Annotated in this window: 29 protein-coding genes and 2 pseudogenes; 20 read left to right on the top strand and 11 right to left on the bottom strand. The window is 73.9% G+C overall.

Features of this window, described 5'->3' with window-relative positions:
* The 10 genes and pseudogenes from ACY1JF_RS30080 to ACY1JF_RS30035 all read left to right on the top strand — a co-directional run.
* Window positions 1–4,043, top strand: a 4,043-nt coding sequence (locus ACY1JF_RS30080; RefSeq protein WP_462708427.1) for an SDR family NAD(P)-dependent oxidoreductase, incomplete at its 5' end; no start/stop codon positions are given.
* Between the two features lie 38 nt (window positions 4,044–4,081).
* The gene (locus ACY1JF_RS30075; protein WP_462708426.1) at window positions 4,082–12,733 is read left to right on the top strand and encodes a type I polyketide synthase; all 8,652 of its coding nucleotides are present in this window, start codon (window positions 4,082–4,084) and stop codon (window positions 12,731–12,733) included.
* An 8-nt stretch (window positions 12,734–12,741) separates the two neighbouring features.
* Window positions 12,742–13,962 carry a cytochrome P450 family protein gene (locus ACY1JF_RS30070; protein ID WP_462708425.1) on the top strand — a complete coding sequence of 407 codons (1,221 nt, stop codon included), beginning with the start codon at window positions 12,742–12,744 and terminating at the stop codon, window positions 13,960–13,962.
* A 51-nt stretch (window positions 13,963–14,013) separates the two neighbouring features.
* The gene (locus ACY1JF_RS30065) at window positions 14,014–14,400 is read left to right on the top strand and encodes a nuclear transport factor 2 family protein (RefSeq protein WP_462708424.1); all 387 of its coding nucleotides are present in this window, start codon (window positions 14,014–14,016) and stop codon (window positions 14,398–14,400) included.
* A gap of 37 nt (window positions 14,401–14,437) precedes the next feature.
* Window positions 14,438–14,839 (top strand): allene oxide cyclase barrel-like domain-containing protein, encoded by a 402-nt coding sequence (locus ACY1JF_RS30060; protein WP_462708423.1) that lies wholly within the window; start codon window positions 14,438–14,440, stop codon window positions 14,837–14,839.
* Window positions 14,840–14,901: 62 nt separating this feature from the next.
* The gene (locus ACY1JF_RS30055) at window positions 14,902–15,696 is read left to right on the top strand and encodes an SDR family NAD(P)-dependent oxidoreductase (RefSeq protein WP_462708422.1); all 795 of its coding nucleotides are present in this window, start codon (window positions 14,902–14,904) and stop codon (window positions 15,694–15,696) included.
* 32 nt (window positions 15,697–15,728) lie between these two features.
* Complete coding sequence (locus ACY1JF_RS30050) at window positions 15,729–16,829, top strand: NAD(P)-dependent alcohol dehydrogenase (RefSeq protein ID WP_462708421.1); 1,101 nt, start codon at window positions 15,729–15,731, stop codon at window positions 16,827–16,829.
* Between the two features lie 68 nt (window positions 16,830–16,897).
* Window positions 16,898–17,289: pseudogene (locus ACY1JF_RS30045) on the top strand (alpha-L-rhamnosidase N-terminal domain-containing protein); the annotation flags it as partial.
* Window positions 17,290–17,407: 118 nt separating this feature from the next.
* Window positions 17,408–17,710 (top strand): ArsR/SmtB family transcription factor, encoded by a 303-nt coding sequence (locus ACY1JF_RS30040; protein WP_462708431.1) that lies wholly within the window; start codon window positions 17,408–17,410, stop codon window positions 17,708–17,710.
* Window positions 17,707–18,099 carry a VOC family protein gene (locus ACY1JF_RS30035; RefSeq protein ID WP_462708430.1) on the top strand — a complete coding sequence of 131 codons (393 nt, stop codon included), beginning with the start codon at window positions 17,707–17,709 and terminating at the stop codon, window positions 18,097–18,099. The genes ACY1JF_RS30040 and ACY1JF_RS30035 overlap by 4 nt, the downstream gene beginning before the upstream one ends.
* Before the next feature lie 194 nt (window positions 18,100–18,293).
* Here ACY1JF_RS30035 and ACY1JF_RS30030 read toward each other — a convergent pair whose 3' ends face one another.
* From ACY1JF_RS30030 to ACY1JF_RS30015, 4 genes and pseudogenes are all read right to left on the bottom strand, one after another.
* A complete protein-coding gene (locus ACY1JF_RS30030) occupies window positions 18,294–19,325 on the bottom strand; it encodes a LacI family DNA-binding transcriptional regulator (RefSeq protein WP_462708420.1) in 1,032 nt (343 codons plus the stop codon).
* Window positions 19,322–20,227 carry a carbohydrate ABC transporter permease gene (locus ACY1JF_RS30025; protein WP_462708419.1) on the bottom strand — a complete coding sequence of 302 codons (906 nt, stop codon included), beginning with the start codon at window positions 20,225–20,227 and terminating at the stop codon, window positions 19,322–19,324. The genes ACY1JF_RS30030 and ACY1JF_RS30025 overlap by 4 nt, the downstream gene beginning before the upstream one ends.
* The gene (locus ACY1JF_RS30020) at window positions 20,224–21,150 is read right to left on the bottom strand and encodes a carbohydrate ABC transporter permease (protein WP_462708418.1); all 927 of its coding nucleotides are present in this window, start codon (window positions 21,148–21,150) and stop codon (window positions 20,224–20,226) included. Before ACY1JF_RS30020 ends, ACY1JF_RS30025 begins: the two co-directional genes overlap by 4 nt.
* A pseudogene (locus ACY1JF_RS30015) lies at window positions 21,147–22,458 on the bottom strand (ABC transporter substrate-binding protein). The gene ACY1JF_RS30020 and the pseudogene ACY1JF_RS30015 overlap by 4 nt, the downstream one beginning before the upstream one ends.
* Before the next feature lie 184 nt (window positions 22,459–22,642).
* On the opposite strand from ACY1JF_RS30015, the gene ACY1JF_RS30010 reads away from it, so the two are divergent.
* From ACY1JF_RS30010 to ACY1JF_RS29995, 4 genes are all read left to right on the top strand, one after another.
* Complete coding sequence (locus ACY1JF_RS30010) at window positions 22,643–24,664, top strand: beta-galactosidase (protein ID WP_462708417.1); 2,022 nt, start codon at window positions 22,643–22,645, stop codon at window positions 24,662–24,664.
* 118 nt (window positions 24,665–24,782) lie between these two features.
* Window positions 24,783–26,345, top strand: a complete 1,563-nt coding sequence (locus ACY1JF_RS30005; protein ID WP_462708416.1) for a glycosyl hydrolase 53 family protein — start codon at window positions 24,783–24,785, stop codon at window positions 26,343–26,345.
* Between the two features lie 159 nt (window positions 26,346–26,504).
* Window positions 26,505–26,795 carry a DUF1264 domain-containing protein gene (locus ACY1JF_RS30000; protein ID WP_462708415.1) on the top strand — a complete coding sequence of 97 codons (291 nt, stop codon included), beginning with the start codon at window positions 26,505–26,507 and terminating at the stop codon, window positions 26,793–26,795.
* Window positions 26,741–27,352, top strand: a complete 612-nt coding sequence (locus ACY1JF_RS29995; RefSeq protein ID WP_462708414.1) for a DUF1264 domain-containing protein — start codon at window positions 26,741–26,743, stop codon at window positions 27,350–27,352. The genes ACY1JF_RS30000 and ACY1JF_RS29995 overlap by 55 nt, the downstream gene beginning before the upstream one ends.
* On the opposite strand, the gene ACY1JF_RS29990 is transcribed toward ACY1JF_RS29995, so the two are convergent.
* Window positions 27,249–28,205 carry an alpha/beta hydrolase gene (locus ACY1JF_RS29990; RefSeq protein ID WP_462708429.1) on the bottom strand — a complete coding sequence of 319 codons (957 nt, stop codon included), beginning with the start codon at window positions 28,203–28,205 and terminating at the stop codon, window positions 27,249–27,251. The two genes, ACY1JF_RS29995 and ACY1JF_RS29990, sit on opposite strands and share 104 nt — an antisense overlap.
* 72 nt (window positions 28,206–28,277) lie before the next feature.
* Between ACY1JF_RS29990 and ACY1JF_RS29985 the strand changes: the two genes are divergently transcribed.
* Entirely contained in the window at window positions 28,278–28,694 is a 417-nt protein-coding gene (locus ACY1JF_RS29985; RefSeq protein WP_462708413.1) for a MarR family winged helix-turn-helix transcriptional regulator, read from the top strand.
* 344 nt (window positions 28,695–29,038) lie between these two features.
* Here ACY1JF_RS29985 and ACY1JF_RS29980 read toward each other — a convergent pair whose 3' ends face one another.
* On the bottom strand, window positions 29,039–29,608 hold the full coding sequence (locus tag ACY1JF_RS29980) for a TetR/AcrR family transcriptional regulator (RefSeq protein WP_462708412.1): 570 nt from the start codon (window positions 29,606–29,608) through the stop codon (window positions 29,039–29,041).
* Between the two features lie 153 nt (window positions 29,609–29,761).
* Between ACY1JF_RS29980 and ACY1JF_RS29975 the strand changes: the two genes are divergently transcribed.
* Window positions 29,762–30,364 (top strand): TetR/AcrR family transcriptional regulator, encoded by a 603-nt coding sequence (locus ACY1JF_RS29975; protein WP_462708411.1) that lies wholly within the window; start codon window positions 29,762–29,764, stop codon window positions 30,362–30,364.
* Between the two features lie 666 nt (window positions 30,365–31,030).
* Here ACY1JF_RS29975 and absR1 read toward each other — a convergent pair.
* Window positions 31,031–32,116 (bottom strand): beta-glucuronidase AbsR1, encoded by a 1,086-nt coding sequence (gene absR1 / locus ACY1JF_RS29970; RefSeq protein ID WP_462708410.1) that lies wholly within the window; start codon window positions 32,114–32,116, stop codon window positions 31,031–31,033.
* A 112-nt stretch (window positions 32,117–32,228) separates the two neighbouring features.
* Here absR1 and ACY1JF_RS29965 point away from each other — a divergent pair, with 112 nt between their 5' ends.
* Window positions 32,229–34,034, top strand: coding sequence for a LuxR family transcriptional regulator AbsR2 (locus tag ACY1JF_RS29965; protein WP_462708428.1), 1,806 nt, complete (start codon window positions 32,229–32,231; stop codon window positions 34,032–34,034).
* Between the two features lie 52 nt (window positions 34,035–34,086).
* Here the strand turns inward: ACY1JF_RS29965 and ACY1JF_RS29960 are convergent, their stop codons facing one another.
* Entirely contained in the window at window positions 34,087–36,783 is a 2,697-nt protein-coding gene (locus tag ACY1JF_RS29960) for a CHAT domain-containing protein (protein WP_462708409.1), read from the bottom strand.
* A gap of 108 nt (window positions 36,784–36,891) precedes the next feature.
* Between ACY1JF_RS29960 and ACY1JF_RS29955 the strand changes: the two genes are divergently transcribed.
* From ACY1JF_RS29955 to ACY1JF_RS29945, 3 genes are read left to right on the top strand one after another with little or no spacing between them, the layout of a single operon-like run.
* On the top strand, window positions 36,892–38,325 hold the full coding sequence (locus tag ACY1JF_RS29955) for a S8/S53 family peptidase (RefSeq protein ID WP_462708408.1): 1,434 nt from the start codon (window positions 36,892–36,894) through the stop codon (window positions 38,323–38,325).
* 59 nt (window positions 38,326–38,384) lie between these two features.
* Window positions 38,385–38,960 carry an RNA polymerase sigma factor gene (locus ACY1JF_RS29950; protein ID WP_462708407.1) on the top strand — a complete coding sequence of 192 codons (576 nt, stop codon included), beginning with the start codon at window positions 38,385–38,387 and terminating at the stop codon, window positions 38,958–38,960.
* A complete protein-coding gene (locus ACY1JF_RS29945; RefSeq protein WP_462708406.1) occupies window positions 38,957–39,439 on the top strand; it encodes a hypothetical protein in 483 nt (160 codons plus the stop codon). The genes ACY1JF_RS29950 and ACY1JF_RS29945 overlap by 4 nt, the downstream gene beginning before the upstream one ends.
* A gap of 202 nt (window positions 39,440–39,641) precedes the next feature.
* Here ACY1JF_RS29945 and ACY1JF_RS29940 read toward each other — a convergent pair whose 3' ends face one another.
* From ACY1JF_RS29940 to ACY1JF_RS29930, 3 genes are all read right to left on the bottom strand, one after another.
* A complete protein-coding gene (locus tag ACY1JF_RS29940) occupies window positions 39,642–40,865 on the bottom strand; it encodes a cytochrome P450 (RefSeq protein ID WP_462708405.1) in 1,224 nt (407 codons plus the stop codon).
* Between the two features lie 155 nt (window positions 40,866–41,020).
* Window positions 41,021–41,818 carry an N-formylglutamate amidohydrolase gene (locus tag ACY1JF_RS29935; RefSeq protein ID WP_462708404.1) on the bottom strand — a complete coding sequence of 266 codons (798 nt, stop codon included), beginning with the start codon at window positions 41,816–41,818 and terminating at the stop codon, window positions 41,021–41,023.
* A 101-nt stretch (window positions 41,819–41,919) separates the two neighbouring features.
* Window positions 41,920–44,139 carry an NADP-dependent isocitrate dehydrogenase gene (locus ACY1JF_RS29930; protein WP_462708403.1) on the bottom strand — a complete coding sequence of 740 codons (2,220 nt, stop codon included), beginning with the start codon at window positions 44,137–44,139 and terminating at the stop codon, window positions 41,920–41,922.
* Window positions 44,140–44,371 lie beyond the last annotated feature (232 nt).

Raw genomic sequence — 44,371 nt, 5'->3', positions numbered from 1 at the left:
CGGTGACCGCCGCCGGGGCGGGTGCGTGGGTGGAGCTGGGCGGTGACGCGGTGCTCTCGCCGCTGGTCGACAGGTGCGTGCCGGCGCTGCGCGCGGACCGTCCGGAGCCGAGGCAGGTGCTGGAGGTGCTGGCGCACGTGTTCGTGCACGGTGGGCAGGTGGACTGGGCGGCGCTGTTCGCCGGTCACACCCCGCGGCGCGTCCCGCTGCCGACCTACCCCTTCGAACGTCAGCGCTACTGGCTCGAACCGACCGGCCGCGACAGCGTCGCCGCCGTGGGCCTGCGGGACGTGCACCATCCGCTGCTCGGCGCGGTCGTCACCCTGCCCGACAGCGACGGTCTGGTCCTCACCGGCCGCCTCTCCCTGGCCACCATGCCCTGGCTCGGGGACCACGCCATCGACGGCACCGCCCTGTTCCCCGGCACGGGATTCGTCGAACTCGCCACCCACGCGGGCGACCTCGCCGGATGCGGCGGCATCGACGAACTGACCCTCGAACTGCCACTGATCCTCCCCGCCAAGGGCGGAGTCAGTGTCCAACTGGCCCTCACCGGTCCGGACGAGGACGGCACGCGCGGCCTCACCCTGCACTCACGGCCCGACGACGCCGCGCCCGACGCTCCCTGGACCCGGCACGCCACCGGCTCCCTCACCGCCGCACCGGCCACGCCACACGACGACGGCCTCACCCTGTGGCCCCCCAAGGACGCCGAACCCGTCGACGTGTCCGACCTGTACGGCCGGCTCACCGCCGACGGCATCCAGTACGGCCCCGTGTTCCAGGGACTGCGGGCTGCCTGGCGGCGTGGCGACGAGGTCTTCGCCGAGGTCCGGCTGCCCGAGGACACCCACCAGGAGGCGGGCCGGTACGCCGTGCACCCCGCGCTCCTGGACGCCGCCCTGCACGCCCTGGCGCTGGCCCCGGTGGTGCCGGGCGCCGGCGAGGGCAGGATGCCCGGTCTGCCCTTCACCTGGAGTGGAGTGTCCGTGCACGCGGACGCCGGGACCGCGCTGCGGGTCCGGCTCGCCCCGGACGGTACGGGCGGGGTGCGCATCGCGGTGGCCGACCCGACCGGTCAGCCGGTCGCCACAGTGGACTCCCTGGTGCTGCGGGCACCGGCGGCGGACCTGATCGGCGGGGAGCGGAACGCCGTCCACGACGCGCTGTTCCACGTCGACTGGACCGACGTGCCGCTCGCGGACCCCGCACCCGGGTCCGGCGCCTGGGCGCTGCTCGGCGCCGACCCCCTCGGCCTCGCCGCCGACGCGGGCGTCCCGGTGACCGCCTACGAAGGGCTCGGCGGCCTGCGGGACGCGGTCGACACCGGCACCGCGGTGCCCGACGTGGTGCTGCTGCCGGTGACGGCAGGGTCCGACGCGGATGTCCCGGCGGCGGTCCAGGAGGGCACCCTGCGGATGCTTGACCTGCTGCAGGACTGGCTGGCCGACGAGCGGTTCGCCACTTCCCGGCTGGTCGTGGTCACCCGCGGCGCGGTCGCGGTGCGCGACGGTGAGGAGGTGCCCGACCAGTTGCTCGCCCCGGTGTGGAGCCTGGTGCGCTCCGCGCAGTCCGAGAACCCGGGCCGGATCATGCTGGTCGACACCGACGCGTCCTCCGTGGCCGGCCTGCCGGCCGCCGTGGCCGGCGACGAACCGCAGTTGGCGTTGCGCGGCGGCCGGGCCAGGGCCTTCCGCATCGGCCGGACCGCGTCCGGTGACGCGCTCTCCGTTCCCGCCGACGCCGCCTGCTGGCGGCTGGAGAGCGCGGGCGAGGGCACCATCGACACGCTCGCGCTGACCGAGCGGCCCGAACTCGCCACCCGGGAACTGGAGCCGCACGAGGTCCGCATCGCGGTACGGGCGGCCGGCCTCAACTTCCGCGACGCGCTCATCGCCCTCGGCATGTACCCGGGCAGCGGCGCGGTGGTGGGCAGCGAGGGCTCGGGCGTGATCCTGGAGACGGGGTCCGCGGTGACCGGCGTCGAACCGGGCGACAAGGTGATGGGCATCTTCCCCGGTGCCATCGGCACGGTCGCCGTGTCGGACTTCCGCACGGTGGCCCGAATACCGCAGGGCTGGTCGTTCGCCCAGGCCGCGACGGTCCCCACCGTCTTCCTGACCGCCTACTACGGCCTGGTCGACCTGGCCGGCCTGCGCCGCGGCGAGCGGGTGCTGGTACACGCCGCCGCGGGCGGTGTGGGCATGGCCGCCACCCAGATCGCCCGCCACCTGGGCGCCGAGGTGTACGGCACCGCCAGTCACGGCAAGTGGCGGACGCTGCGCGGACTCGGCTTCGACGACACCCACCTGGCCTCCTCGCGCGACGTCGGCTACGAAGCGGCCTTCACCGCCGCGACCGGCGGCCGGGGCGTGGACGTCGTCCTGAACTCCCTCGCGGGCGAGTTCGTCGACGCGTCCCTGCGGCTGCTGCCGCGCGGCGGCCGGTTCATCGAGATGGGCAAGACCGACGTACGCGACAGCGCCCGGGTGGCCGAGACCCATGAGGGCGTCGCCTACCAGGCATTCGACCTGATGGAGGCCGGCCCCGAACGCATCCGCGAGATGCTGCACGAAATACTGGGCCTGTTCGAGCGCGGGGTGCTGACCCCGCTGCCGCTGCGGACCTGGGACGTGCGGCAGGCCAAGGACGCCTTCCGCTACCTGAGCCAGGCCCGGCACATCGGCAAGACGGCGCTGACCCTGCCGCGCCGCCTCGACCCCGAGGGCACCGTCCTCGTCACGGGCGGCACCGGGACCCTGGGCCGCCTGGCCGCCCGGCACCTGGCGGCCAGGCACGGCGTCCGGCACCTGCTGCTGACCAGCCGCCGGGGGCCGGACGCCGCCGGGGTGCCGGAGCTGGTGGCCGAGCTGGCCGCACTGGGCGCCGAGGCCACCGTCCTGGCCTGCGACGCCGCCGACCGGGAGGCACTCGGCGCAGCGCTGTCCGGCATCCCCGCCGCGCATCCGCTCACCGCGGTCGTGCACACCGCGGGCGTCCTGGACGACAGCCTGATCACGTCGATGAGCGCACAGCAGGCGGCCAAGGTGCTGCGGCCGAAGGTGGACGCAGCCTGGCACCTGCACGAGCTGACCCGCGACTCGGACCTGGCGGCCTTCGTGCTGTACTCCTCGGCCAGCGGCCTGCTGGGCGGAGTCGGCCAGGCCAACTACGCGGCGGCCAACGGCTTCCTCGACGCCTTCGCGGCCCGGCGGGCCGCCGCGGGGCTGCCCGCGACATCCCTGGCGTGGGGCCTGTGGGCGGACGCCAGCGCCATGACGGAACACCTCGCGGAGGTCGACCGGAACCGGCTCGCCCGGGGCGGTTTCCTGCCGCTCACGGCACAGGACGGCATGGAACTGTTCGACCTCGCGCTCGACACCGGCCGGCCGGTGCTCGCGCCGGTCCGCTGGGACCTGGGCGCGCTGCGCTCCCAAGGTCCCGCGCTGCCCTCGGTGCTGCGCGGCCTGGTCCGCTCGGCGACCGGGCGCCGCCAGGCCGCGGACGCCCGCCCGCAGTCGCTGGCGGACCGGCTCACCGCGGCCGAGGACACCGAGCGCGAACGGCTGCTGCTCGACGTCGTACGGGAGGCCATCGCCGTGGTCCTCGGCCACAGCGGTGTCCAGGGCGTCCAGCCGCAACGGCCCCTGTCCGAACTGGGCCTCGACTCGCTGGCCGCGGTCGAACTGCGCAACCGGCTCGATCTGCTGAGCGGGCTACGGCTGCCCGCGGGCCTGGTCTTCGACTACCCGACGGCGGAGGCGATCGCGGGCTACCTCGCGGAACGGCTCGAACTGCCGACGGCGACGGACGCGCCGGCCGTGGGCGTCCTCGAAGAACTGGACCGGCTGGAGCGGGCCCTGACCGTCGCCTCGGCGGACGAACTGGACCCCCGGACCGTCGAGGCCAGGCTGGAAGTCCTGCTCGCCCGCTGGCGGGACACCACCGCGGCGCCCGGCGAGGCGGCGGACACGGAACGGATCGCCCACGTCTCGGTCGACGAACTGTTCGACATCATCGACGAGGAACTCGACAGTCAGTGACCGACCGGAACACGCCACCGAACAGAGAGGGCCGGAAGGTGTCGGAGCCCGACCAGGACAAGACCGTCGAGTACCTGCGACGGGTCACCGCGGATCTGCGCAGGTCGCGACAGCGGGTGCGGGAGCTGGAGGAGCGGGAGCACGAACCCGTCGCGATCGTCGGCATGGCCTGCCGGTACCCGGGCGGGGTCCGGTCACCGGAGGACCTCTGGCGGCTGGTGGACTCCGGCGGTGACGCCATGTCGGAGTTCCCCACCGACCGGGGCTGGCCGGCGGACCTCTACCACCCGGACCCGGACCACTCCGGCACCACCTACGCGCGGGCCGGCGGATTCCTGTACGAGGCGGGGGAGTTCGACGCCGGGTTCTTCGACATCTCACCGCGCGAGGCGCTGGCGATGGACCCCCAGCAGCGGCAGTTGCTGGAGACGGCGTGGGCGGTCACCGAGAACACCGGGATCGACCCGCGCTCGCTGCTGGGCACCGACACCGGTGTGTTCGTCGGCGCCATGTACCAGAACTACGCGCTACACAACAGCACCGTGCCCAAGGAGGTCGAGGGGTACCTGGTCAGCGGCAGCGCGGACAGCGTCGTCTCCGGCCGGATCTCGTACGCGATGGGACTCGTCGGGCCCGCGGTCACCGTGGACACGGCGTGCTCCTCGTCGCTGGTGACGCTGCACCTGGCCGCGCAGGCACTAAGGGCGGGGGAGTGTTCGCTGGCGCTGGCCGGCGGGGTCACGGTGATGTCCACGCCGACGCTGTTCACGGAGTTCTCCCGGCAGCGGGGACTGGCCGCGGACGGGCGCTGCAAGTCGTTCGCGGCGGCCGCCGACGGCACCAGCTGGTCCGAGGGGGTCGGTCTGGTCGTCCTGGAACGGCTGTCCGAGGCACGCCGCAACGGCCGCACCGTACTCGCCGTACTGCGCGGCAGCGCGGTCAACCAGGACGGTGCCAGCAACGGCCTGACCGCGCCGAACGGGCCCTCCCAGCGCCGGGTGATCCGCCAGGCGCTGGCCAACGCGCGGCTGACGGCGCGGGACGTCGACGCGGTGGAGGCGCACGGCACCGGCACCCGGCTGGGCGACCCGATCGAGGCGGAGGCGCTGCTGGCCACGTACGGCAAGGACCGCCCGGCCGGCCGGCCGCTGTACCTCGGCTCGGTGAAGTCGAACATCGGCCACACCCAGGCGGCGGCCGGTGTCGCCGGAGTGATCAAGATGGTGCTGGCGATGCGGCACGGTGTGCTGCCCCGGACGCTGCACGTGGACGAGCCGTCGCCGCACGTGGACTGGTCGGCCGGCACCGTGTCGCTGCTGACCGGAGCGGTGCCGTGGCCAAACCAGGACCGGCCCAGGAGAGCGGCGGTGTCCGCGTTCGGGATCAGTGGCACCAACGCGCACGTGGTGCTGGAACAAGCCCCGGAGCAGGCGGAACCGGACGGCGCGGGCCCGGTCCGCGGCGAGCTGCCGTGGCTGGTGTCGGGCCGCGGCCCCGAGGCGCTGCGCGCCCAGGCCGGCCGGCTCGCCGACTTCCTCACCGCCCGCTCCGGCCCGCCGGACGTGGCGGACGTGGCGTGGTCACTGGCCACCACCCGCTCGGCGTTCGAGGACCGCGCCGTGGTGCTGGGCGGTGATCCGGACGAACTGCTGGCCGGGCTGCGGGCCCTCGCGGCGGGCCGGACCAGCCCCGCCGTGGTCCGGACCGGTGGCGGCGCGGAGCCCGGCCGCAAGGTCGCGTTCCTGTTCACCGGCCAGGGCGCCCAGCGCCCGGGCATGGGAGCCGAGCTGTACGAGCGGTTCCCGGTGTTCGCGGGAGCGCTCGACGAGGTGTGTGCCGCACTCGACCCGCTCCTAGGTGTGTCGCTCCGCGACGTGATGTTCACCGGGACGGCCGCGGACGGCCGGTCGCTGGATCAGACCGGGCTGACCCAGCCGGCGCTGTTCGCCCTCCAGGTGGCCCTGGTCCGGCTCGCGGAGTCCTGGGGCATCACACCGGAAGCCGTGGCGGGCCACTCGATCGGCGAACTGACGGCCGCGCACGTGGCCGGCGTGTGGTCACTGCCGGACGCCTGCGCGGTGGTGGCGGCCCGGGGCCGGCTGATGCAGGATCTGCCGGCCGGCGGCGCGATGCTCGCCGTGCAGGCCGACGAGGCACGGGTGCGGACCTGGCTGGCCGAGCAGGAGACGCGACAGCCCGGGCAGTTGGGGATCGCCGCGGTCAACGGGCGGTCCTCGGTGGTGGTGTCCGGCCGGGCCGACGCGGTCGACGCGGTCGGCCGGGCGGCCCGCGCCGCCGGCTGCCGGGTCAAGGCGCTCACCGTCAGCCACGCCTTCCACTCGCCGCTGATGCGGCCGATGCTCGACGCCTTCGCCGAGGTGCTGGCCGAGGTGTCCACCCGGGCGCCCGGCCTGCCCGGCATCGCCTCGGTGACCGGCCGGTGGAGCGACCGCGACACGTGGGGCTCGGCCGCCTACTGGGTGGACCAGGTCCGCGCCCCGGTTCGGTTCGCCGAGGTGACCGCCACCCTGCTCGCGGACGGGTACGACGCCTGCCTGGAGGCCGGGCCGGACGGCGTGCTGTCCGCCATGCTCACCGAGCAGGCCGAGTCCTTGGAGTCCTCGGCCACCGACCGGACGCGCCCGCAGGTGGCCGTGCCGCTGCTGCGCCGAGGCCGCCCGGAACAGGGCGCGGCACTGACCGCCGCCGCCACCCTGTTCACCGCCGGGGTCCCGGTCGACTGGGCCGCGATCATCCCGGCCCTCTGCGCCGGCCGCCCCCGACGGCTGGACCTGCCGACCTACGCGTTCCGCTCCGACCGGTACTGGCTGTCCGCCGATGACAGCGCCGCGCCGGCGGACCCGGCGGGACAGGCCGACACGACGTTCTGGCGGCTGGTCGAGCAGCATGACCTCGAAGGACTCACCAGCGCGCTGGAGCTGACCGACGACGTACCACTGAGCCAGGCACTGCCCGCCCTGTCGTCCTGGTACCGCTCGCGCCAGGACGACGAGCGGACGGCCGGTTGGCTGTACCGCATCCGCTGGCAGCGGCTGCCCGGCACCTCGTCCTCGTCCTCCTCCTCCGCCGCCGAGCCCGGTGGCACCTGGGCCGTGGTGGTACCGGCCGGGGACGATCAGCCGTGGGTGACGGAGATCGTCGAGGCGCTGCGCCGGCACATCGAGCCGGTGGTCATACCGGCGGACAGCAGGGCCGTGCTCGCCGACCGCGTCAGGGACGCGAGCTCGGACGGCCGGTCCCTGGCCGGTGTGCTGTGCCTGGCGGGCACGGACGAACGGCCGCACCCCGCGCACCCGGAGATCACCCGCGGCCTGGCCGGCACCCTGGCCGTGGTGCAGGCGGTCGCCGACCTCGGCCTCGGCGTTCCGCTGTGGACCGTGACGAGGGACGCCGTACCCGCGGTGCCCGGGGACGGCCTCGGCGGCTTTGCCCAGGCCCCGGTGTGGGGGCTCGGCCAGGTGGCCCGGCTGGAACAACCGCGGTACTGGGGCGGCCTGGTGGACCTGCCCGCCACGGTGGACGCGACGACCGGGGACCGGCTCGCCGAGGTCCTCACCGGCGGGACGGGCGAGGACCAGGTCGCGATCCGCCGTACCGCGGTGTTCGCCCGCCGGCTGGTGCGCTGCCGGCCGCGGTCACGGACACCGGGGTGGCGGCCGTCCGGCACCGTCCTGGTGACCGGTGGCACCGGCGCGCTGGGCCGACAGGTCGCCCGATGGCTCGCCCAGGAGGGAGCACAGCGCCTGGTACTCGTCGGCCGCAAGGGGGCCGAGGCACCGGGCGCCGCCGAACTGGCCGCCGAACTGGCCGCCCTGGGCGCCGAAGTGCGCCTCGCGGCTTGCGACGCGGCGGACCGGGACGCCCTCGCGGCGCTGCTGGCGGAACTGCCCGCGCCGGTGAGCGCGGTGATGCACGCCGCGGGCGTGCTCGACGACGGAGTGCTGGAATCGCTCACCCCCGGACGGCTCGCCGAAGTGGCCCGGGCCAAGGCCGCCGCCGCGCTGAACCTGCACGAACTGACGCTCGGTACCGAGCTGTCGGCGTTCGTCCTGTTCTCCTCCGTCGCGGGCACACTGGGCAGTGCCGGGCAGGGCAACTACGCGGCGGCGAACGCGTTCCTCGACGCGCTGGCCGAACGCCGGGTACGCGACGGCCTGCCCGCCACCTCGATCGCCTGGGGACCGTGGGCGGGCAGCGGAATGGCCACGGGCGCCGGGGCCCGGCAGCAGCTGGCGCGGCTCGCGGTCGAACCGATGGAACCGGGGCCCGCGCTCACCGCCCTGCGAGCTGCCGTGGACACCGGTGTCGCCGCCGTCGCGGTCGCCGACGTGGACTGGGCGCGACTGGCCGCCGGGGGCACCCCGCCGCCGCTGCTCGCCGAGTTGCCGGAGGCCCGCCCGGCAGCCGGCACCGGCACGGACACCCCGGCGGCCGGTCCCGCCGCCGCCGGGCTGGCCGGCCTGCCGCCGGCCCAACTGGAACGGGCGCTGCGGGACCTGGTGTCGGCGAAAACGGCGCAGGTGCTGCGCCACCACGACGCGGGCCTCCTCGCCCTCGACAAGCCGTTCCGGGAACTCGGGCTCGACTCGCTCACGGCCGTGGAACTGCGCAACGAACTGAGCACCGCCCTCGGTGTCGCGCTGCCGTCCACGCTCGCGTTCGACCACCCCAGCCCGCAGGCACTCACCGCCCACCTGCGCACCCGGCTCCACGACGAGCCGACCGGAGCGACGGGGACGGGTACGACGGGGACGACGGGGGCGGCAGACCGGTCCGCGACCGGCGCGCCGACCGACGCGGACCCCGTCGCGATCGTCTCCATGGACTGCCGGTTCCCCGGCGAGGTGACCAGCCCGGAGGAGTACTGGGAACTGCTGCGCACCGGGCGCGACGCGGTGTCCGCGTTCCCGGCGGACCGGGGATGGGACCTGGACGCCCTCTACGACCCCGACCCGGACCGGCCGGGCACCAGCTACACCCGGTACGGCGGGTTCCTGGACGCCCCCGACCGGTTCGACGCGGCCTTCTTCGGGATCGGCGCGCGCGAGGCAGCGGCGATGGACCCGCAGCAGCGGCTGCTCCTGGAGATCTCCTGGCGGGCGGTGGAGCGCGCCGGCCTGGACCCGCTGTCCCTGCGGGAGAGCCGGACCGGGGTGTTCATCGGCACGAACGGACAGGACTACCTGGCGTTCCTCAACGAGATCCCGGACGGCCTGGAGGGCTACCTGGGCACCGGCAACGCGGCCAGCGTGCTGTCCGGCAGGCTTGCCTACACCCTGGGCCTGCGCGGCCCGGCGATCACGGTGGACACCGCGTGTTCCTCGTCGCTGGTGGCGCTGCACCTCGCCGCGCAGTCGCTGCGCCAGGGTGAGTGCTCGCTGGCCCTTGTCGGCGGGGCGACCGTGATGGCCGGCCCGGGAGTGTTCGTGGACTTCAGCCGGCAGCGCGCGCTCGCCGCGGACGGCCGCTGCAAGGCGTTCTCCGCGACCGCCGACGGCACCGGCTGGGGCGAGGGAGCCGCCGTCCTGGTGCTGGAACGGCTCTCCGACGCACGCCGCAACGGCCACCCCGTACTCGCTGTACTGCGCGGCAGCGCGGTCAACCAGGACGGCGCCAGCAACGGCCTGACCGCACCCAACGGGCCCGCCCAGGAGAGGGTGATAGGCCAGGCGCTGGCCGCCGCGGGCCTCACCCCCGGCGAGGTCGACGCGGTGGAGGCGCACGGCACCGGCACCCGGCTGGGCGACCCGATCGAGGCCCAGGCGCTGCTGGCCACGTACGGCAAGGACCGCCCGGCCGGCCGGCCGCTGTACCTCGGCTCGGTGAAGTCGAACATCGGCCACACCCAGGCCGCGGCCGGCGCCGCCGGACTGATCAAGATGGTGCTGGCGATGCGCCACGGCGAACTGCCCAGGACACTGCACGCGGACCAGCCGTCCCCGCACGTGGACTGGTCGAACGGCGCGGTGGCCCTGCTCACCCGGGCACAGCCGTGGCCCGACACCGGACAGCCGCGCCGGGCCGGGGTGTCGTCCTTCGGCGTCAGCGGAACCAACGCACACGTGATCATCGAGCAGGCCCCCGGCCCCGATCCGGTCCCGGCCCCCGCCGACACCGGCGCCGGTCCGGGAAAGGTGCCGGTGCCGCTGTCCGCGCGGGACGCGGACGCGTTGCGCGCGCAGGCCCGCGCGCTGCGCGACCACCTCGGCTCCCACCAGGACCTCACCCCAACCGACCTGGGCTGGTCGCTGGCCGCCACCCGGGCCGCGTTGACCCACCGGGCGGTCGTACTCGCCGAGGACCGGGCCGGGTGCGACGCGGCCCTCGCCGCCCTCGCGGCGGGCCGGCCCGCCGCGGACGTGATCACCGGCCGGGCGGCCGACCGGCAGGACGTGGCCTTCCTGTTCACCGGACAGGGCAGCCAGCGGCTGGGCATGGGGCAGGAGCTGTACGCGTCCTTCCCGGCCTTCGCCACCGCCTTCGACGAGGTGTGCGAGGGACTTGAGCGGGAGCTCGGGCACCCGGTCCGGGACGTGGTCTTCGCCGCCCCCGCGTCCGCCGAGGCCGGCCTGCTCGACCTGACCGGGTACACCCAGGCGGCACTGTTCGCGCTGGAGGTCGCCCTCTTCCGGCTGGTCGAGGGATGGGGCCTGGTACCGGACGCGGTGGCCGGACACTCCATCGGGGAACTCGCCGCCGCCCACGTGGCCGGCGTGTTCGATCTCGCCGACGCGACCGCCCTGGTCGCGGCACGGGCCCGGCTGATGCAGGAACTGCCGCCGGGCGGCGCGATGGTGGCGGTCGAGGCAGCCGCGGACCAGGTGGCCCCGCTCATCACCGACCGGGCCGAGCGCATGTCGATCGCGGCCGTCAACGGCCCCACCGCCACCGTGCTCTCCGGAGACGAGGACGCCGTACTGGAGGTCGCCGCCGAGCTGGCCGCCCGGGGCTGCCGCACCAAGCGGCTCACGGTGAGCCACGCGTTCCACTCCCCGCACATGACACCCATGCTGGCGGCCTTCCGGGCCGCGGCCGAACGCGTCACATACCACGCACCGCAGATCCCCCTGGTGTCCAACCTGAACGGCGCGGTGGCGGACCCGGCCGAGGTGGCGACCGCGGACTACTGGGTGCGGCACGTCCGGCAGCCGGTACGGTTCGCCGACGGCGTCCGCACCCTGGAGGAACGCGGTATCCGCACCTTCGTCGAGTTCGGTCCGGACGGCGTGCTGTCCGCCATGACCCAGGACTGCCTCACCGACCCCGGCGCCGCGTCCGCCGTGCCACTGCTGCGCGCCGACCGCGCGGAGCGCGACGCGCTCACCACCGCCCTCGCCCAGCTGTACGTGCGCGGACTGCCCGTGGACCTGGGCGCGCTGTGCGACGGCGGCCGGCGCGTCGACCTGCCCGTCTATCCCTTCCAGGGCCGTAGCTACTGGCTGCGCGCGCCGAGGTCGGTGGGCAGCGGCCCCGGCGCCGGCGAACCACCGGCCGACACCGGGCAGGAAGGCGGCGGGACCGAGACCGAAGAGCTGCGCCGACGCCTCGCGGAGGCACCGCCCGCCGCCCGCGCCGGCCTGCTGACCGACGTGGTGCTCGACCACCTCGCGGCCGTGCTCGGCGACCCCGGCCGGCCCCTCGGCCCAGGGGAGCCGTTCACCGAAGTCGGCCTCAACTCCCTCGGCGTGGCCGAACTCCGGGGCCGGCTGCACCAGGCCACCGGTGTCCGGCTCGCACCGTCCGACCTCGCGGAGCGGCCGACCGCCGCCGCACTGGCCGCCCTGCTGGCCGAGCGGATCGACCGGGCGGCCCCCGCCGAGACCCCCGCGACCGCCACCGAGCCGTCGCCGCCCGGCCCGCTGGTGACGCTCTTCCGGCAGGCCAGCCTGGCCGGCCGGGCGGACGAGGGACTGCGGCTGCTCGCCGCCGCCGCGCGCCTGCGGGACGAACCGGACCAGCCGGGACCCGCGCCGCGAAGCGCGCGCTTCGCCGACGGCCCGGCCCGGACACCTCTGGTGTGCTTCCCGTCGCTGGTCGCGCCCGCGCACACCTACCAGTACGCCCGGTTCGCCACCGCGTTCCGGGACCGGCGCGAAGTGACGGTGCTCGCTCCGTCCGGGTACGTCCCGGGCGAGTCACTGCCCCGCACTCTGGAGGAGTTCGTCCAGCAGCAGGTGGCCGCCGTCCGCGCCGGGCACGGTGACCGGCCCGTCGCGCTGGTGGGGTACTCCTCGGGTGGCTGGGCCGCGCACGCGGTGGCCGAGGCACTGGCCCAGGACGGGACGGCACCTGCCGCGGTGGTACTGCTCGACAGCCATCTTCCGGACAGCGCCGGGCTCGCGGCCCTGGAGTCGACGCTGTTCACCCTCCTGGCGGACCGCACGGAACTGGTCGAGCTGACCACGGACACCGGACTGACCGCGATGGGCCGGCACTTCGACCTGTTCCGCGGCTGGCGCCCCGGCCCGCTGGCGAGCCCGACCCTGCTGGTCCGGGCGACCGAACCGCTCACCGCCACCGCACCCGGCCGGCCGGCCCCCGAGGCGTCCTGGCCCACCCGGCACGAGACGGTGGACGTGCCGGCGGACCACCTGACCATCATCGGCGACTCCGGACCTTCGACCGGCAAAGCGGTCGAGTCGTGGCTGTCCGGAACCGGACAGGAGTAAGCACTGACATGACCACCGAATCAGCCCCGGCCGACATCGTGTTCGGGCCGACGTTCGTGCAGGACCCCTACCCTTCCTACGACGTGTTGCGCGCCGAGGCACCGATCGGCCGGCACGCGGTGAAGACCCTCGCCTCGGAGGTCAACGCCTGGGTGGTGACCCGCCACGAGGACGTCCGGGCACTGCTGGCCGACCCGGCGCTGTCCAAGGACGCGCTCGGCCTGCCCCGGATCGTCGAGCGGCACGCGCTGCACCCCGACGGCTCGGTGGGCCAGAACCCGCGCAGCATGCTCTTCAGCGACCCGCCGGACCACACCCGGCTGCGCCGCATCGTCACCAAGGCGTTCACCATGCGCCGGGTCGAGCGGATGCGGCCGTGGATCGAGCGGATGGCCGACGACCTCGTCGACGACATCGTGCCCGGGAAGGAGTTCGACCTGGTGGAGCAGATCGCCCTCGCCTTCCCCATCTATGTGATCGGCGCCCTGCTCGGCGTGCCGGTGACCGACTTCGACGACCTGCGCCGCTGGAACGGGGTCCTGACCAGCGTCCGGTCCACCGCCGCCGAGAAGCGGGAGGCGATCCAACTGTCCTACGCGCATCTGGAATCGGTGGTGGCCGCCAAGCGCCAGGCCCCCGCGGACGACCTGGTGAGCGCCCTCATCGATGCCGAGGACGACGGCAACCGGCTGGACGGCGGCGAACTGCTGTCCACCCTGTTCCTGTTGATGAACGCCGGCTACGAGACGACCGCGAACATGATCAGCAGCGGGGTGCTCGCGCTGATCCAGCACCCCGACCAGCAGAGCCGGGTGCGCGCCGACCCGGCGCTGCTGCCCGGCGCCGTCGAGGAGTTCCTGCGGTACGAGAGCCCGCTGAACCTCGCCACCATCCGCTACACCACCCGCCCGGTCCAGGTCGGCGACGTGACGATTCCGGCGGACGAGATCGTCTTCGTCTCACTGTGCGCCGCCAACCGGGACCCCTCCGTCTTCGACGAACCCGACCTGCTGGACATCGGCCGCGGCCGGAACCCGCACCTGTCCTTCGGGCACGGCATCCACCACTGCATCGGGGCACCGCTGGCCCGGCTGGAGGGCGAGATCCTGTTCGGCCGGCTGCTGCGCCGGTTCCCCCGCTGGGAACTGGCCGTACCGGCGGACCGGCTCAGGTGGCGGCACAGCCTCCAGTTCCGTGGTCTGGAGAGCCTGCCCGTACACCTGTCCTGACCGCTCCGCGCACCACAGGAAGACCTGACACAGAAAAGAGATGAGGTTTCGATGACCGACAACGCGGTGGAGACGACAAAGGTGGGAGAGGGCGTGGTCGCCGCCTTCTTCGACGCGTGCGCGCGGGACGCCTTCGACGAGGCGGTCGCCTGCTTCGCCGAGGACGGCGTCTGGAGTGTGGCCGAAGGACCCGAACCCGGCACCACGTACCGACGGCACGAGATCCACGCCTACCTGACGGACCTGGTCAAGAAGCGCGAGGCACTGGGCGACCAGGGCGTCCGGCTGGTGTTCGAACCGGCCGTGGTGGTGGACGACCGGCAGATCATCGAATTCAGCCTGCGGAACGCCGCGGGGGACGTACTCGACCGGGGCGTGGACCTGTTCACGCTGCGCGACGGTCTGATCCTCGTCAAGGACGTCTTCCGCAAAGCCTGACACCGACACCGACACCGACGCCCAAGGAGTCACGAGCATGTTCGAAGAGCTCAGCGAGCACCTGGTCAAGTTCGGCAGCGACATCGATTTCGAGAACCCGGAGGCCGGCCAGAGCGGAACCTACGTGTCGGAGCTGCGCGACCCGTCCGGCACCGCGATCGGCACGGTGGAGGGCTTCTACAAAATCGTCCTCCGCCGCGACACCGACGGCGAACTGATGACCTGCATCACCGAGAAGATCGCGCTCGCGGACGGCGACGTACACGTCGAGGCATGGGCGCGGTTCAGCAACCTGGTGTCGGGCGAGTGGCTGTACTGCCCGGCGATCGGCGTGAGCGGCCAGTACGCCGGCCGGACCGGCGTGCGGCAGTGGCGCCCCGTCGACCCGGGCAAGGTCGCCGAGGCCAAGCTCGTGTTCTTCTCCACCCTGCTCTCCTGAGCAGAACCGGCACACCGGCTGCGGGACCGCCCTGAGCCGGACTCATGGACAGGAAACCGGAGATGGCCGACACCGCGACCTTCGCGGACAAGGTAGTGCTCATCACCGGCGGGGGCGGCGGAATCGGTTCCGCCGCCGCCCGGCGGTTCACCGACCAGGGCAGCCACGTCGTGCTGGCCGACATCGACCGGGCCCGCGGCGAGGCGGTCGCGCAGGCCACCGGCGCGGTGTTCGTGCCGGTGGACGTGTCCGACCTGGCCGACAACCGGCGGCTGGTACGCGACACGGTCGACCGGTTCGGCGGCGTGGACATCGTCTGGCTGCACGCCGGCGTACTCACCGCGGGCTCCATCGGCGACGCGTTCGACCGCGACGCCTACCGGCGGCTGCTCGCGGTCAACGTCGACTCGGTGGTGTACGGGGTGCAGGCCGCCGTACCGGCCCTCCGGGCCCGCGGCGGGGGCTCGATCGTCGTCACCGCCAGTGTCACCGGCCTGCGCCCGTCCCCCGACGTGTTCTACGCCGCGTCCAAGCACGCCCTGGTGGGGCTGGTCCGTTCGCTGGGACCGATGCTCGCCGAGGACGGGATCACCGTCAACGTCCTGTGTCCGGCCGCGGTCGAGACGCCGCTCATCGCCGAACGGCTGCCCGCGTGGCGGGCGGCCGGCGTGGCGGTGGCCGCACCGGACCTGGTGGTCGACGCGATGGTCACGGCGGTGTGCGACGGGCGCACCGGCCAGGCGTGGGTCGTCGCGGCCGACACCGGCATCACCCGTTTCGAGTTCTCCGACCTGCCCGTCGGCGGCGAGAGCCGGCTGGGCGGCGGCGACGTGGCAGCGGACCGGCCGGGCCAATGAGACCGGACCGCCCGACCAGGAGGAGCAACGCGATGCGTTCCATCAAGGCCGCCGTCATCCGTGCCAAAGGAGGGCCGTTCTCCGTGGAGGACGTCCTCCTGGAGGCACCCCGGCCCGACGAGGTGCTGGTCCGGATGGTGGCCACCGGACTGTGCCACACCGATCTGCTGGCCCGGGACCAGATCCTCCCGCCGGGTCCCCCGGCCGTACTGGGGCACGAGGGAAGTGGCGTCGTCGCGGCCGTCGGCGCGGGCGTGACCTCGGTCTCCCCGGGCGACCCGGTGGTCCTGGCGCCGATGAGCTGCGGCTCCTGCCGTTCCTGTCTGACCGGCCACCCCATGCGCTGCGTGTCCTTCCTGCCGCTGAACCTGCGCGGCCGACGGGCGGACGGCTCGACCGCCTACCGGGACGCCGGGGGAACCGAGATCAACGGGCATTTCTTCGGGCAGTCCGCCTTCGGCGACCATGTCGTCGCCCACCGGCGCAGCGTCGTGAAGGTCCGCGACGACGCCCCGCTGGAACTGCTCGGCCCGCTGGGATGCGGGCTGCAGACCGGCGCGGGCGCCGTGCTCAGTGTGTTCGCCGCGCCGCCCGGCAGCAGCCTCGCGGTGTTCGGCGCCGGCCCGGTGGGACTGGCGGCCGTGATGGCCGCCAGGATCGCGGGCTGCACTCAGATCATCGCCGTGGACCTGCACCCCAACCGGTTGGACCTGGCGGTCGAACTCGGCGCCACCCACGTGCTCGACGGCGCCCGGGACGACGTGGCGGCCACCGTGGTCCGGCTCAGCAAGGGCGGCGTCGACTTCTCACTGGACGCGGTGGGTCTTCCGGCGACCGCGCGCGCTGCCGTCGAGGCGCTCGCGGTCGGCGGCACGGCCGGCATCGTCGGCTCCGCGGGCACCGGCCAGGACATCTCCGTCGGACTGGTCCAGCTGCTGGGCCGCACGGTGAAGGGCATCCTCCAGGGCGACAGCGTTCCGTCGCTGCTGATCCCGCAGTTGCTGGACTTCTACAGGGCGGGGCGCTTCCCGCTGGACAAGCTCATGCGCCCCTACCCGCTGACCGACATCAATCACGCGGTCACCGAGTCGGTCGGTGGAGACGCTGTCAAACCGGTACTGGTGCACCAGTGACCCGGGGGTGGGGGAATCATGGCAGTTGACGACGCGGACCTTCGGCCGGCGACTGGGACTCGGGCCGGGTGGAGTCGGCCAGCCACACCCACGTCCAGTACGCCGGTCCCGCGCCGGCTTCCGCCGTCCGGACCCCGTGGCGGGTCAAGGTGTGGACCGACCTCGGTGAGAGCGACTGGTCGGACACGTCCTGGTGGGAGACCGGGCTCCTCACCCCGGAGTCGTGGCAGGCCCGCTGGATCGAACCGGCCGAGGCGGAACCCGCCGCGGCCGGACACCGCCCCGCCCACCTGCTGCGGCACGGCTTCACCCTCGGCAAGCCCGTCCGGACGGCCCGCCTGTACGCCACCGCCCACGGCGTCTACGAAGCCTTCCTCAACGGCCACCGCGTCGGCGACGCGAACTCACCCCGGGCTTCACCGCCTACCGCTCACACCTTCAGGTGCAGACGTACGACGTCACCGCGTTGCTCGCCCAGGGCGGCAACGTGCTCGGCGCGGCCCCCGCCGGCGGGCGATGTTCTGCGCAGGGGCCCCCACGACTTGATAGGCAAGTGGACACTTGCCTATCGTGTGGTGGTGGCCGACGACATCTTCAAAGCCCTGGCCGACCCCACCCGCCGCACCATCCTCGACGTGATCGCGGAGAGGTCCGGGCAGACGCTGTTCGAGATCTGCTCGCGGCTGAGCACGCGGCATCGGCTCGACATCTCGCGCCAGGCGGTCTCCCAGCACCTCGCCGTGCTGGAGGCGGCCGGGCTCGTCGAGACCAGGCGGGAGGGCCGCTGCAAGTTCCACGACCTGAACACGGCCCCGCTGCGGCGGATAGCCGAGCGATGGTCCGAGCCCGACACTGCCGCACCGGAGGAAAGCACGCCATGAAGATCCACCTGACCAGCGTCTTCGTCGACGACCAGGCCAAGGCCCTGGACTTCTACACCCGGGTCCTCGGCTTCGTGAAGAAGCACGACGTCCCGCTGGGCGGCGGGGCCCGGTGGCTGACCGTCGTCTCGCCCGACGCGCCAGGCGGCACCGAACTCCTCCTGGAGCCTTCCGGCCACCCGGCCGTCAAGCCCTACCGCGACGCGCTCGTCGAGGACGGTATCCCGCTCGCCCAGTTCGCCGTGGACGACGTGGCGGCGGAGTACGAGCGCCTGCGCGGCCTCGGTGTCCGCTTCACCCAGGAGCCCCTGGAAGCGGGCCCCGTCACCACCGCCGTCTTCGACGACACCTGCGGCAACCTGATCCAGATCGCGACACAGCCTCAGTAGGCGGGCGGGCTCCCCGTAGCCGTGACGTCATCTGGGGGACGTCCAGCGACTGCCAGGACGACCGGTCGGTCACGTTGCGCGCGGGTGTACCGGCCGGACCACCACGGACCGCGGACGCCTGCGGGGACCTTCCCGCGGGCGAGCCGGCCGGTGTCCTGGGCAGGCCGGCCGGCGGCCCGCGGCCGGACCGCGGCTCAGGCGGACTCCCGTACCACCAGCTCCGTCGGCAGGATCACCGCCGCCGGGTCCTCGCCGCCGACCTGGGCGAGCAGCACCCGTACCATCTCCGAGCTGATCCGGTCCCACGGCTGCCGGATCGTCGTCAGCGCGGGGCTCGCCGCCTGCGCGGCGGGGGAGTCGTCGAAGCCGCCGACGGCCACGTCCCGCGGCACGCTCCGCCCGGCCCGGCGCAGCGCCGCGAGCACACCCTGTGCCATCAGGTCCGAGGCGACGAACACGGCGTCCACGTCGGGCGCGCGGGCGAGCAGCCGCTCGGCGCCCGCCTCGCCGCCGGCCCGGCTGTAGTCGCCGGAGACGATGAGCCGGTCGTCGACCGGGAGCCCCGCCGCGGTCAGCTCCTCCTGGTAGCCGGCGAGCCGCTCGACACCGCCGGGCGTGTCCAGCGGACCGGTGACCGTGCCGATCCGGCGCCGGCCGAGCGAGAGCAGGTGCCGGACCATCTCCCGGGCGCCGTCCCGGTCGTCCGCGGCCACGTAACTCACCTTGGAGCCCAGCCCGATCGGCTTGCCGCAGGCGACCAGCGGCACCCCCGCCTCCCGCAGTTCCTGCGCCACCGGATCACCGGAGTGGCTGGACACCAGGAGCACCCCGTCGACGTGCCCCGCGGTGATGTACCGCGTGATGCGCCGCCGTTCGTCGTCCGTTCCCGCCAGCATCAGCAGCAGCGGGATGTCGTGCGCGGCCAGCGCCTGGGTGCAGCCGCGCAGCAGGACGTTGAAGTTGGGGTCCTCGAAGAAGCGTTCCTGGGGCTCCGTCAGCAGGAAGCCCACCGAGTCCGACCGGCCGGTGATCAGCGAGCGCGCGTGCCGGTTCACCACGTACCCGGTCCTGCGGATCGCGGCGTTGACCGCCTCCTGCGCCGCCGGGCTCACGTAGTGCCCGCCGTTGAGGACGCGCGAGACGGTGCCGCGCGAGACACCCGCCTCGCGCGCCACGTCGTGGATGGTCGGTGGTCTGGGCCGGCCCCCTGCCTTGCTCATGGTCATGACTTTACGGCCCCGGACAGCAGGTCCAGACTCCAGAACCGCTGGACGACCAGGAAGAGCGCCACCAGCGGGAACACCGCGAGGAAGGCGCCGGTGACCACCAGGGTGTACAGGGCGGGGGTGTTGGCCCCCTGCTCCAGCAGCGTGTACAGGCCGAGGGTGATCGGGAACTTCTCGTCGTCGCTGAGCATGATGTACGGCAGCAGGAAGTTGTTCCAGACCGCCACGAACTGGAAGAGGAAGACCGTCACCAGGCCCGGCACCATCATCGGCAGCGCGACCCGGGTGAAGATCCGCCACTCGCTCGCGCCGTCCATCCGCCCGGCCTCGACCACGTCCGCCGGGACGGCCGCGGCGGCGTAGACACGGGCCAGGTAGACGCCGTACGGGGAGAGGATCTGCGGCAGCAGCACGGACAGGTAGGAGTCCGTCAGGCCGGCCCGGGCCAGCAGCAGGTACTGCGGCACGGCGAGGATCACCGGCGGCATCAGCACCCCGGCCAGCAGCACGTTGAACATCGCCTCCCGGCCGCGGAAGCGGTAGACCGCCAGCGCGTACCCGGCGCACGCCGACACGGCCGCCGAGAGCAGGGCGCCGGCCACGGCGTACAGGGCGGAGTTGCCCATCCACTGCCAGTACACGCCGTCGCGGTAGGCGCTGAGGTCGGACAGGTTCTGGGTGAATCCGCTGCCCGGCAGGAAGGTGAAGGTGGAGAACAGCTCGCTGCCCGACTTGGTGGCGGCGATCACCACCCAGGCCACGGGCAGCAGGCAGTAGACCGCGCCGAGCAGCAGCGTCACGGTCGGGACCAGGGCGGTCCGCCGGCGCCGCGGGGGCCCCTGGGCGGCGTTGGGGGTGGTGCCCGCGGCGGGCGCGGACCTGCGCAGGGCGAGGGAACTCATCGAGTGGCCTCCTGCTTCTGACGACGGTTCGCGGCCCGCAGGAAGCCGAAGGACAGCAGCAGCGTGACCAGCGCGATGAGGGTGGCCTGGGCCGCGGCGGCGTAGATGTCGCCCTTGCCGAAGGCGTCCTGGTACACCTTCATCAGCGGACTCCAGGTGGTGGACACGGAGTTGGTGAGCGGTTTGAGGGTGGTGGGCTCGTTGAACACCTGGAGCGTGGCGATGACCGAGAAGAAGAAGGTCAGCACCAGCGAGGGGGCCACCATCGGGATCTTGATCCGCAGCGCGACCTGCAGCGGTGTGGCGCCGTCCAGCTTCGCCGCCTCGTACACCTCGGCCGGGATCGACCGCAGCGAGGTGTAGATGACGATCATGTTGAAGCCGGTGCCGCCCCACACGGCGATGTTCGACAGGGCGAGGTAGAGCGGACCGCCGTCCAGCAGGTCCGGCCGCGGCAGGCCCAGTTCGCCGAGCACGAAGTGGAACGGGCTGACGTCCGGCAGGTACAGGAAGCCCCACAGCAGCGCCGCGACCACACCGGGGACGGCGTACGGCAGGAAGATCGCGAGGCGGGTGAACGGGGCGAGCCGTACCCGCTCGGCGTCGAGCATCAGCGCGAACAGCAGCGCCAGGCCCAGCATCACGGGGACGACGATCGCGCCGTAGCCGAGCACGCGCAGCGCGCCGTCGAACAGTTCGCTGTCGGTGAGGGCGCCGGTGTAGTTCTCCAGGCCGGCCCAGACCTCGGTGCGGGCGCCCGAGCCCAGGCCGAGACCGGAGACCCGCACCTTGCGGAAGCTGAGCCAGAGGGCGTAGCCGACGGGCAGCGCGAAGAACAGGGTGAAGAGGAGCGCCGCGGGCAGGAGGAAGGCGTACGGGGCGCTCCTCGCCCCATACGGCCTGCGGCGTGCCGTGCTGGTCACCGGGCGACCTCGAAGCCCTGCTTCTCCAGGTCGGCGACGGTGGCGTCCTGCATGGCGGCCAGGGCGGCGGTGAAGTCCGACTTGTTCTTGGCGGCGGCGCCGAAGGCGTCCTTGAAGGTCGTGTAGGCGACGTTGACGTTCGGGCCCCAGGCGGACGGCGCGGTGGTCTTCGCGATCTCCGCCGCCTTGCTCCAGAAGTCCTCCTGGTGGGAGAAGTACTCCGGCGGCTCGGCGAAGGCGCCGCTGGTCTGGGCGGCGGTGGCGGCCGGGTAGACGCCGCTCTCCTTGGCGAGCGCGTTCAGGGCCTCGGCGTCGGTGTTCAGTCAGGTGGCGAACTCCGCGGCGGCCTCCTTGTCGCCGGAGTCCGTGGTGACGGCGGTGGAGGAGCCGCCCCAGCTGCCGGTGACCTCCTCGCCCTCGGACCACTGGGGCAGCGGCGCCATGGCCCACTTGCCGGCGGTGTCGGGCGCGGCGGTGGTCAGGGTGCCCGGGGCCCACACGGCGCTGACCCAGGCGATCTGCTTGCCGGTGTTGAGCGCCTTGTTCCAGGCCGGGGTGTACATCGGCTGGTTGTCGACGGCGCCCTCCTCGACCAGCCCGCCCCAGAACTCGGCGACCTTCCTGGTCGCCGCGGAGTCGATGCCGACCTTCCACTTCTCGCCCTCGGTGGTCCACCACTTGGCGCCGGCCTGCTGGGCGAGGCCGGCGAAGAGACCGGAGTCGTTGGCGGAGAAGGTGGTGAGGTCCACCTCCGGGGCCTTCTTCTTCAGCGTCCGCGCGGTCTCGGCGAACTCCTCCCAGGTGGCGGGGACGTCGAGGCCGTATTTCTCGAACAGGTCCGCGGTAGTAGAACATCATCGGTCCGATGTCCTGCGGCACCGCGTAGACCGCGTCGGTGCCCAGCGTGGTCTGCTGCCAGACGCCCTCGGCGAAGTCGGCCTTCGCGTCACCGACCTCGCCGGATATGTCGGCCAGCGCGTCATTGCTGACCAGCGTGGGCAGCGCCTGGTACTCGGCCTGGACCAGGTCGGGGGCCTCGCCGGCCTTGTGCGCGGTGAGGATCTTGGTGACCAGGGTGTCGCCGGACGCCTGCTTCTTCACCGTGACGCTGATCTGCTCCTTCTTGCCCGGTCCCTTGTTCCACAGCTCGACGACCTTGTCCATGCCGGGCGTCCAGGTCCAGTACGTGAGCGAGACGGGACCCGACCGGGCCTCGTCGTCCTTGGATCCGCAGGCGGCGAGCGCGGTGGCGCCGAGGGTGGCGGCGACGGCGGTGGCCACGAGGCGACGGTGCTTCGTGTGCGGCATGGATATCTCCCCTGAAAACAGGGTCCCCGCACGTCGCGAGGACCTGCCATGCGTCTGTGAGCGTTCACAGTAGAGAAACGTCCCGGACACTTGTCAATGGTTGTTGCTGTGCGGTTATGTTAGGCCCGCACCGCCCACCATGTGTGTGCACGTTCCCAAATGATCGATCGACCGGGAGACTTACATGCCGGAGACCACCCCCAAGGGCCTCACCGGGCTCGCCTTCGGCGGGGACTACAACCCCGAGCAGTGGCCGGAAAGCGTCTGGGCCGAGGACGTCCGGCTGATGCGGGAGGCCGGCGTCTCCATGGTGAGCGTGGGGATCTTCTCCTGGGCGCTGCTGGAGCCCGCGCCGGGGACGTACGACTTCGGCTGGCTCGACCGGGTGCTGGACCTGCTGCACGAGGGCGGCATCCGCGTCGACCTCGGCACCCCCACCGTGGTCCCCCCGGTCTGGTTCTTCCGCGCCCACCCCGAGGCGCTGCCCGTCACCGCCGACGGCAGGCGCTACGAGTTCGGCTCCCGCGGCGCCATCTGCCACAGCAACGCCGACTACCGGGCCGCCGCCGCGAACATCACCACCCGGCTCGCCGAGCGCTACGGCGACCACCCCGCGCTCGCCCTGTGGCACGTGCACAACGAGTACGGCGTCCCCGTCTCCGCCTGCTACTGCGACTCCTGCGCCGCGCACTTCCGCCGCTGGCTGGCGGCGCGGTACGGCACGGTCGACGCGCTCAACGAGGCGTGGGGCACCGCCTTCTGGGGCCAGCGCTACGGCGGCTTCGACGAGATCAACCCGCCGCGCCTGACCCCCACGGCCGGCAACCCGGCCCAGGCGCTGGACTACAAGCGGTTCGCCGACGCCACCATCCGCGAGAACTTCCGCGCCGAACGCGACATCCTGCACCGCCTGGCACCCGGCGTCCCGGTCACCACCAACTTCATGACCGCCCTCAGCCAGTGCGACTCGATCGACTACTGGGCCTGGGGCCGCGAGGTCGACCTGGTCACCAACGACCACTACCTGATCACGGACGGCCGCCGCACCCACGTCAACCTCGCCATGACCGCCGACCTGACCCGCTCGGTGGCGGGCGGCGCCCCCTGGCTGCTGCTGGAACACTCCACCTCGGGCGTCAACTGGCAGCCGCGCAACCCGGCCAAGGCCCCCGGGCAGATGGCCCGCAACTCCCTGGCGCACGTGGCCCGCGGCTCCGAGGGCGCGATGTTCTTCCAGTGGCGGCAGTCCCGGCGCGGCGCCGAGAAGTTCCACTCGGCGATGGTGCCGCACGGCGGCACCGACACCCGCGTCTGGCGCGAGGTCGTCGGGCTCGGCGCGTCACTCGACGCGCTGCGCGAGATCCGCTCCACCCGCACCGTCGCCGACGCGGCCGTCCTGTGGGACTGGCACTCCTGGTGGGCGCAGAACCTGGAGTGGCGGCCCAGCGAGGACCACGACGCCCGGGAACGCGCCGACGCCTTCTACGAGGCGCTCTACGACCGCCACCTCACGGTCGACTTCGCCCACCCGGAGGCCGACCTGTCGGCCTACCCCCTGGTCGTGGTGCCCGCGCTGTACCTGATGACCGAGGCGGCCGGCCGCAACCTCACCCGGTACGTCGAGGGCGGCGGCACGCTGCTGGTGTCGTACTTCTCCGGCATCGTCGACCAGCACGACGCCGTCCACGAGGGCCCCTGTCCGGGCGCGCTGCGGGACGTGCTGGGCCTGACCGTCGAGGAGTTCGCGCCGCTGCTGGAGGGCGACACCGTCCAAATCCTCGGCCCCGGCGGCACCGCTCTCGCGGCCGACGTCTGGACCGAGTTCGTGGTCCCGCGCGGCGCCGAGACCGTGTGGACGTACGCGGACGGCCCGGCCGCCGGCCACCCCGCCGTCACCCGGCACCGCCTCGGCGACGGCACCGCCTGGTACGTCTCCACCCGCCTGGACGCAGACGGCCTCGACGCGGTGCTGGCCCGGGCCGCCGAGGACGCGCGCGTCCCGGCCCGTCCCGACCTCCCCCGGGACGTCGAGGTGGTGCGGCGCACCGGTGAGTCGGGCAGCTACCTCTTCGTGATCAACCACACCGGCACCGACGCCAAGGTGCCCCTGGACACGCCCGGCACCGAACTGCTGACGGGCGAGAGCGCCGCGGGCCGCATCGAAGTCCCCGCGGGGGCCGTACGGGTCGTCCGGCTCGACGGCTGAACGGGACGGCCTGCCGGCGCACGTTCCGCGGGCCGGGAGGCCGCCCGCACCACCCACGGGCGGAGGGCCGCTCGTCCTTCGCCCAGTACCTTCCCCTACGTCGAAGGGACGACGGACGATGACGTTCCATCCCGGACGCACGCTCAGAGCCCTGCTGCTGCCGCTGGCCGCCGGGCTCGCCCTCACCCTGGCGCCCACGCCCGCCGCCCAGGCGGCGAGCACCCTCACCAACGGCGGTTTCGAAGCCGACGGCACCGGCGCGGCCACCCCCGCCGGCTGGTCGGAGCACGGCTCGGCCGGCGCCTCCTACGTCGAGGCGGGCGGCCACGGCGGCGGCTACCGGCTGAGCCACTGGGCGTCCACCGCCTACCAGGTCGAGACCTACCAGCACCTCTCCGGCCTCGCCAACGGCGGCTACCGGCTCACCGCCTGGGTCCGCTCCGGCGGCGGCCAGAACTTTGCGTACATAGCGCTCAAGAACTGCGGCGGCGCCGAACAGCGCACCGACCTGCCGGTCTCCGCGAGCGGCTGGATCCGGATCGTCGTGCCGGTCACCGTCACCGCCCACCAGTGCACCGTCAGCATCAACAGCGACGCCGGCGCGGGCGACTGGATCAACGTCGACGACCTGACCTTCGCCCCCGGCACCGGCGGCACCACCGTGCACGGCGCGGACATCTCCTCCCTCGCCAAGAGCGAGGCACGGGGCGGGACCTACCGCACCGGCTCCGGCGCCACCGCCGACCCGCTCGCCCTCCTGCGGTCCGCCGGCATGGACTACGCCCGCCTGAAGGTCTGGGTGGACCCGGCCGACGGCTACAACGACAAGGCCCACGTCCTCGCCCTGGCCAAGCGGATCAAGGCGCGGGGCATGAAACTGCTGGTCGACTTCCACTACTCGGACTCCTGGGCCGACCCGGGCAAGCAGACCAAGCCGGCCGCCTGGGCCTCGCACTCCTACGCCCAGCTGAAGACGGACGTGTACGGCCACACGTACGACGTGCTGAACGCGCTGAAGGCCCAGGGCACCCCCGCCGACATGGTCCAGATCGGCAACGAGATCAACGGCGGCATGCTGTGGGACGAGGGCTCCACCGGCAACTGGCCGCAGCTCGCCGGACTGCTCAACTCCGGCTACGACGCGGCCAAGGCGGTCAGCCCCGCCACGACCGTGGCCCTGCACCTGGCCGAGGGCGGCGACCTGGCAGGCACCCGCTGGTGGTTCGACTCGGCCGTCGCCAACGGCGTGCGGTTCGACGCCGTCGGCCTGTCGTACTACGGGTACTGGCACGGCGCCCTGTCCGACTTCCAGACCACCCTGGACGACGCCGCCGCCCGCTACGGCAAGCCGGTCTTCGTCGCCGAGACGGCCTACCCCTTCCGCCTCGACAGCGAGGACGCGCAGGAGAACATCATCGACCTCGACGGGGAACTCGTCCCCGGCTACCCGGCCACCACCGCCGGGCAGACGAGGTGGATGAACGACATCGCCAGCATCGTGGAGGCCGTACCGGACGGCCGCGGCCTGGGCGTCTTCTACTGGGAGGCCACCTGGACCGCCGTCGCCGGCAACGGCTGGGACCCCGCCGACCCCGCCTCCGGCAACGGCTGGGAGAACCAGGCCCTCTTCGGCTACGACGACCGGGCCCTGCCGGCGATGAGCTGGTTCGGCCACCGCTGACGCCTCCCGCCCCCGGTCCCCGGCGGATTTCTCCGTACCGGATGCGAGGCACCGCGTTCGGGGTACTCGCCGCCCACGGCACTCACACACGGCACATCCCGCTCGCACGGCTCGGGCCGGGGGCCGGCCGCGAGCATCGGCATCGGTGTCGCGGCGGGTGTGACGGCTGCGGCCGGTCTGCTGTTCGGGCGCAAGGCCGCCACGATCAGCAAGACCGGCCAGGGCCACCCGGTCAAGCACCGCGCGCTGGACCTCGCGGCCGGCGCCATGCAGCCGAAACACCCGCTCGACGCGATGAGCACCTACCTCAACGGCTTCCACATGTACGCCGACGACATGGGCCGGCAGGTGGAAGCCACGCACTTCTGCATCCATCTCCAGCACGACCTGCACCAGTGCGTGATCTTCGACCGCAACGCGCCCGACGCCCGTCTGATCGGCATCGAGTAATCATCAGCGAGGAACGGTTCCGCGGCCTGCCCGAGGACGACAAACGGCTGTGGCACAGCCACCACCACGAGGCGAAGTCCGGCGCCCTCACCGCTCCCGGCCTCCCCGACATGGCCGAGCACGCCTACTTCGAGGACCTCGTGACGACCTACGGCAAGACCTTCCACACCTGGCAGTACGACCGCGACGACTTCCCCTACGGGATCCCGCAGCTGATGAGGGGCTTCACCGAGGACGGACAGCTCGCGCCGGACCTGGTCCGGGCCCGGGACGAGCGGCTGGGGGTCTCGGCGTCCCGCAAGCGGCGCGGCCGGGCGGACATCCCGGTCCCGGACGTGGCGCCGGGCGCCAACGCCTGGCAGAGCGGCCGGACCGTGCGGACCCGCCTCGAAGAGGGGGACTTCGAGCGGTGGCCGCCGCGCCGGTCCGGCCGGTCCCGCGCGGCCCGACGTCTCACAGGTGGTCGGCGTAGAAGCGCGCGAGCCGTTCGACGGCGGCGTCGACATACGCGGGTTCGTCGTACATCTCGTAGTGTCCGGCCCCGTCGACCACCATGAGGTCGACGGGGTTGGGGGCGGTCTTCCACAGCCGCATGCCGGCGTCGTAGGAGCCGGTGGTACCGACGCGTCCGGCGAGAATGACCTGCAGTGGCTGGGTCATCAGCGGGTCGACCAGGTGGAACGCGTCGTAGCCCAGCAGGAGGGAGTCGCCGCGCGCGAGGCGGCGGTTGGTGGTGTGCTCGGCGATGCCCCGTTCGGTGCGGTAGTAGGTGATCGCCTGGGTGGTGTCGATGTCGGTCAGCCCGGCCGCCGCGGCGTCCTCCAGGGTGTCGGGCAGCCAGTTCACCCGGGTCGGCTCGCCGGAGCGGATCTCCTCCGTGCGCGCGTCGGCGAGGGCGTCGAGCGCGGTGGCCGCGCCGTCGGGCTGGAAGCCGCGGAACGCGGTGCCGATGTCGCTGGGGACGACTGTGCCGACGGCCTTGATGCGGTGGTCGGTGCGGGCGGTGTGCACGGCGTAACCGCCTCCGGCGCAGATGCCGAGGACGCCGACACGATGCGGGTCGATGCCGGGGATCGTGGTGAGCGCGTCGAGGGCGTAGGAGATGTCCTCGCCCCGGCGGTAGGGGTCTTCCAGGTCACGGGGTTCGCCTCCGCTCTGCCCCTGGTGGGCGGGGTCGAAGACGAGCGCCGCGATACCGCGGGCGGCGAGGCGCGAGGCGTAGTTCGCGCCGATCTGCTCCTTCACGCTGCTGCCGGGAGTGGAGAGCACCACGGCGCGCAGTGGCGTGGAGCTGTCGGCGTCGTCGGGCAGGTGGAGGTCGGCCGCGAGGTGGATCGGCCCTCGCGGGACGGTGAGGTGCTGGAGCACGGCGGGTACCCTTCGTGAGAATGTCGTTCCGTCATCATCCAGTACGGAACCTAAACTGGTATAGTTCGAAACTAATACAGGACCGTACCACTTCGATTCTTGACGGGGGACCGCATGCCGGTCGACGGGGCGCAGCTGTGGACGCTGAACCAGCGGCTGCTGAGTGTCGTGATGGACGCCTGCACGCCGGAACTGGCCGAGCTGGAGCTGGAGACGAAGGAGTTCTTCGTACTGGCCGAGGTGGAAGCGTCGCGGTATCCGGCCGAGATCGCCACGGCGTTGCTGCTGCCCAGGGCGAGTGTCACGGTCTACGTCCGCAACCTCGTCGCCAAGGGGTTCGTCCGGCGCGAGATCGACGACGAGGACCTGCGGCGTCACCGGCTCGTCCTGACCGGTGAGGGCGTCGAGGCACGGGACAGGGCGCTCGCCGCCCTCGCGGCGGAGTACGACCGCAGGCTGGCGAGGATCACTCCACGGGACCGCGCCGAGCTGCGGCGCATCCTCCAGGAGCTGCTCGCCCCGCCCGCCTGAGACTCACCCTCCCGAGGAAACTTCCGCCTTCTCGCCGCCTCCTGGTTCCCCGGCCTCGGCGAGCCGCTCGTCGCGGCGTGCGGAGGACCAGAAGTGGGCGCCGATCAGGACCGCGCCGATGAGGCCGGTGATCAGCTCGCTGGGGCTACGTCACGGCCGGTGGCGGCACCGAGTACGGCGGGGTCGTCGCCGCCCAGGGCGCCGCCGTACCGAGGAAGCGGATCCCAGGATTCGACGGCTCCGACCCGTTGGAAGCGGGCGTCCCCGACCGCCTGACGACCGCGATCGGCCCCGTGGCCCGCACCGTCGTCGAGACCGGCGTCACCACGCGCGGCCGGTCCGGGTCAGCCGCACGCGCCGGCGCGCAGGCCGTCGAGGATGAGGGTGAGCACGCGCCGGCGGCGTTCCCGCGACGCGGGCCCGCCACCGGTCTGCCACAGGCAGGCTCCCAGCAGCAGGACCTCGTCCGCCTCGGCGTCCGGCCGCACCTGCCGTGCCTCCTTGCCGGCGCCAAGCAGCAGGTCCAGTGCGGCGGTGGCCGGCGGACGGTCCCGGCCGCCCTGGTCGGCACGGGTGGCGGCCTCGACGGCCAGGGCCGCCACGTGCCCGCTTTGGCCGTAGGCCATGAGGTGCTCGAACCACAGGCGGAGCGCCCCCAGCGGCTCGTGCCTGGCCAGCAGGTCCGGGGCGGCGGCGACGAGTGCCTCGACCTCCTCCCGGTAGACGGCCAGCAACAGGGCCTCGCGGCTGGGGAAGTGGCGGTACAACGTTCCCTGGCCGACGCCGGACGCCTTGGCGATCGACTGAAGGCTCACGGAAGGGTCGTCGGCGAAGGCCGCGCGCGCGGTCCGCACGATGCGCGCGCGGTTCTCCCGGGCGTCCGACCGCGGTGCGCGTCGAGGGGGCTGCGTCATCCGGTGTCTTCCGTTCCGGTCTGTGGCGTGCTCACGGGGCGTCCGGGCACCCTGCCGGCCCGCACGGGAGCGAGCATCCTCGATCGCGCTCAGGGCGCCGTCATCTTCCTGTACTTGCTGGTCGTATGACAAGTATGTTGTACGATCCGGATCATGACCACCACCCGCCGCACGCAGAGACAGCGTCGCGAGGAGGCCGAAGCCGCCTTGCTCATGGCCGCCGCCGAGTTGGTCGACGAACAGGGGGTGCGCTCGCTGACGCTGGCACGCGTGGGGGAAAGAGCCGGCTACAGCCGGGGACTCGTCACCCACCACTTCGGGTCCAAGAAGGCGCTCGTCGAACGCCTGGCGCGCACGGCCCAGGCGGGATTCGTCCCCGGACTCGACGGCCTGCCGCCCGGACTGGACCGCCTCCTGCGGCTGATCGACGGCTACATCGGCGAGCTCGGCCGCATGGGCGTGCTGAACCGGGTCTTCCTCATGCTGTGGGCCGAGGCCGCCGCGGCGGCGGACCTGGCTTCCGTCTTCCGCGAGCGCGACGAGGCGTTCCGCAGCGATCTGGCCGAAGACGTGACCGCCGGGATCACCGGCGGCGAAATCCGTCCCGACGCCGCACCCGACGCGACCGCGATCGCCATCCTCGCGCAGCTCCGCGGCATCGGCATGCAGCGGCTCGTCGACCCGCGGCAGATCGACACGGAAGGGCTGCGCGCACAGGTCACCGAGCACTGGCGCAGGGCGTTGGCCCGAGCCTGAGCCCGGCGGCCCGGCTGTCGTACGGCCGCCTCCGCCACGCCCGGCACCTCCGCCGCCACCGGCCTCGCGGCGGCTGGCCAGGGCGAGGCGCCGGGCGTCGTCGACGGCGTCGGCATCGAGGCCGCCGACAATCCGCGACCGGGGTCCGACGCGGCCACGGGCCGTCCACCGGGAGGCGTACGGCGCCGGTCTCACGACACGCCGTGGACCCGTGCCGTCATCGGCGGTACGGGCGTACCGGCGGCCGCGGCGATCGGCATCGCCCGGATCGGCGCACGCGAGCGGCGGGATGACGGCCGGCAGCCGAGATCACCGTCGTGGACCGGACCGCCGCGGAGCCCGCCTTGGCCCACGCGAACCGAACGGCCGGCGGCCGGGGGCCAGGCGCTGATGGGCGCCGGGTCCGCCGACCCCCGTGCGGCGGACCCGGCGCGGCGCGGGGGGCGCCGCGGTTGCGCGCCCCCCGCGGCCCCGCGGCCGGGGCGGGCCCGCCGGGCGGGGGGGGGGGGCCCGGGGGGTGGGGGGCGCGGGGCCCGCCCCCCCCGGGGCGGCGCCCCCGCCGCGGCGCGGCCGGACCGCGTTTCCCTCCCCCGAAGGCAACGCGATCCGGCCGCTTCCCCGGCGCCGGTCAGTGGCGCTCCCCTTCCGGAGTGACGGCCCGTGCTGTCACCAGCACATGACCGCCGTCTCGCCCGGACCCCACGAGGAGTACAGGCGGACCCGGACGACGTAGCGGCGGCCCTTGACGAGCCGTGTTCTCAGTGTGGCGTTGTGCGGCGTTCCACCGTCGTCCTCGCCGACGAGGAAGCGCGGCTCGCCGTCCCGCTCCTCGAAGACCACGACGACGGCGTCGCCCTCCCCGAAGACCCCCACGGTGTAGTCGCGGGTCTCCGGCGGCTCGATGACGAGGTCGGCCTGCTCACCCGCGCCCAGCCCGAGCGGCACCGAGCGGAACGGCACCAGCGCGGACGGCCCGGAGGGAGCGGCCGGCGGGTACCAGCGCAGGACGAACTCCTTGTCGGCGGCCGAGAGCGTGCCGGGCGGGTGCAGCCCGCCGCGGTACTGCTCCGGCTCCAGGACCAGCCCGGACGGGAACGGGTACTCCATGATCGACTGCGGGTCCCAGACGACCCCGTTGACCTCGTCCGCGTCGAGCTTGCGCAGTATGTTGAAGTACGTCCGGTCCCGGCTCCAGTGGTTCGGCGGGCCGGCCAGCTCCGCGTAGACGGCTTCGTCGTCCCAGTGGATCCCGGCGAACGGGCTCTGGTGCTCGTGCAGCATCCCCAGCGCGTGCCCGATCTCGTGCAGGGCCGTGCAGCGGTCACCCGACGCGGCCAGGTCCCAGCCGAAGTTCATGGTGCGCTCGTTCAGGCCGATCCTGAGGGCGTCCCTGCCGACCGCCGACCACGACCCGTCGCCCGTCTGGAAGCCGATCCGCAGCTCGGCCTCCGACCGGTCGCCGACCTCGGTGAAGACGACTCCGATACCGAGGTCGCGCCACTCGCGGAAGCAGGAGCGCACCACTTCCCGCTGCTCCTCCCCGCCGACCCAGGACACCCGGCGCGTACGTCCCGTACCGGGGACCGTGATGACCGAGGCGTCGGTGTCGGAGTCGAAGAAGTAGTAGTGCAGCACGGTGCCGTTGACCCACATCCGCCGCCCGCCGAGGAGCGCGCCGAGCCGCTCGGCGGCCAGCCCCGGCGGCAACGCGGGGGCGGGCTGCTGCGGCAGCGAGCAGTAGCGGACGGTCATGTGATCAGCGTGCCGTCCGGGCGGCCCCGGCGCCTGAGTCGAGGGCTACTCAACTGCCCCTGTATCAGGACTGAGCAACCGGACTCTCCTTGTCGTGACGACTTTCGACGTGATGCCCCTGGAGCGGGGCGCGAGGACACCGGCGGCCGGGACCTGGCCGTTCACCGGACGCGCGGACGAACTGGAGCTGGTACGCCGGTCGGTGACCGCGGGCCGGCCCGGACTCGTGATCACCGGCCCGGCGGGCCGCGGCAAGACCCGGCTGGTCACCGAGGCCCTCCGCGGCACCGACCACGTGCGCGCGGCCGGCACCCCCGAGACCCGCCACCTGCCGTTCGCCGCCTTCGCCCACCTGCTGCCCGAATCCGTCACCCTGCACCGCGCGGTCCGACTGCTCTCCGGCGTACGGCTGCTGGTGGTGGACGACGCCCAGCTGCTGGACGACGCCTCGGCCGCCCTGGTCCACCAGCTCGCCGTGCACGGCCGCACCCGGCTGGTGGTCGTCGTGACCGACACCGCCGCCTCGCCCGGGGCGGTCTCCCGGCTGTGGACCGGCGAACTGCTGCCCCGCCTCGCCCTCGGACCACTGCCCCGCGAGGAGACCGCCGGCCTGCTCACGGCGGCCGTCGGCACCGCCCCCGAGCCGCTCACCGCCGGCCGGCTGCACCGCTTGTGCCGGGGCGACCTGCGGCTGCTGCGCGAACTGCTCGGCGCGGTCCGGGAGCAGGGGCCGCTCGGCACGGTCCCGGAGACGGGGGAGTGGACCTGGCGCGGCCCCGTGCCGGTCACCGCGACGCTGCGCGAGCGCACCGCGCCGCTCCTGGGCCGCCTCACGCCCGAGGAGCGGGAGACCCTGGAGCGGCTGGCCTTCGCCGAACCCCTGGCGCCGGCCCTGGACACCCTCGACCTGGACGTGCTGGAGCGGCTGGAGACCGAGGGCCTGGTCGAGGTCGACGACGGGCACGGCACGGTACGCCTCGCCCACCCCCTGCACGGCCCGGTGCTGCGCGCCGCCGCCGGCCGGCTGCGGGCCCGGCGGCTGACCCGCGCCCCCGGCGGCTGCGGACGGGCCCTGGAGGCGGAGACGGCCGCCCTCGTGAGGCGCGTCGAGCGGGCCGACGTACGCCACGCCGAGGCACCGGTGGGGGAGTGGCTGGTCGCCGAGGGGGCCCGGGTACCGGCCGGTGACGCGGCCGTGCGGGCCCGGTTCGCGCGGCTGCGCGGCCGGCTGCGGGAAGCCGCGGCATGGGCCCGCGAGGGGCTGCGGTCGTCCCCCGGCGACCCCGGCTGCCGCAGCGAACTCGCCCTGGTCACCGCGCAGTCGGGACAGGCCGTGTCTGACGGCGGGGTGACCGGCGGCGGGGCGGCCGTCTGGTCCGCGGCCGCGCGCGGCGACCTCGACGCGGCCCTGGCCGCTGTGGCCGACGACGCCTACGACGCCGTACGGCTCGGTGTGCCGCAGCGGGCCGCCGGGCGGCTGACCGGGGTGTTCGCCGCCCACGCGGACGCCCTCGCGCGCCGCGACGGACCGGCCCTGGACCGGGCCGCCGGAGAACTGGAGCGGCGCGGCTTCCTGCTGTTCGCGGCGGAGGCGTACGCCCAGGCGGTACGGATCCACCGCGACCCGGGCGCCGCGCGTACCGCCCGCACCCGTGCCGCCGCCCTGGCCCGCCGCTGCCAGGGCGCCCGGACCCCGGCCCTGTCCGGGCTGGTCCTCGGCGAACTCACCGCCCGGCAGCGGCAGGTCGTCACCCTCGCCGCCGCCGGACTGAGCAACCGGCAGATCGCGGAGAGACTCACCCTCTCCGTCCGCACCGTCGGCAACCACCTCTACAGCGCCTACGCCCGCCTCGGCGGCGGCGACCGGGGCGCGCTGCCGTGGCTGGTGGAGCTGCCCGGGGCGCGAGCGGCGGCCTGACCGGGCACCCGGCACACCCCGGGGCCCGGGGTCGCGAGGGGCGGCCGGCCGGTCAGGCCGCCCCGAACGCCGAGAACGCCCATCCCGTGGCCTGGTGCACCGCGTCGCCCGGCAGCGCCGCCCGCGCGTCGCGCAGGGCCTCCGCCAGCGACAGCCCGGCGTCCAGGCCCTTGTGCAACGCGAGCATCAACGGCACCACCGCCGCGTCGTTGACCGGCGCGGTGCACGCCACCACCCCGGCCGTGCCCAGCGGCAGCAGCGCGGTGACCAGGCCGAGCAGCTCGTCCGCGCCCACCGACGCGAACCGGGCGGTGTCGCAGCAGGACAGGATGATCCGGTACGGGCTGCGGTCCAGCCGTTCGAAGTCGTGCACGATGAGCGGCCCGTCGGCCATCCGCAGCGACGAGAACAACGGGCTGTCCGCCCGGAACGTGCCGTGCGCCGCGATGTGCGCCAGCGCCGCCCCGTCCAGCTCCCGCAGCACCCGGGGCACCCGGGCCCCGTCCCCCTCCAGCACCACCGGCGCACCACGCGCGAGCGGGGGCCCCGGCAGCTGGTTCCCGGACCGCCCGGAGCCGGCCCCCTCCCCGCCGGCCGGACCCGAGCGGGCCGCGCCGCCGTACCCCTCGGCCAGCGGCGGGACCTCCGCGCCGCCGCTGGCCAGCCCCGGACCGCGGACCAGCACGTACCGGCCGCCGTACGGCGGCGCCGTCTCCCGGGCGCGCAGCCAGCTGGTCGCCGACGGCGAGACGCTCAGCACCCGGTCGCGCAGCGCGGGCAGCAGCGCCCACGGCACCCGGTGCAGCCGGCCCGGCGGTACCACCACGACCGGACCCGTACCGAGGTGCGCCGCCGCCGGACCGAGCAGCAGTTCCTCCAGACGGCGCCCGGCCGCCTCCACCACCGGCAGCCGGGCCTCCGCACCGGGATGGGCCAGCCGCCGCAGCCCGGCCTGGACGTGCTCGGCCTCCCGCTCCGCCTCCGCCAGCGGCCCCGCCTCGAACCGCCGCACCCGCCCCTGCCCGCACAGCAGCACCTGCACCCGCCCGTCGAGCACCGCCAGCTCCACCAGCCGTACGTCGTCCCCCAGCGCAGCCAGCAGCCGGCCGACGTCGAACCGGTCGCCGCCGCCCGGCGCCTCCCCGCGCATGTGCAGGGTCCGCGCGCGGATCTCCCGCTCCAGGCGCCGCTGTTCGCGCTCCAGCGCCGCCACCGGACGGCCCTCCATGCGGGCCTCCTCGGCCCGCGCGGCGATCTCCCGGAACGCCGTCAGATCGCTGAGCAGCACGGGGTCGGCCGGCGGCCGGGCCGGCGGCGCCGTCAGCACCGTCGCCCGCCACCGCTCGCTCCACACCAGCAGCCGCCGCGGCCCGCCCGAGGCCAGCGACGCCTCCTGCGCCAGCGCCGCCAGCTCCGCGCCCTGCGCGGTGGCCCGGGCCCGCAGCTCCGAGGCCCCGAGCGTCATCCGGTGGTCGTCCAGCACGTCCAGACCGCGCCGGCACGCCTCCAGCACCCCGCGCGTGGAACCGGCCGCCCGGGCCCGCAGCGCCTGCGCCGCCCAGCCCGTCATCCGGGCCAGCGGCGGACCGCTGCGCCGGCTGCGCGCGGCGAGGGCCAGGTGCCGTTCCGCGTCCGCCGTCCACCCCAGGTCCAGCGCGATCCGCCCGGCCAGCAGCGACGCCTCCGGCGCGGCCGGCGCCCCGAAGGCGGCCAGCTTCTCCGCCACCGCCGCCGCGTCCGCGACCAGCCGCCCCGACCCCCGCCCGGCCGCCACCCGCGCCTCGATCAGCACCAGCCGGGCGTGCGTCTCGTACCAGGTGCGCCGCTGCGCCGCGAACAGCCGCACCGCGACGGCCGCCCGCGCCACCGCGGTCTGCGCGTCACCCGCCAGCCGCGCCGCCCTCGCCGCCACCAGCAGCAGCTCCGCCTTGCGGGTGGACTGCCCGCCGATGCCGTCCAGGACGGCGATCGCCTGATCGACCTCGGCCAGCGCCTCCGGCGCCAGCCCGGCCGCCATCATGACCTCGCTGCGCCGGATGTTCAGCATGAACATGGGCGTGCCCAGCGCCGCGTACCGCTCGCTCGCCTCGTCGAGGAGCCGCAGCGCGGCCGGTACGTCCCCGGACCGGAACGCGGCCAGCCCCCGGCTCTCCACCGCGTCCGCCTTGTCGTGTTCCTGGTCCGTGGTGCCCCACAGCTCCTCCGCCGCCGCGAAGTCGGCCTCCGCCCGCTCCACCGCGCCCAGCGCCAGGTGCACGGTGGCCCGCAGCGTCAGCGCCCGCGCCGTCCAGATGACGTCGCCGGCCTGCCGCAGCACGACTATCGCCCGCCGTACGTCCTCCAGCGCCTGACCGTGCCGGCCCAGCACCCACCACACGTACGCCCGCCGGTACAGCACCCGCGCCCGGGTGTGCCCGGTCCCGCGCGCCACGCCCCGCTCGAAGGCGGCCAGCCCCTGCCGGGTGCGGCCCGTGTGCACCAGGGCCACCCCCAGGGTGGCCAGGACGTCCGCCTCTCTTTCGGGTGAATCAGCCCGGGCCGCCAGATCGCGGGCACGCCGCAGATGGGCCAGGGCCAGGCGGGTGTCGCCGAAGTCCCGCTGCCAGATGCCGATCACCTGGTGGGCGATCGAGGCGTGCAGCGGCGGCGGGGCGGCGTCCAGCAGCCCCTCCGCCCTCGCCAGTGCCTCGTTCGGGGCCGCGAACACCATCGGCAGCAGTTCGAAGACCGCGTCGCTTCCCGCTGTCACCTCAAGGATGGTAGTGGCAGCGCGCCACGCCACACAGGTGCGGGTGTGTATCAATCACCTGTCTCCGGGCTCTGAATGACGAACGCCGCCTCAGGGGGAGGATCCGCCATGGCACCACAGCGATTCCGCGAGCAGTTCGACCACATCCAGCGCTCGATGCCCGACGTCCCACTGGCGATGGGCCCCGACGACTCCGCGGAGTTCCTCTACGAGAAGGGCGTCGTCCTCGCCCGCGACGGCGAGGAGGCGCGGATCGTCGAGGAGACCGTGCGGGAGCACTTCACCGCCGTCCCCGGGCTGAACGCCGACCATGTGCGCCGCGCGAGCCGGGAGACCAACCGCTGTGGCATCACCCGTATCCAGGTCGGCGACCCCGGCGAGGGCGGCGGCGCCGGCGACCCGGCCGTCGCCGGCGCCCTGCGGTCGCTGCGCGCCGCCGAGGGCCGCGCCCGGCGCCGCCTGGTCAGCCGCAACCACGTGGTGCACATCGCCGTCAACGCCTGCCCCGGCGACGAACCCGTCCCGGTGCCCCGCACCGAACCGCCCAACCCGGCGGCGGCCACCACGCCGTACGACCCCGGCTCCGCGGTCGGCGTCCTCGTCATCGACACCGGCCTCACCCGCGACCACCGCTCCTGCCCGCTGCTCGCCCACACCCGGGGCGACCTCCAGGTCCAGGAGTGCGACGACGCCGGCGTCCTGCTGCAGTACGCCGGCCACGGCACCTTCATCGCGGGGCTCCTCGCGGCCGTGGCGCCCAACACCGACATCACCGTGCGCAACACCCTCAACGACGCCGGGGCGATCCTGGAGTCCGAGTTCGGCGAAAAGCTGTTCGAGGCCGTCGACCGGGACGGCTGGCCCGACGTCATCAGCCTCTCCGCCGGCACCTCCAACGGCCGCACCGACGGCCTGCTCGGCGTGCACGCCTTCATGGAGGAACTGCGCACGCGCGACACCCTGCTGGTCGCCGCCGCCGGCAACAACGGCAGCTCCACGCCGTTCTGGCCCGCCGCCTACGCCGACCTGCCCGGCTGGGAGGACTCCGTGCTGTCGGTCGGCGCGCTGCGCGCCGACGGCGAGGGCGGCGCCTGCTTCTCCAACCACGGCCCCTGGGTCAAGGCCTACGCCCCCGGCGAGCGCCTCACCAGCGCCCTCACGGGCTTCGACACCCCCGTCCCGTACGTCTACCAGCACTCCACCTACGACGCCTGCCGGTACGGCTCCGCCTACGCCTGCACCTGCCAGGCGCCCCGGCACACCGGCCTGCTGAGCGAGCCGGGCGAGGCAGCCGCCAAGCCGGAACAGGTGATGTTCGAAGGGAACGCACAGTGGAGCGGCACCTCGTTCGCCACCCCCGTCGTCGCCGGCCTGGTCGCCGCGCACATGACGGCGCACCGGGAACCCGACGCGCGCGCGGCCCAAGGACAGCTCCTGGCGTCGAACACCGCGTACACCGAGGTGCGCGGCGCCCCTGTACCGGCGCTGCTGCCGCCCACCTGGCGACCGGTCCCCGTCGAGCCCCCGGCCGACGGGGCGTGAGGGGCGGAACGGCCCCCTCCACGGCGTACGATGACGTTTCGTACACGAGGGGTGGGGCCGTGGACCGTACAGATGTCGGGGCGCTCGTCCAGTCCGCCGCCGACGGTGACGCGGCGGCCTGGAAGGCGCTGGTGGAAGGGCTGGGCCCGCTGGTGTGGTCCGTGGCGCGGGCGCACCGGCTGTCCGACGCGGACGCCCACGAGGTCTACCAGACCGCCTGGTTCCGCTTCGCCCAGCACCTGGGGCGCATCCGGGAACCGGAGAAGGCGGGCTCCTGGCTGGCCAGCACCGCGCGCAACGAGTGCCTGAAGGTGCTCAAGGCGGCCCGCCGGTGGACGCCGACGGACGATCCGCAGCTGCTCGACCGGGTGAGCGAGGACCTCACGCCGGAGGAGGCGGTGCTCGACTCCGAGGAGGCCGCCGCCCAGAGCGAGCGCGTCCGGTGGCTGTGGCAGGAGTTCGAGGAACTGGGCGATCGGTGCAGGCAGTTGCTGCGCGTGCTGATGGCGTCGCCGCCGCCCAGCTATCAGGAGGTGGCGGCGGCGCTGGACATCGCCGTCGGCAGCATCGGACCGACGCGTCAGCGCTGTCTGAGGCGCCTGCGGGCGCGACTGGAAGCCCGGGGGGCGGCATGAGCGGCATGAACGGCGCGAGGACGGACGGCGACGGACCGGACGACGGGTTCGACGACGCCCTGCTGGAGGAGGAGCTGCGCCAGGCGGCCGCCGTCCTGGACCCGATACCGGCCGAGCTGAGCCGGATCGCCGTGGAGGCGTTCGCGCTGCGCGACCTGGACGCCGGACTCGCCGAGCTGACGTTCGACTCGCTCGTCGACGCCCTGCCCGTCCGGGGGGAGACGGACCCGCCGCGGATGCTGACCTTCCGCGCCGGGGAGGTGAGCCTGGACGTCGAGGTGAGCGCGGAGGGCCTGTTCGGACAGGTGATGCCGCCGCAGCCGGCCCGGATCGAGGTGCTGAGCGGCCCGCAGACGGCCCGGTCGCTCACGGCCGACGACATGGGACGGTTCACCGGCGAGGCGCCGCCGTCCGGCCCGTTCGCGCTGCGGCTGCGGGCCGGCGGGGAGGTCGTCGTCACCGAGTGGCTGCGCGCCTGAGCCCAGGGGGCCGCGAGGTCGCGTCGTGCGCCCGGAGGGCGGGCCCCGCGGTGTCGTCGGGCGCGTGCTCCCGGCGTGCCGGGCGGACGCCCGCGTACCGGTGGTACCCGGGTGTCCGCCCGGTGCGGCGAGCGGGGGTGCCCCCGGCGGGGGGCGGGCCAGGCGTCGCGAGGCGGGCGCGGCCTCGCGGGCACCCCCTGGGTCACCAGGTGCAGGGCAGGGTCCGCGGGCCGCGGATCATGGTCCGGCGCCGCCAGGCCACCTGCTCGGGGCCGCCCGCCAGCCGCAGCCCGGGCAGCCGGTCCAGCAGCGTGCCGACGAGGAGTTCCAGCTGCAGCCGGGCGAGCACGGCGCCGGTGCAGTAGTGCGGCCCGTTGCCGAAGGCCAGGTGCGGGCTCGCGTCCCGGCCGGGGTCGATCCGGTCCGGGTCGGGGAAGACGTCCGGGTCGCGGTTGGCGGCCAGGTAGGAGACGTAGACGGGGTCGCCCGCGCGGATGCGGTGGCCGCGCAGTTCGACGTCCTGGCGGGCGATCCGGGCCAGGCCCACCGAGGAGCGGTGCGGGATCCAGCGCAGCAGTTCGTCCAGGACGGCGTCCCGCTCCTGAGGCCGTTCCCGCGTCCGGGCCATCAGCTCGGGGCGGGTGAGCAGCAGGTACAGCATCTGGCCGCAGTTGTGGGTGACGGCCTCGCCGCCGATCTGCAGCGGCCCGGCCAGCCCGATCGCCTCCTGTTCGGTGACCTCGCCGCGCGCGACGGCGGCGCCGAGCAACGAGTAGACGTCCTCGCCGGGATCGTGGGCGCGGGCCCGGACGGTCTCGGTGATCCAGCCGTACAGACTGTTCTTGGCCCGCTCGGCGCCCTCGACCCCGCCCGAGGTGGAGATGATCTCCCGGGTCCAGGAGTGCACCCGCTCCCGGTCGGCGGCCGGCACCCCCATCACCTCGCTGACGACGGCGATCGGGAAGGGTTCGAGGACCCGCTCGACCAGGTCCGCGGGCGGACCGTCCCGCACCACGCCGTCCACCAGGGCGTCCAGCATTTCCTGTGCCCGGGGCCGCAGCCGCTTCACCGCGCCCACGGTGAACGCCCCGGCGACCGCCCGCCGCAGCCGGTTGTGGTCGGGCTGGTCGGCGAAGGCGAGCGAGCCGGGGCGGGGCTTGAAGTGCGGCGCCATCCGCGTCACCTGACGGCGCGTCACCTCCGACCGCTCGAACCGCGGATCGTTGGTGATCAGCTTCACGTCCTCGTGCCGGGTGGCCAGCCAGGCCCAGCCCTCGCCGTGCGGCAGCCGGATGCGGGTCAGCGGGCCCTCGCGCATCAGCTCGGCGAGGACCGGGTCGAAGTCCGTACCGTCCAGGTCGAGCGCGGGCCAGTCCCGCACCGGGGGCGGGTTCCGTTCGGTGAGCGTGCTGGTTTCCTGCGTCATTCCCCCACCCTCGCCGGACGGGGGACCCGTGTCGCGCGGGAGTGCTCCAGCCGGAGGGCGGCCGGGGGCGGGCCGGCCGGAGGGCGGGCCGGCGGGGCGGGCGCGGACCGTGGCGGCCGGTTCGGCCGGTTCGGCCGGAGAGCGTGCTGGCCGGTTCAGCCGGAGACCGCGTCGACGAGGGCGGCCAGGGCCGTGGCCAGCCGGGACAGGCCGGGGCCCGCCGGACCGCCCGGCTCGGTCATGTACATGTCCCGGCGGATCTCCACCATCAGCGCGCCGACCTCGGCCCGCTTCCCGTAGAAGTCCAGCGGTACGTACGTCCCGCTGAAGGGGCTGTCCAGCCCCGTCTCCCCGCACGGCGCGAACGCCTTCCGGGCCGCGGCGAGCAGTTCCGGCGAGGTGTGGAAGCCGTCCGTGCCCAGGCAGACCGGCGGACGCGGTCCCGCACCGTGCAGCTCGTAGGGGAGCGGCTCGGTGGGGTACGAGTGCACGTCGATGATCACCGCGCGCCCGGTGGCGGCGAGCCGGCCGGCCACCGCCTCGGTCATCGCCCGCGCGTACGGCCGGAAGTACCGCCCGATCAGCGGCTCCGGGTCGGTGCCGTCGGCCCGCAGGACCTCACGGTGCGAGGTCCGCGTGTACACGGCGCCCATCCCGACGGCCGTCATCTCCTCCCGTTCGTCCGGGAACCGCTCGGGGTCGACGACCAGCCGCGACACCTGGTTGACGAACCGCCAGGGGGTGAGGCCGGCCAGACCGGCCGCCGCCTCGGCGATCCGTGCCGTGTGCGAGTCGGTCATGTGGTCCAGCTCCCGTTCCAGCGCCTCGTCGTCCAGGACGATGCCGGGGCGGACGTCGGCCGGTACGTGCCGTGAGGAGTGCGGCACGTGGAGGATCACGGGGGACGCGGGGGCGCCGGGGACGAGCGTGCAGGACGTCGGGGCGTCGGTCATGGGGGGCTGCTCCGCGGGGAGGTGGTGGGGTGCGGCAGACGGACACCCCGCCTCCGCACGGGCGGGGACGGGGTGTCGGCTGCCTTCGGGCCGGGTGAGGATCAGGCGAGGGACGCCAGCGCCTCGTTCCAGGTCGCCGACGGGCGCATGACCTCGGCGGCCCTGGCCGGGTCGGGCTGGTAGTAGCCGCCGATCTCGGCGGGCTTGCCCTGGACGGCGTTCAGCTCCTCGACGATCTTCGCCTCATTGGCCGTGAGCGTCTCGGCGAGCGGGGCGAAGACCTTGGCCAGCTCCGCGTCGTCGGTCTGTGCGGCCAGCTCCTGGGCCCAGTACAGGGACAGGTAGAAGTGGCTGCCGCGGTTGTCGATGCCGCCGACACGGCGGGTCGGGGACTTGTCCTCGTTGAGGAAGGTCGCCGTCGCGCGGTCCAGGGCGTCCGCGAGGACCTTGGCGCGGGTGTTGCCGGTGGTCTCGGCGAACTGCTCCAGGGACGGCACCAGCGCGAAGAACTCACCGAGGGAGTCCCAGCGCAGGTAGTTCTCCTTGACCAGCTGCTGCACGTGCTTGGGCGCGCTGCCGCCGGCGCCCGTCTCGAACAGGCCGCCGCCCGCCATCAGCGGGACCACCGACAGCATCTTGGCGCTGGTGCCCAGCTCCAGGATGGGGAAGAGGTCGGTGAGGTAGTCGCGCAGCACGTTGCCGGTGACCGAGATGGTGTTCTCGCCGCGGCGGATGCGCTCCACCGACAGCCTGGTCGCCTCCACCGGGTTCAGGATCCGGATGTCCAGGCCCTCGGTGTCGTGCTCCGACAGGTACTCCTCGACCTTGGCGATCAGGTTGGCGTCGTGGGCGCGGCCCTCGTCCAGCCAGAAGACGGCCGGGTCGCCGGTGGCGCGGGCGCGGGTGACGGCGAGCTTCACCCAGTCGCGGATCGGGGCGTCCTTGGTCTGGCAGGCGCGGAAGATGTCGCCGGCGGAGACCGCCTGCTCCAGGACGGCGTTGCCGTCGGCGTCGACCAGGCGGACCGTGCCGGTCGCGGGGATCTCGAAGGTCTTGTCGTGGCTGCCGTACTCCTCGGCCTTCTGCGCCATGAGGCCGACGTTCGGGACCGAGCCCATGGTGGAGGGGTCGTAGGCGCCGTTGGCGCGGCAGTCGTCGATGACGGCCTGGTACACGCCGGCGTAGGAGGAGTCCGGGATGACGGCGAGGGTGTCGTGCTCCTGGCCGTCGGGGCTCCACATGTGGCCGGAGGTGCGGATCATGGCCGGCATGGAGGCGTCGATGATGACGTCGGAGGGCACGTGCAGGTTGGTGATGCCCTTGTCGGAGTCGACCATCGCCAGCTCTGGCCCCTCGGCCAGCTCGGCGTCGAAGGACGCCTTGATCTCGGCGCCCTCGGGCAGGGACTCCAGGCCCTTGTAGATGCCGCCCAGACCGTCGTTCGGGGTGAGGCCGGCCGCGGCGAGCGTCTCGCCGTACTTCGCGAAGGTCTTCGGGAAGAAGGCGCGCACCACGTGACCGAAGATGATCGGGTCGGAGACCTTCATCATCGTGGCCTTCAGGTGCACGGAGTACAGGATGCCCTCGGCCTTGGCGCGGGCGATCTGCGCGGTGAGGAACTCGCGCAGCGCGGCGACGCGCAGCACGGAGGCGTCGACGACCTCGCCCTTCTTCACCGGGACGGACTCGCGCAGCACCGTGGTGGTGCCGTCGTCGCCGGCCAGCTCGATGCGCAGCGTGCCGTCCTCGGCGATGACCACGGACTTCTCGGTGGAGCGGAAGTCGTTCTCGCCCATGGTCGCCACGTTGGTCTTGGACTCGGCGGTCCAGGCGCCCATGCGGTGCGGGTGGGTCTTGGCGTAGTTCTTGACCGAGGCGGGGGCGCGGCGGTCGGAGTTGCCCTCGCGCAGGACCGGGTTGACCGCGGAGCCCTTGACCTTGTCGTAGCGGGCGCGGATGTCGCGCTCCTCGTCGGTCTTCGGGTCGTCCGGGTAGTCGGGCAGCGCGTAGCCCTGGGCCTGCAGCTCGGCGACGGCGGCCTTGAGCTGCGGGATCGACGCCGAGATGTTCGGCAGCTTGATGATGTTGGCCGCGGGGGTCTTGGCCAGCTCGCCCAGCTCGGCGAGGGCGTCCGGGACGCGCTGGTCCTCGGTGAGGTACTCCGGGAACACGGCGATGATGCGTCCGGCCAGCGAGATGTCCCGGGTCTCCACGGGGACACCCGCCTGCGAGGCGTACGCCCGGACCACCGGCAGGAAGGAATACGTCGCCAGGGCCGGGGCCTCGTCAGTGTGCGTATAGATGATGGTCGAGTCAGTCACCGGGTGCTCCGCTCCACTGTCTGCAACATTGCTCGACATCAAGATATCTCGTGACGGGCCTGGTCTCGACAGGGGTCCGCCGCACGGTTCCCGGCGCGGAGTCGACGGGTGCCGGCGGGTGCCGGAGGGAGCAGGCGGGGGCCCGGGGCGCCCCCCCCGCGCCCCCCCCCGGGGCGGCGTGGGGGCGCCGGGGCGCGGCCCCCACGCCCCCGCGCGGCGGGGGGGCGAACCC

The sequence above is a fragment of the Streptomyces sp. SYSU D01066-1 genome (genome assembly GCF_054956795.1).
Note: the sequence above shows the minus strand (reverse complement) of the source record. Positions and strands in the feature narration are given on the sequence as shown.

Coding starts and splice junctions, on each gene's coding strand:
- ACY1JF_RS29985 (WP_462708413.1), top strand. CDS start 28,278: ATGCCGGTCGACGGGGCGCAGCTGTGGACGCTGAACCAGCGGCTGCTG.
- ACY1JF_RS30005 (WP_462708416.1), top strand. CDS start 24,783: ATGACGTTCCATCCCGGACGCACGCTCAGAGCCCTGCTGCTGCCGCTG.
- ACY1JF_RS29965 (WP_462708428.1), top strand. CDS start 32,229: ATGCCCCTGGAGCGGGGCGCGAGGACACCGGCGGCCGGGACCTGGCCG.
- ACY1JF_RS30025 (WP_462708419.1), bottom strand. CDS start 20,227: ATGAGTTCCCTCGCCCTGCGCAGGTCCGCGCCCGCCGCGGGCACCACC.
- ACY1JF_RS29935 (WP_462708404.1), bottom strand. CDS start 41,818: ATGACCGACGCCCCGACGTCCTGCACGCTCGTCCCCGGCGCCCCCGCG.
- ACY1JF_RS29980 (WP_462708412.1), bottom strand. CDS start 29,608: ATGACGCAGCCCCCTCGACGCGCACCGCGGTCGGACGCCCGGGAGAAC.
- ACY1JF_RS30030 (WP_462708420.1), bottom strand. CDS start 19,325: ATGACCATGAGCAAGGCAGGGGGCCGGCCCAGACCACCGACCATCCAC.
- ACY1JF_RS29945 (WP_462708406.1), top strand. CDS start 38,957: ATGAGCGGCATGAACGGCGCGAGGACGGACGGCGACGGACCGGACGAC.
- ACY1JF_RS30035 (WP_462708430.1), top strand. CDS start 17,707: ATGAAGATCCACCTGACCAGCGTCTTCGTCGACGACCAGGCCAAGGCC.
- ACY1JF_RS29955 (WP_462708408.1), top strand. CDS start 36,892: ATGGCACCACAGCGATTCCGCGAGCAGTTCGACCACATCCAGCGCTCG.
- ACY1JF_RS30060 (WP_462708423.1), top strand. CDS start 14,438: ATGTTCGAAGAGCTCAGCGAGCACCTGGTCAAGTTCGGCAGCGACATC.
- ACY1JF_RS29940 (WP_462708405.1), bottom strand. CDS start 40,865: ATGACGCAGGAAACCAGCACGCTCACCGAACGGAACCCGCCCCCGGTG.
- absR1 (WP_462708410.1), bottom strand. CDS start 32,116: ATGACCGTCCGCTACTGCTCGCTGCCGCAGCAGCCCGCCCCCGCGTTG.
- ACY1JF_RS30050 (WP_462708421.1), top strand. CDS start 15,729: ATGCGTTCCATCAAGGCCGCCGTCATCCGTGCCAAAGGAGGGCCGTTC.
- ACY1JF_RS30055 (WP_462708422.1), top strand. CDS start 14,902: ATGGCCGACACCGCGACCTTCGCGGACAAGGTAGTGCTCATCACCGGC.
- ACY1JF_RS29975 (WP_462708411.1), top strand. CDS start 29,762: ATGACCACCACCCGCCGCACGCAGAGACAGCGTCGCGAGGAGGCCGAA.
- ACY1JF_RS30010 (WP_462708417.1), top strand. CDS start 22,643: ATGCCGGAGACCACCCCCAAGGGCCTCACCGGGCTCGCCTTCGGCGGG.
- ACY1JF_RS30070 (WP_462708425.1), top strand. CDS start 12,742: ATGACCACCGAATCAGCCCCGGCCGACATCGTGTTCGGGCCGACGTTC.
- ACY1JF_RS30065 (WP_462708424.1), top strand. CDS start 14,014: ATGACCGACAACGCGGTGGAGACGACAAAGGTGGGAGAGGGCGTGGTC.